Here is a 57,433-nt window from a genome sequence, read left to right as displayed (position 1 = left end):
ATTTGTGCGTTGAGATGTTGATTGGCGTAAAACAATTGGCGTTCATATTCAAAATCGCCTGCGCTGCGCAATCCGCGGATTAAAATGTTAGCGTGTAGTTTTTGATACAAAGTTGCAAGTAAACCGCAATACGGCACAACTTCTACCGGACAATGCAAGGTTAAATCCGCTAATACGCCGTTAACCAGCTCACAACGTTCTGATAATGAAAATAAAGTTTTTTTATGATGTCCCACCGCAACGCCAATATATAGGCGGTCGCATAACAAACTGCCGCGCTCAATGATTTCTTGATGTCCCAAAGTAATTGGATCGAAGGTTCCGGGATATAAAGCAATGCGCATTTTTACTCGTCTTTTTTCGCGATTAAACCAAAATAAACTTTGCCCGCTTTGCTGTGTTTATGCCAAAAATATTGCGGCGGTAATTCAATATTTTCTAACGGAAAATTTGCTTCCAAATAAATTTTTCCGTGCGGTTTTAACCAAGCATCTTGCGCAAATTTATGCACCAATTTTTGATGGATATTTTGAGAAAAAGGTGGATCGAGAAAAATTACATCGTAGCGAACATTGGGTTCTAAAACCAAAACATCGCCTGCCAAAACGCGCGCGTGTGGTTCCTTCCATTCCTGCAAAATTGCGCGCAATTGTTGCACGCTATGCGCATGCGTTTCACAAAATAATGCACTTTGCGCGCCGCGAGATAATGTCTCCAAACCCATCGCGCCCGTGCCGGCAAAAGCATCTAAAACATAACTGCCTGCTAATTCAAATTGCAGCCAATTAAAAACCGTTTCGCGCACGCGATTGGGGCTGGGACGAAGTTCAGGACGGTCGTCGACGGCAATTTTCCTGCCGCGATGTTTGCCAGCAATAATATGAATGCATTGAGGTAACGGTTTAGATTTTTTCATGAAATTCCTTAAAGCATAATAAAAAACGCGTGATTTACGGCAACGCACTGTCTGCCGATATATGCGCGGTGAGCATATCTCTTGATTGTAAAACAATAGATTGCGTTGTTTCCCAATCGAGGCAGGGATCGGTCAAAGATGTGCCCAATTTTAATGAACAACCGCCGGCGGTTAAACGTTGATTGCCTGCTTGTAAATAACTTTCTAACATCAATCCCATAATGGCGCGGTTACCGCGGCAAATTTGTTCGATTACATTTTTTAAAACAATGGGTTGCCGTTGATGATCTTTTCCAGAATTCGCATGCGAACAATCGATCATAATATTGGTTTTTAAGCCGTGTTGTTGCAGCAATTTGGTGCACAATGCCACGCTGTCGGCGTCATAATTTATGCCCAAACGACCACCGCGTAAAACGATATGCGTATGAGGATTGCCCGAACTATGCGTAATTACCGCCATTCCGCGCGTATTAATGCTTAGAAAATGGTGCGGTTGTGCGGCGGATTTCATGGCATAAATGGCACTGTCTAAACAACCGTCCGTACTATTTTTAAAACCCACCGGCGTTTCCAGTGCGGAGGCGATTTCGCGGTGAATTTGGCTTTCGGCGGTGCGCGCGCCAATTGCCGTCCAACTGATTAAATCGTTTAAATAGGGCACAGAAATAGGCTCGAGCGCTTCTGTTGCGCACGGCAAACCTAACGTATTAATATCAATTAATAATTGGCGGGCGAGATAAAGTCCTTTTTCAATATTAAAGCTTTGGTCTAAATCGGGATCATTGATAAAACCTTTCCAGCCCACACCGGTGCGCGGTTTTTCTAAATAAACGCGCATCACGATAAAAAAAGTATCTTTTACCTCATCGGCGAGTTGTTTTAAACGTTGCGCATAATCTAAAGCGGCGACGGGATCGTCAATTGAACAAGGTCCGATGATGAATAATTTGCGGTTATCGTGGCGGTTTAAAATTTGGCAAATAGTTTGGCGCGCCTGATGAATGGTTTGCGCGGCGACGGCGTTTGCTGGCAAAGCATGAATAAGGGATTCGGGGCTGGGCAAAAGAGTTTGAGTAATAAAGGAATGATGAGAATTGGAAGCAGTAGGCATGGTTGTAAGCCATCAAAAATGGACATAGTCTAGGGATTTGATGCAAAAAATCAACGATAATCCATAAATATTGGATCGGCTACTTTGAGGGCGGTAAAATGAATTTTTACCAAAAAATAATAAAAGGGATTATCCTCCTCGCTCTCGCCGGCTCGATTCGGCTATTGAACGGAACCATTTTTAGAAGGTGACTTATGAATGAGGACGCATTAGAGATTAAAACGCCATGGCTGGCATATTATCCAGAATGGTTACCCAAACATTTTGAAGCGTTGAAGTTTAACAATTTAAGCGATTTTGTGATTCAAATGTGCCGCACGTATCGCGACCGACCTGCTTATACTAATTTTGGCAGCACATTAACTTTTGACGATATCGATCGTAAATCCAGCATACTTGCTGCTTATTTACAACAAAAATTGGGTTATCAAAAAGGCGATCGTTTAGCCATTATGATGCCTAATTTATTGCAATATCCGATTACGTTATACGCCTGTTTTAAAGCGGGCATTATTGCGGTTAACGTCAATCCGTTATATACCGCGCGCGAATTGGAGTATCAATTGCGAGATGCCGACGTGCGCGGCATTGTGATTGCGGAAAATTTTGCGCATACGCTGGCTGACGTTTGCGCGCATTTGCCCTCTTTAAAAGACATTATCATCACGCAATTTGGCGATGAATTGGGTTGGGGAAAAGGCATGATTGTTAATTTTGTTGTGCGTTACATCAAGCAACTTGTGCCCAATTATTATTTTGAACAATCCATTAATTACAAACATATTTTTCTTTCATCGGAGCTTCCCTTTCAAGCGCCAGAAATTGATTTGGACGATATCGCCGTTTTGCAATATACCGGCGGCACCACCGGCATTGCCAAAGGTGCGATGCTCACGCACCGCAATTTATTAGCCAATATTCAGCAAGTCACTTATTGGGTAGGAAAAGGTATTGATAAACCCGGCATGATCTGCATTACGCCATTGCCGCTTTATCATATTTTTTGTTGCACGGTCAATGCGATGTGTTTACCCAGTTTGGGCATGCATAACGTTTTAATCACCAATCCGCGCGATACGAAAAGTTTTGTGCGCACCTTAAAATCTTATCCTTTTAGCGTAATGACCGGTTTAAATACGCTTTTTCGGGGATTATTGCGTTCGCCGAACTTTAAAAATTTGGATTTTTCCCATTTGCGCTTTGTGGTTTCCGGCGGCATGCCGTTGGATAAAGGCGTTGCTGATGAATGGCAAAACGTTACGGGTAACGTCATCATCGAAGGTTATGGTTTAACGGAAACCTCGCCGATCGTCACCGCTAACTTATTGTATAACGAAGGATTTACCAATGGGATTGGTTATCCGGTTTCTGAAACGTTAGTAAAAATTTGTGATGAAAACGGCATGCCGGTAGAAACGGGCGCCATCGGTGAATTATGGGTAAAAGGACCGCAAGTGATGAAAGGCTATTGGCGGCAACCGCAAGAAACCGAAGAAAGTCTCAAAGACGGCTGGTTTAAAACAGGCGATATGGCAACGATGGATGCGCGCGGTTTTTGCCGATTAGTCGATCGTAAAAAAGATATGGTTTTGGTATCGGGATTTAACGTTTATCCGTCGGAAGTGGAATCCGTATTAAATGCGCACCCCGACGTTTTGGAATCGGCGGTCATTGGTATTCCGTACGAAAAAACTGGCGAAGCGGTCAAAGCGTTTGTGGTGTTAAAACCGGAGAAAAAGTTGACGGAAGAAGAATTGCGTCATTATGCGCGCGCTAATCTCACCGGTTATAAACGTCCGAAATTTTACGAATTTCGCTCAGAATTGCCCAAATCTAACGTGGGTAAAATTTTGCGCCGCGATTTGATGCGTAAAGAACGCGAAAAAATGCAGGCGCCGGCGGCGTCGTAATAAGAGCAACCAGCGATTCATCGCTGGTTTTTTATGAACTTAAAAATAGTATTTGCGAGATTGAAGATGATTTATCTACAATCACCGCGTTTTTTGTTGACGTTTTAAAAGGTTTTTATGGAACAAATTGACGCTCATCGCGTTCATTTTATGACGGTTTCCGCTGCGGACGCGGGGCAGCGTGTTGACAATTTTATCCGCAAATATCATCCCGCTTTGCCGAAAAGCCGCATTTATCAAATGTTACGCAAAGGTGAAGTGCGGCGGAATAAAAAACGCGTGAAACCAACCGATAAAATTTGCGCCGGCGATGTGATTCGTTTGCCGCCAATTATTAATGCACAACGCGCCGATGTTGCGATTCCCATTTATTGGCAAAAACGCATTGAAGCGGCGGTTTTATATGAAGACGATCATTTTTTGATTTTGAATAAACCGGCAGGCATTGTGGTGCACGGCGGCAGCGGTCATGAATTTGGCGTTATTGATGTGGTGCGGTCGATTTGGGGCGAAAATTATGCAGAACTCGCGCACCGTTTAGATGGCGATACTTCTGGCGTTTTGGTTTTGGGAAAACATCGTCAAGCATTGAACGCGTTCCAAACGGCAATGAATGAGGGCACGGTTGAAAAACGTTATTGGGCGTTAGTTGACGGCGTTTGGACGCGCGAAGAAGCGGAAGTTGTTGTGCATTTAACAAAAGCGCCGTTAAACGTTAGGGAAAAAATGCAGGTCAGTGAGCTGGAAAACGCGCAATTTGCCCGTACGTGGTTTTATGTTTTGCAACGCTGGCAAGATGCAACATTGATGGAAGCCGTTTTGGATACGGGGCGCACGCATCAAATTCGCGTTTCTGCCGCGCATTGTCAGCACGCGATCGCGGGCGATAAAAAATACGGTAAACGGGAATTTAATGATTTAGTACGCAAAAAAGGGTTTCACGGACTATTTTTGCATGCACGGGAAATTAAATTTTGCTATCAAAATCAAACGATTCATGTCATGGCGCCGTTAACGGAAGCGATGCAGCAATTATTGGAACATTGGACACAGGAGTAATTGATGAGTGAAGAACATCAGGCAAGCGAATGCAATAATCCCGTTTGGGCGGATTTAGCGCGCGATGCGTTAGCTGAATTGAAGGCAAAACGGCGCTGGAAGATTATTTTTCGGTTTATTTTTATTGGATTAGCCGTGCTTTATCTTGCCGTGATGACGCAAATCGAGCAGAAAAATAAAGTGAAAACGGTTCACGAGCCGCACGTTGCTTTGATTCATATTTCCGGCGTCATCGGCGCGCAGGAACAAAGTAATGCGCGTGATATTAATGAAGTATTAAAAAATGCTTTTACCAATGATCAAACGCAAGCGGTGGTTTTAAATATTAATTCTCCCGGCGGTTCGCCCGTTCAATCGGGGAAAATTTATCGTGAAATCATGCGATTGAAAAAAGAAAATAAAATCCCCGTTTATGCTTTTATCGAAGATATGGGCGCATCGGGCGCTTATTATATTGCCGCGGCTGCCGATCAAATTTATACCGATCCGGCGAGTATTGTGGGTTCTATCGGTGTAATTTCGGGCGGCGTTGGCGTGGGCGATTTATTGAAAAAATTAGGTTTGGAAAGTCGTATTTTTACCGCTGGCGCGCATAAAGCTTTTTTAAATCCCGCAGAACCGTTAAAAAAAGAAGAATTGGCGCATATGCAAACCTTACTTGATGATTTGCATCAACAATTTATCGCTGCGGTTAAAGAAGGGCGCGGAGAACGAATTAATGCAGAAAAAAATCCAGAATTATTTTCGGGTTTATTTTGGACGGGAACGCAGGCTTTGCCTTTGGGACTCGTTGATTCGTTAGATGATTTTTCTCAAGTATTAGCGCGCGATTTTAAAGATATCGCGGTGATTGATTACACGCCGGAAAAATCGCCTTGGGAAGCCTTTTTACGACAAACGGCTTCTCAAGGAAAAATATTATTACGTGAATTGGGCGGCGTCGGTGAGCAAATCCACGCCGTAATTAGTAAATAATTGATTTAATGCAATCAGCGGCAAGCCAATTAAACTGTTGGGGTCGTCTCCTTCGAGGCGTTCAAACAGCAAAATGCCTAATCCTTCGGCTTTAAAACTGCCGGCGCAATTAAGCGGTTGTTCGCGATTGAGATAACTTTTAATGCTTGCGGGATCGAGCGCGCGAAAATAAACGTTGAAAGTAACGACGGTTGTTTGATAGCGATCGCGGTGGCGCAGGGATAATCCCGTATAAAACTGTACGCATCGCCGCGAAAAACGCGTTAATTGTCGTTCGGCGTTTTCCATGGTATGCGGTTTGCCGATGATTTCGCCGTCAAGCGTAGCGACTTGATCGGAACCGATGACAAAATCGTTTTCTGTTGCCGCAATTGCCGTGGCTTTTTCGCGCGCTAAACGTTGCACGAGCGCGGCGGCGTTTTCCTGCGGTAATCTGCTTTCATCGATTTCTGGCGCGGCGGTGGTAAAAGGAAGTCCTAACGTGTTGAGTAGTTTTTGACGAAAAGGTGAAGTGGAAGCCAAAATGATGTGCATGTGATGCCTTGATGTGGGTGGGCGGGCATTGTAACGGCGCTTAAAAGAGGAGTTCAAGAAAAAACGATGAAAAAAAATCAGGCTTCATTGAAAAAGATTTTTCGACTGCGATTTTTAATTTATTGGTTATTGTTGGCTGGATTGTGGTTGTTGGTGCAATTGCCGTGGCGCGGGCGCTTGTGCGTGGGGCGTTATTTAGGCAGATTGGCGCTTTGTATTGCGCGTAGACGGCAGCAGATTGTGCGCAAAAATCTTGCTTTAGTTTTTCCTGAATTAACGCCGAATGAGCAGGAAGCGTTATATCGTCAATGTGCGGAAAATGTTGGCATCGGGATTATTGAAAGCGGTATGGCTTGGTTTTATTCGGAAGCGCGTTTGCGGCAAATGGTGCGATTAGAAGCCGATGCAGCGGCGTGGAGTTTGATTGAAAATCATGATGTTGGCACGGTTTTGGTCAGCGTTCATAGTACGTTAATGGAATTGGGCGTGCGGTTGCTGGGTTTACAATTAGACGCGGCAGGAATGTATCGACCGTTGACCAATCCTTTTTTTGAGGAATGGATGAAATATCAACGCGCGCGCGCGGCAACGCAATTGGTGCATTTTAAAGAGATGCGGCAGGTTTTGCGCTTGTTGCGGCAGGGCGAGAATTTATGGTATGCGCTCGATCAGGATATGGGAAAACGGGTGAGCGTTTTTACGCCGTTTTTTGGTATTTCGTGTTGCTCGGTGAATATTTTGCCGCAGTTAAAAAAACATACTGGCGCGCGGTGGATTCCGGTTTTTGTGTGGCGAGATGATGAAAAACGGGAATATGTTGTGCGGATTTTGCCAGAAATTGTGGCGCAGGCAGGCGACAGTGATACGATAGTGATGCAGCGGGTAAATGCAATTTTTGAAGAGGAAATTCGTCGTTATCCCGCACAATATTTTTGGTTACATCGGCGCTTTAAAACGCGACCGGAAGGACAACAAACGTTTTATTAATACCGTTTCATTTTTTGTAAGGTTAGATCGATGGATAGGTTAGTTATTGTTTTTTTAGCAATTTTACTCGTGAGTTGTTTGGGTATCGCGATTTTCTTTTTTATGTTTAACGTTTCATCGTTTTATTTGAGGCGCTGTGATGGTGCGATTATTTTGGTGCAGAAAGATTATTTATTTTCTTTTATTCCGTATAAACAAACGGTTATTTGCAAAGCGGTTACCGGATTTCGTTTGGAGTCGTATCAAGATAATGTGGACGAAGAATCTTATGAAGCGGCACGATTGTGGATTCGCTCGGAAAACGATGAAATTTTGTTAAAAGGGATCAGTTGTCGCTATAAAGACGTTAAGCAAATTGCGCGAAAAATAGAAGATTTTTTGCAACAGTCTCAAAACAAATCTTCTTTGATTTATAATGCTTCGCTGCCGTTGCAAGTTTTTATTTTATTAATACTTCTGCTGATTATGTTTATTATTATTCAATATAGTTACAGCGGAATGTGAGTTAATGACAAAGTTTTAATCTTTCATAACCATGAATAATTGCCCAAACAATATTATTATTTGAGCTTGAAAAAATGAGACGAATTGACGAAAAAAGTGGTATGATTCCTGAGATTTATCCCATTCAGCGACAGCGAGATAGTTATGATTGATAGCAAAGAAAGTAAACCGCTGATAAAGAAAAAAGCTGAACTTGATATGCTGGCGGTTCTAAACAATCAAGGAATGCAGTTATTACGGTTGTGGTTACAGGCAGCGAAGAAAAGTGGTTTAACCAAGGAAGAGAGTCGTATCGTTGTTGAAGAGGCAGCGCGTGGGGATTTTCATCATTTAGTTGATGTTTTAATTCATAATTCGCGCGACCCTGATTAAAAGGCGATGCGCGTATTTCGTGGTGAGTCATCTTTTACATCGGTGATTTGGTTTAAAATTTAAGTTTTTTTCCGGTGTCTTTTCTTTGGTGGTGTTTGCCACGAATTTTGTTGGAAAATTTTGAATAAAGCTCGTTTTAATCATTGAAACGAGCTTTATTTTTGGGAAAAAATACACAAAAAATTAGAGGACGATTCAAGCGGTCCCTCATAAAATCACGGATTTTTTAACTCAGTATTACCTTTTTAATCACGATCGCGTAATGCTCTTTTTCGTGGTAGGGATCAACAAATAATTGAATTACCTCATTTTTATAGTTTTCAAAAAATCCGAAAATATAGGAATCATCGCCAACGGAAGTTACTGCTTTTCCTTGAAGTACATCTTTCACCGCTAAAAAGTTACTTTTTTCTCCAAGAATAGCGGTTGAATCTTTTCCAGAAGTTTGAAGAATTTTTTCGTGAGTACTGTTTTGTCGACAGCTGACGATATCGTTAATTAAATCAGCTTTTGGGGGCTTTAGTGATGATTAACTTGTAAATAATGTTCACTAAAATCAAAATATTGCTCTCTTTCTAGTGTAACGGTTACCGCACCAATGCCCAAATCCGCTTTATTTTTCCGCACGCTTTGCAAAACAGAATAAGTATTACTCACAAACTCCTCTTTGAGGTCAGCTCTTTTAGCAATTTCTTGCATTAATTCGGTTTCAAAACCTGTGGGTTTGCCGTTTTGATCCATAAAATTAAGCGGCATATGTTTGGGATAACTTTTTGCGAGTGTGTAAAAAGATGCGGTAATTGCATCTGATGCGAATAATGATGCCATGAAGCTGGCGAGATAAAAAACATGTAAGCGTTTCTGCATATGAGTACTTCTATCTTATTGATTGTGTTTGGTAAAAAGTCCTGCATATCCGCCATTTGGAGTTACTTTTTGCAATCTTACACAAAAAATAAAAGTACTAAATTTAAATAATGTTTATAAATTAACAAAAATATTATAATTTTTTAATCCTTTTCTTAATTATTAAAACTATAATTGAGTGCCACAAAAAAGGCAGCGAACAATTTAAACATTCGCCACCTTTTTTCTCTTATCGATCTTTATTTTTTATTCGGATACCATTTTGCAAGTAACTGTTGGTACGTGCCATCAGATTTCATTTGTCGCAAGGCGTTATCGACTTTATTTTTTAACTCGGTATCGCCTTTTTTAAAGGCAATTGCATAATGTTCTTTTTCGTAACTGGGATCAACAAATAACCGAATACCCTCATCTTTATAATTTTCTAAAAATCCAAACATATAAGAATCGTCGCCAATGGTAGCCACCGCTTTATCTTGTAGCACTTTTTTCACGGCTAAAAAGTCCGTTTTTTCTGAAAAGATACTTTTTGGAGCATTTTCAGTAGATTTGAGAATTTCCTCATGCATCGTATTTTCTTCGCAACTCACCGGTTCATTAGCTAAATCTGCAATAGTTTTCTTTTCAGGATTTTTGGTCAAAATGGTGATCGGATTTACTTGTAAATACGGTTCACTAAAATCAAAAATCTTTCGTCTTTCTGAGGTAACGGTTATTGCGCCGATGCCTAAATCTGCTTTATCTTCTCGAACTCTTTGCAAAACGGAACCCGTACCTTTTGCAAATTCCTCCTTAAAATCCAATTTACTTCGGCGGGCAATTTCCTGTATCAACTCGGTTTCAAAGCCGCTGGGCGAGCCATCATTGCCCATAAAATTGAGTGGCATTTGTTCGGGATACGTTCTGACCAAACGATACGTTGGCTCGGCAAAAGCCGCGGTACTCAATAAAGTGATTAAACCAGTTAAACAAAAAACGTGCGTCTTTTTACGCATTTTAATACTCCTATCAAGGTAACAACGGTTGTGTCAATGCACAATAAACCTCCGAATAATCCATTGATCTATAAGGGATTTTTATTATTTTCTTTGCCAATTCTTCCCTAAAACGAACAAAATCATCAAGAGAACAAATCGTCATGAACGGATTATAGGTAATCTGCTCTGAAAGCGTTGAATTTTTTTCAATGCCGTAATCGTGTCCAGATAAAATCTGCGTGTGCGGCGGCAGTTTCTTCAATTTTTGCAAACTTTCAAACAAAGCGCGCGAATCGCCGCTTGGAAAATCCGTCCGCCCACAGCCGTAAACGAACAAAGTATCGCCCGTTATTAAATTATTGTCCACATAAAAACAACAGCTGCCCGCAGTATGCCCTGGAGTAGCAATCATTTGAATCACGTCGGCACCGCAAAAAATTTCATCACCATCTTGTAATAAAACGGCATCAACGGGGCAATTCGCCCAAAGCGGATATTCATCTGCCGATAAAAAAAGGGAAACGTCATCACTATATAAATCGCTGACGGCATTTGTGTGATCATCATGGGCATGCGTGAGCAAAATCGCAGTCAACGTTAAATATTCCTGCGCTAAAACCGTTTTCACTAATTCAGCATTCCACGCCGGATCAACAACGACTGCCTCGCCTCCGTTTGCGATGATATACATAAAATTATCATAACCATCGGCTTTTAAAGTGATAATTTTGCTTTTCATAATTGCCGTTTGTGCGCTTTCATGATGCGGGATTGCGTTTTTTTCCAATCCTGATCCTTTTTTACCTGCCGTTTATCGAATTCTTTTTTACCTTTGGCAATAGCCACGTCAACCTTCACAAAACCGTTTTTCCAATATAAAGAAACGGGCATCAACGTATAACCATCGCGCTCACTCGCGCCGATTAATTTTGCAATTTGATAACGATGTAACAACAATTTACGCGTCCGCTGCGCCTCGGGAAAAATGTGTGAAGAAGCAGAAGCCAGCGGGTGAATCAACGCACCAAAAAGGTAAACTTGTTGATCTTTAACCAAAATATAACTTTCTTTAATTTGAATACGTCCGGCGCGCACCGCTTTAACTTCCCAACCTTCCAAAGCAATGCCCGCTTCGAAATGTTCTTCGAGAAAATAATCGTGAAATACTTTTTTATTGGTAACGATATGATTATCGGCGGTATTTTTTTTACTCATAGTAATCGTTGAGGATAATTATTAAAATAAAACCATTTTTCGGAGAAAGGTTGCTATTGTGCCACAAATTCATAAAGTAAAAATATTACCGTATACACCGGCGCAACTATTTGATTTGGTTGCCGACGTTGAACGTTATCCCGAATTTTTGCCGTGGTGTGCGGCGGCACGTTTAGAAAAACGCGATGAAAAAGAAATTATTGGCACGATTACCGCGCAAAAAGGCGCCTTTCGTTATTCATTCACCACGCGCAATTTTTATCGCTATCCCGATTATATGACGATTGCTTTAATCCGCGGGCCTTTTAAACATCTGTCTGGCAAATGGCAATTTAAAGCGCTGGAAAACGGTTGCATGGTGGATTATCAAATGCATTTTGAAGTATTGTTTTTGCTGGCGCCGATTTTAGTCGGATTAATGGATTATATGGCAGATACGATGGTTGATAGTTTTGCGCGCCGCGCACAGGAAATTTATGGCACAAATTAACGTAGAAATTGTTTACGCCACGGCATATCGGCAAAAAATCATCAGTCTTGCTGTTGAGGAAGGAACCACGGCGCAACAAGCCGTTTTAGCGGCAAAAATCGCGGACTTTTTCCCAGAAATTGATCTCAATCAATTAGATTTAGGCATTTTTAGCCAGCCGTGCCGTGCGGATACGCCATTGCGTGACGGCGACCGCGTAGAAATTTATCGTCCGCTGCGCTGCGATCCCAAAGAAATGCGACGGCAACGGGCGCGGCGTTAGTTTTTCCAGTAAAAGCAAAAATATTATTAAAACGTAATGATTAATAAAAGGAAATTCAAAAAGGTTAACGTAATATGGAAACATCGGAACATATTCCCGTTTTATTAGCAGAAGCCGTTGCAGCGCTGGAAATTGCGCCGAATGGTCGTTATTTAGATGCGACATTTGGGCGTGGTGGACACAGTAGCGAAATTTTGGCGCAATTAGGTGAAAGCGGGCAATTGTATGCTTTGGATCGCGATCAACAAGCGGCTGCCGTTGCTGCCCAAATCACGGATCCACGTTTTCATTTTGCGCGTTGTGCCTTTTCTGAAATGGAAACGGCTTTCGCCGCGCTCGGCGCAGAAAGTTTAGACGGTATTTTATTTGATTTGGGCGTTTCCTCGCCGCAATTAGACGATCCCAGCCGCGGATTTTCTTTCGCTAAAGAAGGTCCTTTGGATATGCGTATGGATAATGAACAAAATTTAACCGCCCAAAAATGGTTGAAAAATGTTGATGAAGATACGTTAACAACGGTAATTCGCGATTACGGCGGTGAACCACATACCGTTGCCAAACGCATTGCCAAAGCAATTTTAGCGGCAAAAAATGATTTAAAATCAACGCTGGATTTGGCGTCAGTCGTCGCGCAAGCGCGCCCGAAAAAACTATATAAACCGCATCTTCACCCAGCAACGCAAACCTTCCAAGCCATTCGTATTGCCGTTAATGATGAAATAGGGGAAATACAGCGAGCATTACGCGCGGCAACAATGATGTTAAAATCTGGCGGAATTTTAGTGGTTATCAGCTTCCACGGATTGGAAGACGCCACCGTAAAAAGATTCGTCCGCAGTATGGAAGGGGAGCCTTTGCCGGCGGAAATTCCTGCCACGAATACCACCAATATCCATCAAGTATTACGTCTTGTTCCACCGGTAATCAAACCTTCTTCTGCGGAAATAGCGCAAAATCCTCGATCACGAAGTGCAAAATTAAGAAAGGCGGTGAAATTATGAAATGGGGAATGATATTAGTTGTTTTATTATCAGGCGTTACTTATTTGGGTTTAAAAAGCGCCTTTTATGCGCACGAACACGCGCAATTAGTCGGTCAAGTACAATCTTTAAAACAAGAACGCGACAAAATCAATGCCGATTGGACGCAAAAACTTTTAGAACAAAAAACTTTAGTAAACGACGCCATGATCGATAAAGCGCTTTCACAAGGGTTAAATTTACATATGCCGCAATCCACGCAGGTGGTTTATTTGGAATAATGATGGTTCGTCCCACAGCGCGTTCGGCGGTGCGTTATGGTCAAAAACTGCGGCGCAATATCGTGCTCGCGGTTTTGGTTTTATTGGCGCTGTTATTGGTTGCGCGATTAGTTTTTTTGCACTGTATCGATCGTCCTTTTTTATTAGAACAAGGAAATAACCGCGCAATGCGGATACGCACTGAAGTAGCTTTGCGCGGCATGATTTTAGACCGCGAAGGTGAACCGTTAGCCATTTCCTCGCCGGTGAGCACTGTTGTTGCCGATCCGAAAGTTTTATGGGCAACATTGGAAGGCGATTTCAATCGCGAAAAAGAAGCCTGCTTAAGCAATAGCCGCCACAGCGATTTTTGCACTTGGATCAATGATAAAGAAATTCATGAAGACATCATTTTGATGCGCTATGAAAAAATTCGCCTCGAACCGCTCGCTGCCGCATTAGAAATGCCGGTTGGCGATATGATGCGGCTTTTGCAAGAACGCGCTGAAAAACGTTCATATTATCTCAAACGGCAACTCTCGCCGGCGCAAATGGAAACTGTAATGGCATTGAAAATTCACGGAATTTTTCGCGAAGACAGTTATCAGCGCTTTTATCCTGCCGGCGAATTAACAGGGCAAATTATTGGTTTTACCGATATCGACGAACAAGGTCAGGAAGGCATTGAGCGGCAATATAATGATTGGCTTTCGGGGCAGCAGGGAAAAGTAAAAGTATTGCAAGACCGCGATCGTCACGCCATTGAAATTGTTGAAGAAACCACACCTGTGGCGCCGGGGCAAAATTTGCAATTATCCATTGATAAACGTTTGCAATTTATCGTGCGCAAAACTTTAAGCGAAACGATGAACCAGTTTCAGGCGAAATCCGTCTCTGCGGTGATGGTAGACGTTGCCAGCGGGGAAATTTTAGCGATGGTTTCGTTGCCCGACGGCAATCCGAATATTTCCGTAGAACGGGTTGCAGAATTTATGAAAAATAAAGTCATCACTGATGTTTTTGAACCGGGTTCTACCATTAAACCGATTTCCGTTGCTGCTGCTTTAAACGCCGGCGTCATCACAACGCAAACCTCTTTTAAAACCAGTAGCCCTTATCGCATCGGCAAACATACCGTGCGCGATACGCATAATTATCCGCAATTAGACACCGTCGGCATTATTCGGAAATCGTCCAACGTTGGCATGGCAATGATCAGCCAAAAAACGCCGCGCGAGCAGTATTATCAATTTATGAAGCAAATGGGTTTCGGGCAATTATCCGGCATGCAATTTCCCGGCGAACAGAGAGGCATTCTTCATCGTCCTGAAAAACAAGATGATTTTACTTATGCCACCACGTTTTTTGGCTACGGTATTTCAACTACGGCGCTGCAAATCGCGCATGCTTATGCCACCATCGCCAACGGCGGCGTCAAAATGCCGTTAACGCTCATTAAACGCCAGCATTCCGTTGAAGGTGAACAAATCGTTTCCCAACAAATTGCCAACGATGTTTTATTTATGATGCATGAAGCCGTCAATGCCGGCGGCACGGGCAGACGCGCTAATACGGGCAGTTATACCGTGGCAGGAAAAACCGGCACCGCTCATAAAATCACCGATGGTCGTTATGATCGCAGTCGTTACCGCGGTTTATTTGCCGGCGTTGCGCCCGCGCAAAATCCAAAAATTTCTTTGATTGTGGTTGTTGAAGAACCAACCAGTGGCGCATATTATGGCGGCTTGGTTGCCGCACCGGCTTTTGCAAAAATTGTGGAATGGTCGTTGCCTATCCTCGGCGTTTTACCAGACAAAATCAGCAGAACCGACGACATTAAATTAGACATTCAGCCGCAATTTTTTGCGCGCGAGGAAAAAAATAATGAAAACCACCCATGAATTGTTAACGGCATTGGGATTGTCAACCGCCGCCGTTGACGATAAACCCATCTCCGCGTTGAGTCTTGATTCGCGCGTCCTTAATGAACAAATGCTTTGGCTTGCCACCCGTGGCACGCAATATCACGCGCTTGACTTTTATACGCCAGAAATAAATTGTGCGGCGATTTTTTATGAACCGCCTTATCAAAATCCGCCGCCACATGCGATTGCGGTGGAACGATTGAGCGAAAAAGTCAGTGCTATTGCTGACCTTTTTTATGATCACCCCGCCCAAAAATTATGGATAACGGGTGTGACTGGCACGGACGGCAAATCATCATTGGTGCATTTTATCGCGCAGGCGACGGGTGCCGCGATGTTGGGCACGATCGGTTATGGCAATTTAAATGCGTTGCAACCCGCCAGCCACACCACGCCTGATGCCATCACAACGCAACAACAATTAGCCCATTTTGTTGCGCAGGGCAATCAAGCCGTGGCAATGGAAATTTCTTCACACGCTTTAGCGCAACATCGCGTGGCAGCGGTGGCAGTAGACGTTGCCGTTTTTACGAATTTAAGCCGCGATCACCTCGATTATCACGCGGATATGGAAGATTATTTTTTGGCAAAAGCGCAGTTATTTGCGTTCCCCATCAAACACGCCGTTATCAATATTGATGATCCGCACGGCAGACGATTAATCAGCGAGCACCGCATTAATTCTTCGGCGTGCATTTGGGCAGTTTCTGCAAAAGGCGCGCACAATGCCGCCGCGCATCATAACGTTTGCGCGCATGATTATTGTCTGCATCAAAATGGCGTTACTTTTACCTTGGCAATTGATGATGAAACGATCGCCGTGGAAACGCATTTATTAGCGCGCTTTAATCTTGATAACGTTTTAAACGTTGCCGCTTGTTTAGCAGCGCAAGGATTTTCTTTGGCAGCAATTGCCGAAAAATTGAATCAATTGCATGGCGTGATTGGACGCGTTGAACCGATTTCATTGTCCAATCAAGCGCTTGCCATCGTTGATTACGCGCATACTGCCGGCGCGATTGAAAGCGTGTTAACGGGTATTCGTCCGCATATTTCCGGAAAATTATGGTTAATTTTTGGTTGCGGCGGCAATCGCGATCGTGGCAAACGTGCATTAATGGCGCAAGCGGCAGAACGTTTTGCCGATGCCGTTATCGTTACCGATGACAATCCGCGCACCGAAGATCCAGCGGCAATTATTGCAGACGTAATGCAAGGATTTGAATATCCAGAAAAAATTCATGTTATTCAACCGCGCGAGCAAGCAATTCATTATGCGCTTGCTCAATTGCACGCCGGCGATGCGGTTTTAATTACTGGAAAAGGGCACGAAGATTATCAAATTATCGGCACGACCAAATATCCTTTTTCTGATCAAGCCGTGATTAAAGCGTGGATAAACCCATGATCGCAGCGTGGACAGCAAAAGAAATCGCGACGATCGTCGGCGGTTATTTGCGCGGCAATGACGACTGGCGCGCTTTAGAAGTTTCAACAGATACGAGAACGCTCACCGCAGGGCAATTATTTATCGCGTTGCGCGGTGAACATTTTTGCGGCGAGGATTTTTTGCAAACCGCGCAAGAACGCGGTGCCGTGGCAGTAATAGTGCAAGAATATCGCGAAATTGATATACCGCAAATTGTTGTAAACGATACTTTAACCGCGCTGCAAATGCTCGCCGCCGCGCGCCGAAAACAAAGCAATGCTTTTATTATTGGATTGACGGGAACAAACGGCAAAACGTCCACCAAAGAAATGTTGTACCGCATTTTAAGCGCGCAGGGAAAAACGCTGGCAACCGTTGGCAATTTAAATAACGATATCGGCGTGCCGCTGACTTTATTACGTTTACAAAATGAACATCGTTTTGCCGTGATTGAGATGGGCGCTAATCACCCGCGCGATATTGAGCGGTTGGTTAAAATCGTTTGTCCGGACGTTGCCGTAATTACTAATGTAAGCGCCGCGCATTTGCAAGGTTTTGGCTCACTCGACGGCGTCGCCGCGGCAAAGTCAGAAATTTATCGCTTCAGTTCGGGCGCTTTGGTCGTCAACGCAGATTTGCCGCAAGCGGCGGCGTGGTTGCAAGAATTCGGTCATCGTTCCATACAAACATTTGCTTTGGAACAATCTGCGCAGTGGACGGCGGCAGATATTTCCGATAACGGACAACGTTTTACTTTGATGCATTTGGCGCAACGCGCAGAAATCGCGTGGCAATTATGCGGTCGTCATAATGTGGCAAATGCATTGGCGGCAACGGCGGCGGCATCTTTTGCCGGCGTTTCTTTGGCGCAAAGTGCGCAAGCTTTGCAGGGATTGCGTTTGCAGCAATCACGGTTGGTTGCGCTTCATGTTCGGCATCATACGCTTTATGACGATACCTATAACGCCAATCCTGCTTCGTTTAAAGCCGCCATTGAAGTGATTAAAACCGCGGCGCATTCGTTGGTGATTGCCGGAAAAATGGGCGAACTCGGCGCACAAAGCGCAGCGTTACACGCAGAAGTGGCTGCTTTTGCTCGCGAAAAAGGCATCAAACATTTTTGGGCACTTTCGGTGCCGGATTATGCGGCAGGTTTTCCTGATGCGCGATTGTTTGAAGATGTTGAAGCCGTCAATCAAGCTTTGCGCGATATACTCGCCGGCGAAAAACCGTATACCGTTTTGGTCAAAGGATCTCGTAGCGCGCGCATGGAACGCGTGATTGCGGCGCTTGATATAGAAAAGGATTAATTATGTTGTATGCATTGGCGACGGGTTTAAGCGCTATTTTTACCCCTTTGAATGCGCTGACTTATTTAACATCGCGCATTATTTTAGGGGCGTTGACGGCGTTATTATTGAGCATCTTTTGCGGCGGCAAAATGATTCGTTATTTGCAAAAAATGCAAATGGGGCAATTTGTGCGCGACGACGGCCCTAAAACGCATTTAAAAAAAGCTGGAACGCCGACGATGGGCGGTGCGCTGATTATTTTTTCTATTACGGTTTCGATGTTGTGCTGGGCGGATTTGCGCTCGGTTTACACGTGGCTTGCGTTATTCGTGTTATTGGGATTTGGCGCCGTTGGTTGGACGGACGATTATTTAAAATTGGTTAAAAAAAATACCAAAGGTTTGGCTGCTAAACAAAAATACGCTTATCTTTCTTTGGTCGCGTTATTAACCGCGTTGTGGTTGTATTTTTTAGCCGATACGCCGATCGAAACTACTTTAATCATGCCGTTTTTCAAACATTTTGAATGGCAAATGGGCATTTTGTTTATTCCTTTTGTGTATTTGGTGTTAACGGGTGCCAGTAATGCCGTGAATTTAACCGATGGTTTGGACGGTTTAGCGATTATGCCGGTGGTTTTGGTCAGCGGTGGCTTGTGTATTTTTGCTTATTTATCCGGTAGCGCGAATTTTGCGCTTTATTTGCATATTCCTGCGATTGCCGGCGCAGGCGAGATGGCAATTTTTTGTGCAGCGATTGCCGGCGCGGGTTTGGGTTTTCTTTGGTATAACGCGCATCCGGCTTTGGTTTTTATGGGTGATGTGGGCGCTTTGAGTTTGGGCGCAGCACTGGCGACGGTTGCCGTAGTTGTGCGCCAAGAATTGGCTTTTGCCGTGATGGGGGGCGTTTTTGTTGCAGAAGCGTTATCCGTGATGATTCAAGTAGGATCATATAAATGCCGCGGAAAACGTGTTTTTCGTATGGCGCCATTGCATCATCATTTTGAATTAGGCGGTTGGCCGGAATCGCGCGTAACGATTCGTTTTTGGATTATTACGGTGGTATTGGTATTGGTTGGTTTATCAACGCTCAAATTGCGTTAAAGGTGTGGCGATGAATAAAGAAGAAAAATTGCGCGATTTACATTTAAATCAACCCATTGCCGTTATTGGAATGGGCGTTTCGGGGAAAGCAGCGTGGCAAATGTTGCAAAAAGCAGGTTATGACGTCACCGCCTTTGATGAAAAGGTGCAATCCGCGCCAATCGTAACGGTTAATTTAGATGATGCTGATATTTTTACGTCATTTGCAACGTTAATCGTCAGCCCCGGCATCGATTGTCGGCGCACGGCGTTTAAAAATATTCATGCAACTTTGATGAACGACGTTGAACTTTTCGCGCGGTTAATTGAAAAACCAGTCGCTGCGGTGACGGGTTCCAACGGTAAATCAACCGTGGTAACGATGTTGGCTGATGCCGCGCGCGCGGTGGGTTTAAAAACGCAATTGTGCGGCAATATTGGCAAATCCGTTTTAACGGCGTGGCTGGAAGATGAAGAAGAACCTGATTTATACGTTTTAGAACTTTCCAGTTATCAATTGGAACGGTGTCCTTCTTTGATGATTGATGTGGGCGTGGTATTAAACGTTACGCCGGATCATTTGGATCGTTATGATAGTTTTCTCGATTACGTCGCCGCCAAATCTCATTTGGCGCAGCAAACGCAATTGACGATTTTAAACGGCGATGATGAATATTGTCGGCAAATGGCGCCATTGAGTCGGCAAACGGTCTTTTTTGGAGCGCAATGTGTTAATCGTGTTGAAAATGGTGCGATTATCGTCAACGGTCAAACCGTGCTCACCGCCGATGAATTAAAAATTCACGGTCAACATAATGCTTATAATGCTTTGGTTGCTTTATTGATGGCATCGGGTTTGGGCATTGATATTAGTTATACGCTGGAAGCGTTGAAAAATTTCCGCGGATTGCCGCATCGCATGTGTGAAGTTGCCTGTTTTAACGATGTTTTATGGTTGAATGATTCAAAAGCAACGAATATTGCTTCAACGGCGGCAGCTTTAGTGGGCTGTACGCGTCCAACGTGGTTAATCGTCGGTGGCGTGGGCAAAGGTCAAGATTTTCATCAATTAGCCGCGGTTTTGTTACAAGCGCCCATTAAACACGTTTTAATGATCGGCGTTGATAATCACACGATGATTGCCGCATTTAAAAAAGCCAATATTGCTTTTCACGATTGCGGCACTATCAAAGCCGCGGTTTCCTATGCTTATCAAAATGCTGACGCGGGCGATCAAGTTTTGCTTTCTCCAGCAACGGCGAGTTTTGATCAATTTCGCAATTATGAAGAACGTGGCGATGTTTTTGCCGATGAGGTTTTGAGTTATGTCTCCCAGAAATAGCGCTTTGGAGCGCTTTCGACAGCATCAAAAAATACCCGAAAAACGCTGGCAGCGACTGGCTTTTCCCGATGTGGGATTATTGTTGTGTTGGCTGGCGTTGATTGTGATCGGCATGGTGATGGTGACTTCTTCATCATTATCAGAAGCGCACGTTGAGCGATTATCCACGCATCATTTTGCTATTCGGCAAGGCATTTTTTACGTCGGTTCCAGTATTTTTGCGTATATCGCTTTTATGTTGGGCACTAATTTTTACCGCGAAAAAGCCAAATTCATTTTAGGACTCGCTTTTTTAGGCTTATTACTGGTTTATGCACCGGGAATTGGCGTTGTGGTTAACGGATCGCGGCGCTGGTTGAATTTGGGCGTGATTAATTTGCAAGTCGGAGAATTTGCCAAATTGGCGGTTTTCATTTTTACCGCCGCTTATTTACAACACCACACGCAACGCCTCGATCATTCGTGGCAACCGATTATTGGTTTGTTAGCGGTGACGGCGTGCTTTGCCTTAATGTTTTATTTGCAACCCGATTTCGGCACGATGGTGGTTATTGTGGCAACCGTTTTGGGTATGCTTTTTTTGTCGGGCGTTTCTATTTGGCGATTGCTATTGCTGGGCGTTTTAATTGCGCCGGCGATGGTTTGGGTTTTAATTTCTGAAAGTTACCGGCTGCGGCGTCTCACCACGTTTATTAATCCATGGGAATATCAATATGATGAAGGATATCAATTGGTTAACTCGTTAATATCTTTTGGACGCGGCGGTTTATTCGGCGTGGGATTGGGCGAAAGCGTACAAAAACATCAATATTTACCGGAAGCGCATACCGATTTCATTTTTTCCATTATTGCCGAGGAAACGGGACTCGTCGGCGCATTAATCGTGATGGCAATTTTGATGATTTTAGTATGGCGGGCGTTTGCGATTGGTTATTTGGCTGATCGCATGCGCAAACGGTTTTCATCATTATTAGCTTACGGCATTGGTTTGTGGTTAGGTTTGCAAAGTTTAATCAATATCGGCGTAACCACCGGCGCGTTGCCTACAAAAGGATTAACCTTGCCTCTCATCAGTTACGGCGGCAGCTCAATACTGATGACTTCTATCGCGTTGGCAATATTGGCGCGGATCGATGCTGAATCGCGTTTTATTGCGCGTTTAGAGGGAAAAATATGATTTTAAAAGGAAAAAAATTATTGTTTATGGCAGGCGGCACCGGCGGACACGTTTATCCCGCGTTAGCCGTGGCGCGCGCTGCTGCGGAACAAGGATCCATCATTCACTGGCTGGGCAATCAATCGGGCTTTGAAGGTAAAAAAGTGCCGGAAGCGGGATTTATTTTTCACGATATTGCGGTATACGGATTGCGCGGTAACGGCGTTATCGGCTGGTTAAAAGCGCCTTTTATGATTGGGCGCGCCGTTTTTCAAGCAAAAAAAATCATGCAACATATTCAACCCGATGTGGTGATTGGTATGGGCGGATTTGCGTCAGGACCGGGCGGCATCGCAGCGAAAATATTAAATATTCCTTTGTTGATTCATGAACAAAATGCCGTAATGGGGCTGACAAATGCCTTGCTTTCGCGCGTTGCGAACACCATTTTATTGGCTTCACAACAAGCGGCAGCAAAAATTGCTTTGAAATATCCTTATCGCGTTACCGGCAATCCCGTGCGCGAAGATATTACGCTTTTGCCAGCGCCAGAAGAGCGTTTTCACTATCGCAGCGGCAGAATACGGCTGTTAGTTTTAGGCGGCAGTCAAGGCGCGAAAGCGATTAATTTATTATTACCGCAGGCGCTTTCTTTATTGCCGGAAGAACAACGACCGCAAGTATTGCATCAAACTGGCGCGCGTTGGTTAGAAAAAACGCAAACAGAATATGCCGCGCTTAATGTGCATGCAGAAATTGTGCCGTTTATTGACGATATGGCAAAAGCGTATGCCAATGCAGATTGGGTGATTGCGCGGTCGGGCGCGTTAACGGTTTCCGAGATTGCAACGGCGGGTTTAGCAGCGTTGTTTATTCCGTTTCCGTATGCCGTTGATGATCATCAAACGATGAATGCGCAATGTTTGGCAGAAGTGGGCGCAGCAGCGATTTTAGAAGAAAAAACATTAACCGCTGATATTTTGGCAACGGCAATTCAATCGCGCCAAGATAGAAGTGCGCTTTTAACGCAAGCAGAACGCGCGCGGTTATGTTCAGATGAAAAAGCATTAGGAGAAATTTTGCGAGCAATTAAGGAGTTATGCCGATGAATCACGAGGTTCATTTTGGACGCATTGAACGTCGACACATGCGACGTGTTAAAAATATTTTTTTCGTCGGCATCGGTGGCACGGGCATGAGTGGCATCGCTGAAGTGTTATTGAATTTGGGTTATTCAATCAGCGGTTCCGATATAAAAGATTCGGCGGTAACGCAATATTTAGCGCAAAAAGGCGCCCAAATTTTCATTGGGCACGCCGCCGAAAACGTAGAACACGCTGATGTGGTCGTTGTTTCATCGGCGATTGCGGAAAATAATGTGGAAGTTAAACAAGCGCGGGCTTTGGAAATTCCCGTGATTCGCCGCGCGCAAATGTTGGCAGAATTGATGCGTTTTCGTTTTGGTATTGCCATTGCCGGAACGCACGGAAAAACGACGACAACCAGTTTAACGGCTTCTTTATTAAGCGATGCTGGACTCGATCCTACTTTTGTAATCGGCGGTATTTTAACGGCGGCAGGTAGTAACGCGCGATTGGGTGAAGGGCATTATCTGGTGGCAGAATCTGATGAGTCGGATTGTTCTTTTTGGTTGTTGCAACCGATGATTTCCATCGTGACCAATATCGATGCCGATCATTTGGAAAACTATAACGGCAGTTATGAAACTTTAAAAGCTGGTTTTGTGCGCTTTTTGCATAATTTGCCGTTTTATGGTTTGGCAGTGTTATGCATTGATGATGCTGGCGTGCGTTCGATTTTGCCGGAAGTTGGGCGTCCTGTTCGAACTTATGGTTTTAGTGAAGATGCCGATGTGCGCGCCATTAACGTGCGTCAAAAAGGATTGGCAATGCATTTTGATGTTATCGCTCACGATGAAGATCGTTGTTTTTCGGTGACGTTAAACATGGCAGGCAAACATAATGTGCTCAATGCGTTGGCGGCGATTATTGTCGGCGAAGAATTGGGCATTGATCGCGAAACTATTATCGAGGGGCTCGCGCAATTTAAAGGCGTGGCGCGGCGATTTACGCATCACGGTCGTATTGCTCACGATCATGGTTTTGCAGATGTTTTTGAAGATTACGGACATCACCCCAGAGAAATTAAAGCCGTATTAGATGCGGCGATGGAAGGATTTGCTGGGCGGCGTATTGTTGCCGTTTTTCAACCGCATCGTTTTACGCGGACGCGCGATTTGTTAGATGATTTTGCCGAAGTTTTGGCGGTGTGTGATTGTTTGGTGTTAACCGAAGTTTATGCCGCCGGCGAGGAACCAATTGCGGGCGCCGATGCACGCGATTTAACGCGGGCAATTCGTGCGCACGGGCGCGTTGAACCGATTTTTATTGCCGATAAAGAAGAAATTGTGCCGCATTTGCGTCACGATATTTTGCAAGATGATGATGTGGTGATCTTTTTCGGCGCCGGCGATATCGGTCGGGTGGCAAAAATGATGGACGAATTAAAAATAAAGGAATAATTGCTAAATGATTCAAGCAATAGAATTGGGTAAAGTTGCCGTGTTATATGGAGGTAATTCCTCCGAACGAGAAATTTCGTTGATCGGCGGGCGCGCGGTGCATGCGGCGTTATGCGCTGCTGGAATTGATGCGCATTTATTGGATACGGGCGACCCCAATCGTATTTGGACGTTGAAAGACGAGCATTTCTCGCGCGCGTTTGTGATGTTACACGGTCGCGGCGGCGAAGATGGCGAAATTCAAGCGATTTTGCAATGGTTGGGGATTCCATATACCGGAAGCCGCGTTTTAGCGTGCGCTTTGGCGATGGATAAAGTGGTTTGTAAAAAAGTATGGCAGAGTGCGGGATTGCCCGTGCTGGCTGATGTTTTGGTGACGCCGGAAAGTCGTTTTGAAACGCTTGTAGAACAATTGCACTGTCAGGATTTTGTGATTAAACCAGCATTAGAAGGCTCGAGCGTGGGCGTCAGTCGCGTTAAAAATCAGGAACAATTAGCGGCGGCGATTCCTTTTGCCGGCGGTGCGCGTGCAAAAATTATGGCAGAACCTTGGATTGTAGGACGCGAACTGACGTATGGCATTGTTAATGATACGGTTTTACCAGCAATTGAAATCGTTGCCGGCAATGATCATGATTTTTATGATTACGACGCGAAATATCACGCGGCAAATACGCAATATTTGTGCCCCGCGCCGATTGATGCTGCTTTAGATGCGCGTTGTCGCGAAATTGCTTTTGCGGCATTTCAAGCGATCGGTGCGCGCGGCTGGGGACGAGTTGATATGATTGTTGATGCTCAAAATCGACCGTATTTGTTGGAAATTAATTTGGTGCCGGGTATGACGACGCATTCTTTAGTGCCCATGGCAGCGCAGCAAATTGGTATGGATTTTTCGGCACTGGTGCAATCGATTTTGGCACAAACGTTAACTTCTTAATTGGGGAGCAAGATTGAGTGGCGTTGAAATTCCGGCGCATGCGTAAACCTTCCATTGCCAAAAAAACAAAAAGCGTTTGGTTTTATATTTGGTACGGGCTTTCGCAATTTATTTTAACGCTTGCTTTATTGACGGTGATTTTCGCGTTAGGTTTTTTTGCTTATCAAAAGATGACGCGGGATAGCTTTTTGCCGTTGCATCGGATTATCGTAGCGCGTCAACCGATTTATGCTGATATTGCTTCTTTAAAAGCGGTGGTTATCGCACACGGTCAATCCGATTTAATGCGGATTAATGTGCGGCAATTAGTGAAAGAAATTGAAACGTTAGGCTGGGTGGAATCGGCATCGGTGACTAAAGTTTGGCCGGACGGTTTGCGTTTGGACGTGCAGGAGCGGATTCCGATTTTGCGCTGGGGCAACGATGAATTTTTGGATAAAAATGGATTTCCTTTTGCTTTGCCAAAAACGCCAGCTTTAGCCAAATTATTTAGCGTGAGCGGCCCGAAAGGATATGAAAAACCCGTTTTAAATATGTATCAACATTTAATTCCTTATTTAAAAACGGCTGATGTTGAAGTATGCGCTTTAAATTTAGATGCGCGATTGGTTTGGCATGTGGTTTTGCCGGAACAAGTTGACGTTATCGTTGGGCGTGATCATCTCAATCAGCGGATTAAAAAGTTGATTTTGGTCAATAATCGTATTTTAAAACGTTATCAAAAATATATTCATTCGGTTGATTTGCGTTATCAGGGTGGTTTTTCTATTCGCTGGAAAGAGGGCGTCAAACCGATGAGTAACGATAAAAAGTCTTGAGCATGAGATAAAACTAGATGATAAATGATATTGATCCCATTCAGGTTGTTGTTGATACTGGTAGTTCACGTTTACGCGTGACCGTTGCCGAGAAATATCCCGAACACGCGTTAAAAATTCTAGGCTGTGGTTGGGCAAATGATATACCGTGCCGCCACGGCGTTATTACTGATATTACGGCAGTGGGTGCGGCTTTAAGACATGCCATCAATGAAGCCGAACGGCAATCTGGCGTGGAAATTTGTAATGTGGATGTGGCGGTCAGCGGCGCGCATATTCATTCATTTAATCATCAAGCGCGCGTTGACGTGGCGCATCGGGAAATTTCTCAAGATTTGCTTATTGATACTTTGGTGCGGCTGCGCGATAGCGTTCAAGAAGATAATTATCAATTGCTGCACGCGTTAGAACAAAGTTATTTAGTAGACGATTGCGAACAAATTGCAAATCCTCAAGGCATGATTGCTGATTTATTGGAAGTGCGCCTGCATTTTATTCGTGCTCAATTAAATTCCATTCAAAATTTACGGCGGGTATTAGATAGCTGCAATATTGGCGTTAATCAATTCGTTTTTTCAGCGCTGGCATCGGCTTATGCGGCAACTTCCGCGCAAGAACGCGAATTAGGCGTTTGTGTTGTCGATATCGGCGCCGGCACGAGCGATTTCATGGTTTTTGAACAAGATAAGGCGCAATTTAGCGGCGGATTACGCGTTGGCGGCGATGATGTTTCAAGCGATCTTGCCATTGCTTTATCCACAACGCGTCAAGCGGCAGAAGAGTTGAAATGTCGCGCCGGCGCTTTAGATCTTTCCGCGCTTTCTCATGAGGATTTATTTGTACCGACTACTGCGGGCACGGCGCGCGCGGTTGATGAGCATGTTTTTATTGAAAAAATTTGTAAACGTTATGACGATATTTTCGCGCAATTAAACCACGCTTTGCTGCAATCGGGTATGCAAGAATTCAGTAAAGGCGGATTAGTATTAACGGGTGGCGGCGCACAAATTAAGGGATTGGCGGAATACGTCAGCCAAGCATCAAAATTGCCCGTGCGCGCGGCAACGATTCCCAATATTGAAGGTTTGCCCGAGGATTTACAAAGCGACGCAGGCATGATGACGACCTTAGGAATGTTTCATTTAATTTACGCGCCGATAGCCGACCATATTTGGGTAAAATATGCAAATAGCGGTATAATGCGCCGACTTAAGCGCCTTATTTTAAAATATATTTAGCCATTCAGGGATAGTTATGAGTATTGGTATTGTAGAGACAAAAGAAAATAAAAATGCTACACATGTTCTGATCAAAGTTATCGGGGTTGGCGGTGGCGGCTGTAATGCTGTCAAACAAATGATGGATTTTGAGCTTGAAGGCGTTGAACTGATTGTTGCAAATACGGATATGCAAGTATTACAAAACAGCCCCGTTCCTCATAAATTACAACTTGGCGCACAAACAACGCGCGGCATGGGCGCAGGTTCTAAACCCGAAATTGGTCGCAAAGCTGCTGAAGAAGATAGTAGTCGTATTCAAGAAACGTTAGACGGCGCCGATATGGTTTTCATTGCCGCGGGAATGGGCGGCGGCACGGGCACTGGCGCCGCGCCGGTCATTGCTAAAATTGCCCGAGAAATGGGAATTTTGACGGTAGCAATCGTTACAAAACCTTTTTTCTTTGAAGGCAGCAAACGCATGCGCATGGCGGAAGAAGGTTTAGAAGTATTAAAAAATGAAGTGGATTGTTTAATCGTTATTCCCAACGATCGCGTCAGCGACGTGATGGGCGAGGAAGCCACTTTATTGAGTTCTTTTAGTACCGTTGATGACGTGCTCAAAAAAGGCGTGGAAAGTATTGCCAATATTATTCAAAAAGAAGGTTTGATTAATATGGACTTGGAAGACGTCAAAACAATCATGTCCGAGCGCGGCGTGGCGATGATGGGCAGCGGCGAAGCAAGTGGCGAAGATCGGGCGCAAGTAGCGACTAATAAAGCCATTTCCTCGCCGCTTTTGGAAAATATTAATTTGTCTTCGGCGCACGGCTTATTGGTCAATATTTCTGCCAGCAGCAGTTTGAAAAATAGTGAATTTCATGCCGCGGCAACGCTGATCCACGAATTAATCGACGAAGATTTGGTTAACGTAAAAATCGGCATGATGATCGATGACGATTTAGGCGATGTTTTGCGCGTTACCGTGGTGGCAACGGGAATTGGTCAAGAAAATGATGGCGATAAAATGATTAATGAACAAGATGTTAATACCTTATTAGGCGATAAATTCGCGCCGTCAACTTTGTTATCCGGTAATACGCCGCCCGCGCCACAAGCGCCTTCTTTTTCTTCATTATTATCAGAAAACAAAAATGAGCCAGAAGGTTATTCTTTGGCTTCTATTTTGCGCAAAAAAGTGAAATAACATGCGCCAGAGAACCATTAAACACGAAATTTACGCCGCAGGAATTGGTTTGCACAGCGGAAAACCCTGCGCGATGACTTTGCGTCCGGCGGCGGTGAATACGGGAATCGTTTTTCGGCGGGTGGATTTGCCTAATCAACCGCACGTTAAAGCAGAGGCATCGTCCGTGCGCGATACGCAGTTATGCACCGCGATGGTTGTTGACGGCGTGCGCGTTGCTACTATTGAGCATTTTATGTCCGCGCTGGCGGGTTTAGGCGTAGATAATTTATATATCGATTTGGATTCTGCCGAAGTGCCAATTATGGACGGCAGCGCTGCACCTTTTGTGTATTTATTGCAACAAGCTGGCATTTGTGAACAAGATGAAAGTAAACGTTTTATTAAAATTTTAGAACCCATTGAAGTGCGCGACGGCGATAAATGGGCGCGTCTTTTGCCATTTGATGGTTATCGAATTGATTTTACGATACTTTTTAATCATGCTGTTTTTCGCCACCGTAATAAATATTATCGTTTGGATTTTTCAACACAACGTTATATTCGCGAGATTTGTCGCGCGCGAACTTTTGGTTTTTTGCGCGATATTGAATATTTGCATAGTAACGGTTTAGCTTTGGGCGGCAGTTTGGATAATGCGGTTGTTGTGGACGATTATCGCGTGCTCAATGAACAGGGATTAAGATTTGATGATGAATTTGTGCGTCATAAATTGCTTGATGCTATTGGCGATTTATATTTGCTTGGCGCGCCGATTTTGGGTTGGTATCAAGGTTATAAATCCGGACACGATTTGAATAATAAATTAGCGTTGGCAGTTATCGAGCATGGAGATTGTTGGCAGTGGCATGAATTAGAACAAGACAGCGCCGAACAACCCGTTGTTTATGAAGATTTATTATCTGGTGACTATCCGCTGTTGGCGTTTTAGGATTATTTTTATTGGTAAGCCGGTAGAATTTATTTTTACCGGCTTTTTTCGTTTAGATATCATCATGTGATGGCGCGGTTGAGATTTGCTGCAATTTGTTTTGTGTTTTTTGAATAAATTGATTGATGATTTCCGCGGCTTCAATTTCGCTAAGATTTTTTTTAAACGGCGTAATCGTCCGGCGTTTTTTGGGAAACATCAACCATAAATCCGGTTGGGTTTTGATTTTAATTTGCGGAACATAAGGTAATTTTTGTTTGAGCGCGGCGGTGATTTCCGGCAGCAAATAACGCAATTGATAAGCCTCGCTTCCGTGTTGAACAAAAACCGCCCAACGCCCATTTTGTATTTCACCAACCATTACGCGGCTGCGCCATTGTTCCGGCAGACAACTTAAAAAAATATTTTGATAACGCGAATAGTGGGCTAACGATTCCGATGCCGTCGCGCGAGAAAAAGTAACCAACAAGCTTTGAATGGTTGTAAAGTGATTTTTTGTGGTAGACATACTTGAAAAAGAACGAATGACCCAGATAAATAGTGCGGAACAGCGTACCACATTCGATTTTTTTTCGTTATGATGCATCGGATTTTTTTTACCGCGGCGCGGTTTTATTTTTTTATAGGGACTTTAAAATATGTTAGGCAAAATTATTGCCAAGCTCTTTGGCTCGCGTAATGAACGCATAATCAAACAATTATCGAAAACAGTCAAAAAAATTAATGCACTAGAAGAAAGCATGATCGCTCTTGATGATGCTGCTTTGCGGGCAAAAACCGACGAGTTTCGAAAGCGTCTCACCGAGGGCGAAACTTTAGATGACGTTTTGCCAGAAGCTTTTGCGGTGGTGCGCGAAGCGGCAAAACGCGTTTTAGGTTTGCGACATTATGACGTGCAACTCATCGGCGGCATGGTATTACATCAAGGCAAAATCGCCGAAATGCGCACCGGTGAAGGAAAAACTTTGGTCGCGACTTTAGCCGTTTATTTAAATGCGTTATCAGGAGAAGGCGTTCACGTTGTAACCGTTAACGATTATTTGGCAAAACGCGACGGCGGCGAACTTGGGAAATTGTATAGCTTTTTAGGATTGACCACCGGCATCATCGTTTCCGGCATGGATACCGAAGAGAAAAAAGCCGCATATCGCGCCGATATTACCTACGGCACCAACAGCGAATTTGGTTTTGACTATTTGCGCACCAATATGGCGCTTTCGCCCGATCAACGTTTACAACGAAAACTCAATTTTGCCATCGTTGACGAAGTCGATTCCATTTTGATTGATGAAGCGCGTACGCCTTTAATTATTTCAGGCCCGGCGGAAATGAATACGGAATTGTATCGTAAACTCAACGAGTTAGTTCCTTATTTGACGCTTCAGAAAAAAGATCCTAATCAAGAAAAAAGATCACTGTTGAACGATGAAGAAGAAATTGAAACGGGCGATTTCTCCATCGATGAAAAAACCAAACAAGTGGGACTCACCGAAATGGGTCACGCGCACATTGAAAAATTGCTCGTGGAAAAAGGTTTGATTGCCGAAAATGAAAGTTTGTATGAACCGAAAAATATCGGTCTATTTCATCATTTAAATGCCTGTTTGCGCGCGCATCATCTTTATCATCGCGATGTTGATTACATCGTTAAAGACGGTCAAGTGATGATCGTTGATGAATTTACGGGACGAACATTAGCCGGACGGCGATGGTCAGATGGTTTACATCAAGCCATTGAAATCAAAGAAGGTGTTACCGTTCAACAAGAATCGCAAACGCTGGCTTCTATCACTTATCAAAATTTCTTCCGTATGTATGAAAAACTTTCCGGCATGACGGGAACCGCTGATACGGAAGCCTATGAATTTCAAGATATTTATAATTTAGAAACCGTCGTTATTCCTACTAATCGCCCGATTGCGCGCATCGATTACACCGACATGATTTTCTTAAAACAAAGCGGCAAATATCAAGCAATTGTTGCCGAAGTTAAAGAATGTTTGGCGCGCCGGCAACCGGTTTTATTGGGCACGGCATCGATTGAAACTTCTGAATTAATTTCGGATTTATTAACTAAAGAAGGCGTGGCGCACAACGTTTTAAACGCTAAACAACACGCGCGAGAAGCGGAAATCGTTGCCAACGCGGGGCTCCCCGGACAAATTACCATTGCCACAAATATGGCAGGACGCGGTACGGATATCGTTTTGGGCGGTAGTTTAAAAGCTGAATTGGATAAACTCGGCGCCGATGCGACGGAAGAAGAAAAAGCCGCGGTGCAGGAAGCGTGGCAAAAACGCCATGATGAAGTGATTGCCGCCGGCGGATTGCACGTTATCGGCGCGGAACGTCACGAATCGCGGCGCATCGATAATCAATTGCGCGGTCGTTCTGGTCGGCAGGGCGATCCCGGTTCTAGTCGTTTTTATGTCGCTTTGGACGATAATTTAGTGCGCATTTTTGCCGGTGATCGTATGGCAGGAATGATGGAACGCTTGGGCATGGGCGAGAATGATGTGATTGAATCGAAAATGGTTTCGCGGCAAATCGAAGGCGCACAACGCAAAGTAGAAGCACACAACTTTGATGCGCGCAAACATTTGCTTGAATACGATGACGTCGCCAATGAACAACGCAAAGTCATTTATAACCAACGTTCGGTCATTATGGACGCGGAAAATATCCGCGAAATGCTCGATGAAATGCGCGAATCAATCGTTACGCGGTTAATCACGCATTATGTTCCCGCCGATCAAGTGCGCCAAAATTGGGACGTTGCCGGTTTGGAAGCCGCGTTATTAAATGAATTTGGTTTATCGATTGCCGTTGAAAAAGAATGGTTGGCAAAAGAGCCGGATTTATCCGTTGATGAAATTCAAAAACGTTTGCTTGCCGCATTTAACGCAATTGATGCCCAAAAACGCGCTCAATATGGTGACGACATGATGGATTGGGCAGGAAAATATGTTGCTTTGCAAATTATTGATGAATTGTGGAAAGGGCATTTAGCAACGATGGATATGCTGCGGCAGGCGATTTGGTTGCGTTCACGGGCGCAAAAAGATCCCAAACGCGAATATCAACGGGAATCCTATGAATTATTTATTGATTTATTGGCAAATATTCAATTGCAAATCGTGCGTTTGCTCAATCATATTACGTTTAACGCGCCGAATGCTGAATCTACTGCCACCGCGGCAGAACCTGCGCCCGAAGCGTCGCAATCGCAATCAACTAATGATGCTACGGCATCACAAAATCCGCCGATTACTGAAGTTGAAGCCAGTAAAGTAGGGCGCAATCAACCTTGCCCCTGCGGCAGCGGTAAAAAATATAAACATTGCTGCGGTAAATTATGATGATTGAAGTCGTTGCGGGGATTTTGTGTCAAAAAAATCAAAAAGTTTTGATTGCAACGCGACCGGCGGGCAAATTTTGCGCCGGTTTTTGGGAATTTCCCGGTGGAAAAGTTGAAGCAGGAGAACGTCATCTCGAGGCTTTAATCCGCGAATTTCAAGAAGAATTAGGCATTGATACCCGCAGCGAACATTGGCAATTGTTCTATCAAGGTTTGGGCGAAAATAACGTCGCATTGAGTTTTTATTTTGCCGATTGCGTAGGCGATTATGCGCCGCAAGGATTAGAAAATCAGGAAGTTTGTTGGGCAGAAATCGCTCAACTTAATCCAGACGTTTTTCCCAAACCAAACTCTTATGTTATTGAATTATTAAAGCAAAAAATAAAAATCGGAGCAAAATCATGACCGAATATTTGTTTACTTCAGAATCCGTTTCTGAAGGTCACCCAGATAAAATTGCCGATCAGATTTCTGATGCGGTTTTAGACGCCATTTTAGAAAAAGATTTAAAAGCGCGGGTCGCCTGCGAAACTTTGGTAAAAACCGGCATGGTTGTTATTGCCGGCGAAATCGGCACCAGCACTTGGGTTGATTTAGAAGATTTAGTGCGCAAAACCATTTGCACCATCGGTTACACCCATTCGGAAATGGGATTTGATGGACGCACTTGCGCCGTTTTAAATGCTATCGGCAAACAATCCGGCGATATTGCGCAAGGCGTTGATCGCGGCGAGGCGAAATTACAAGGCGCCGGCGATCAAGGTTTAATGTTTGGTTATGCCTGCACGGAAACGCCTACTTTGATGCCCGCGCCGATTACTTATGCGCATCGTTTAGTAGAAAAACAAGCGCAATTGCGTCATTCCGGTGCTTTGCCGTGGTTGCGTCCCGATGCGAAAAGCCAGATTACATTCCGTTACCGCGATAATACGATTGTTGGCGTTGATGCCATTGTTTTATCAACGCAACACAGCGAAGAAATTTCTTTGAAAGAATTGACCGAAGCCGTGCGCGAAGAAATTATCGCGCCGATCGTGCCCAGCAAATGGATCGATAAAAAAACGCGCTTCCATATTAATCCGACGGGAAAATTTGTTATCGGCGGACCTTTAGGCGATTGCGGTTTAACAGGACGAAAAATCATTGTTGATACGTATGGCGGCGCCGCACGACACGGCGGTGGTGCGTTTTCCGGAAAAGATCCGAGCAAAGTGGATCGCAGCGCCGCATATGCCGCGCGTTATGTTGCTAAAAACGTAGTCGCAGCGGGATTGGCAACGCGTTGTGAAGTGCAACTTTCTTACGCGATCGGCATTGCTGAACCGACTTCTATCATGGTTAATACTTTTGGCACCGGTACGATTGACGACGCAGAAATCGTGCGCCGCGTACAAGCCGTTTTTGATCTCACACCGTACGGCATCATCGAAATGCTGGATTTAGTGCGCCCGATTTATCAAAAAACCGCGGTTTACGGTCATTTTGGACGCGAATTACCGCAATTTACTTGGGAAAAAACCGATCGCAGCGATGCTTTGCAACAAGCGTAAATGATCAGTTTAGAAAATGTGACGCTTGCCCGTGGCGCGAAAATATTGCTGCGGGCGGCAAATTTAAATATTCATCACGGGCAACGCGTGGGGCTCGTGGGACGTAACGGCTGCGGTAAATCCAGTTTATTTGCATTATTGCGCGGCGAATTGGAAGCCGATCAGGGACAAGTTAGCTTGCCGGAGAGCGAATGGATTGCCAGCGTGCGTCAGGAAACGCCGGCGTTAGCGCAATCTGCGCTTGATTATGTTTTAGATGGGCACCAGCGTTTTCGCGCCGCCGAGCAAGAAGCATTACGCGCACAGCAAAGTGGTCAAGGTTTAGCGATTGCGCATGCGCACGAGCTTTTGCAGCAAGTAGATGCTTATCGTTTGCCGGCACGCGCGGCAGAATTGTTAACCGGTTTGGGATTTGCGCCCGCGCAACATCAGTTGCCCGTGGCGCATTTTTCCGGCGGCTGGCGCATGCGGCTCAATTTGGCTCAGGCATTAATTGCCCCCGCCGATTTATTGTTGCTGGACGAGCCCACTAACCATCTTGATTTAGATGCGATTGTTTGGTTGCAAGATTTTTTGCTCACATATCCAACAACTTTGTTCATTATCTCTCACGATCGCGATTTTTTAGACGCATTATGTCAACATATCGTTCATATTGAGGGCGAACAACTGATTAGTTACCGCGGCAATTACAGCCAATTTGTGCAAACACGGCATGAGCAACGTTTGCAACAAGATGCGTTATATGCCAAGCAAGCGGAAAAACGCGTGCATTTACAACAATTTATTGACCGTTTTCGCGCAAAAGCAACGAAAGCGCGGCAAGCGCAAAGTCGTTTAAAAGCTTTGGAAAAATTGACGCTGACGCCGCCGTCATCGATTGAAGAGAATTATGCTTTAGAATTTCCGCCGGCAGAGCATTATCCTTCGCCGGTTTTGCGTTTAAAACAAGCGGTGATGGGTTATGAAACGCCACTTTTAAAACCGTTTACTTTGGCGATTAATGCCGATGCGCGGATCGGTTTGTTGGGACACAATGGCGCCGGCAAATCAACTTTAATGAAAACTTTAGCCGGTGTGTTGCCGCTCCTTCAAGGCGAACGCAGCGCGCACCAAAAAGCACAAATTGGTTATTTTGCCCAGCATCAGCTCGATCGATTGGTGAGTGAACAAACGCCGCTATGGCATTTTCAACAACAGCAGCCGGAAGCGAGCGAGCAAGAATTGCGTAATTTTTTAGGCGCTTATGGTTTTGCGGGTGAAGCGGTGCAAATGCCCGTTCAATTGTGTTCGGGCGGTGAAAAGGCGCGGTTGGCTTTGGCTTTATTAATTGCTACGCGTCCTAATTTATTATTGCTTGACGAGCCGACGAATCATCTGGATTTATCGATGCGTGATAATTTAATCCGCGCGCTGCAAACGTATCAGGGCGCGTTAGTGCTGGTTTCTCATGACCGCAGTTTATTGCGCGCAACTTGTGATCAGTTTTATTTGGTTGATGAGGGCGTTTGCCGTGTTTTTGACGGCGATTTAGACGATTATCGCGACTATTTGCGGCAAAAGCGTAGTGAGCAGTCATCTGAAAAAACGGCAAAGATAAATGATCGGCAGCAACAAAAACGCCAAGAAGCCGAACGCCGGCAATATCTACGCCCTTATCAGCAATCGATTGAAAAAGCAGAAAAAAAGCTGGATAACGTTCACCATAAGCAAAAAGATTTGGAACAGGCTTTGGCAGATATGAGTTTGTATACTGAAGCGGAAAAACCGCGTCTTAATGCGCTTTTAGCGGAAAAAGCTGACGCCGACCGCGCGCTTTTAGTTGCAGAAGCGGAACTAATGGACGCTTTGGAAGCCTTAGAAGCTGCCGAAAAAGCATATAAAAGCCAGTATTAACTGGCTTTTTGTTTTAACGATAATGTTCGGGAATTTGCTGATGGAAATCAGTTTCTTGTTGGAAACGATGCGCCAAATTTAACAGCTGCGGCTCGCTAAAATGAGCGCCGATGAGTTGGCAGCCTACGGGCAAACCGTCGATAAAACCTGCTGGGTGGCTCAAAGCCGGCAGCCCCGCGAGATTCGCGGATACGGTATACAAATCCCCTAAAAACATTGCGACGGGATCATCAACTTTACTGCCCAACGGATATGCCGTGGTAGGTGTTGTTGGCCCTAAAATCACATCGCATTCTTTAAAAGCTTGTAAAAAACTATTGAGAATGGCGCGGCGACCGCGGCGCGCTTGTTCATAATAAGCATCATAATAACCGGCAGAAAGGGCATAAGTACCGATCATAATGCGGCGTTTGACTTCAGCGCCAAATCCTTCACTGCGGCTGCGTTCGTATAAATCACTAAGATCTTTCGGATTGGCGCAACGATAACCGTAATGTACGCCGTCAAAACGTTCTAAGTTAGATGACGCTTCCGCAGAAGAAATCAGATAATAACTGGCGATGGCGACATCGGTTGCGCTTAACGTAATTTCTTTAATAGTGGCGCCAAGTTTTTCATAAAGTGCGGCGGTTTGCTGGAGTTTTTCGGCAATTTTGGCGTCGAGTCCTGCTAAATAATTGCTGGGCAAACCAATAGTGATGCCGTCAAGATCGCGGTTTAATTCGTGATCAAATTGAGTTAACGCTTTGGGATTGGAGGTTGAATCTTTGGGATCGTGTCCTGCCATCTCGTTTAAAATCAGCGCGCAATCTTGCGCCGTTTTTGCTAACACGCCCGCCTGATCCAAACTAGACGCGTAAGCAATCATGCCCCAACGCGAGCAGGTGCCATAAGTAGGTTTAATGCCGGTGATGCCGCAATAAGCCGCTGGCTGACGAACAGAGCCGCCGGTATCTGATCCGGTTGCATACGGAATTAAACGCGCGGCAACTGCCGCTGCAGAACCGCCTGATGAACCGCCGGGAATACGTTGTTCGTCCCACGGATTGTATACGGCGCCAAAATAGCTGCGTTCATTCGAAGATCCCATGGCAAATTCGTCCATAGAAAGTTTGCCGGTAAGCACGGAGCCAGCTGCTTCTAAACGCGCGACAACGGTTGCCGTATAAGAAGGAATGAAGCGTTCGAGCATTTTTGAGCCGGCAGTTGTGGCAATGCCCTTGGTGCAAAAAAGATCTTTGTGCCCCATGGGAATGCCGTCTAACGGCGAATGCGCGGCGCCTTTTTGGCGGCGTTCATCGCTGGCTTTTGCATCAGCCAAAGCTCTATCGGCGGTGGTGCAAATATAGGCGTTTAATTTGGGATTATATTGTTGAATTCGTGATAAAAAATGTTGAGTGAGTTCAACGGAAGAAAGCGTTTTATTGTGTAATAAGGTCGCCAGTTCTGCGACGGTTTTATGGTGCAAATCGCTCATGATTACTCGATAACTTTGGGTACGGTGATAAATTGTTGTTCAAATTCGGGGGCATTTTCTGCAATCGATGCTAATAAATCGCACTCGATGGCAATATCAGGACGCATCGGCTGATGAAGCTCAAGCGGGTGCGCAAGCGGAGAAAGTGCGCTGATATCTTCATGATTTAAGGCATCAAACAAAGGAAAAATTTGTGCGAGTTCTTGGGAAAACTGTGCCACTTCTTCCTCGCTTAATGCGAGTAACGACAATTTTGCCGTTTTTCTAACGATTTCAGGATTAATTTGTGTCATTTTCGGTTCCTTGAACGTAAAACGTTATCGCCGCGATTTTTATAACCGGCAATCAACAAATGATTTTGAGCTGTCGGCAGATGAATATTTTTAATCCGCCTCTTTGGAAAAAACGAGTAGAACGGTATCATAACCGCCTTATTTTTGCATCTGCTCGTGATGACGGGCGTGGTTTTTTAGAGGCAGTTATTTATGAGGTTGAAATTGTTTAGCAGAATGTTTTCGAGTGATTTATCCGTTGATCTCGGAACAGCAAATACCTTGATTTATGTGCGAGGAGAAGGTTTAGTTTTAAATGAACCTTCCGTGGTTGCCATCTCCCAAGATCCCAAAGATGGACGGAAAAAGATCGTTGCCTACGGTTCACAGGCAAAGCAAATGTTGGGACGGACGCCGGATAATTTAACCACCGTGCGTCCGCTGCAAGATGGCGTCATCGCCGATTTTAATATTACTGCCATGATGTTGGATCACTTTATTCGTCAAGCGCATCATCGCAGCGGATTATTTCGCCCCAGCCCACGCGTTATTGTTTGTATGCCTTCTGGCGCAACGCAAGTTGAAGAACGGGCGATTCGGGAAGCCGTAGATAGAGCCGGCGCCCGCGATGTATTCATTATTCAAGAACCGATGGCAGCGGCAATCGGCGCGGGTATTCCGATTGATGAAGCATACGGTTCCATGGTCGTTGATATTGGCGGCGGCACCAGTGAAGTAGCCGTTTTATCGTTAAACGGAATTGTTTATTCGGCATCAGTGCGCACCGGCGGCGATAAATTTGATAACGCTATCATCGATTATATTCGCCGTAATTTTGGCATCGTGATTGGTTTGCCGACGGCAGAACGTTTGAAAAAAGAAATTGGTTGCGCTTATCCAACGTCAGAAGTGCGCGAGCTTGAAGTGCGCGGCACAAATCAACAAGAAGGCGCGCCGCGCAGTTTTGTGATCAATTCCAATGAAATTCTTGAAGCGTTACAAGAACCGTTAAACGCAATCGTGCGCGCGGTAAAACAAGCATTGGAAAAAACACCACCCGAACTCGCGGCTGATATTGCTGACCGCGGCATCGTATTAACTGGCGGCGGCGCATTGTTGCGCGATATTGACCGTTTAATTATGGAAGAAACCCGTTTAAACGTCATTATTGCTGATGAACCGTTAACCTGTGTGGCGCGCGGCGGCGGAAAATTGCTTGATTTACTCGATCAACGCGGCGTGGCTTCTTTTTTAATGCCTTAAAATGTTAACGCGCCGCGGTTGGGTTTTGCGCACCACTTTTGCCGCTTTTTTATCGCTTTCTTTATTAATTGCGCAAGGTACGGGTTCTTGGTTGCAACCCGTACAAGCTGAATTGTATCAATGGATTTATCACCCGTTGCGGGCGGTTATTCAAGCGCCGTGGTTGAATTTGCGGCAATATCTTTATCAATGGCAAAACAAAAAAGCTTTAGCTTCTCGCTGCGATAATTTATTGCGCGAAAACGAAATGTTGCGGGCGCAAATGCAATTATTAGGACATTTGCAGGCGGAAAATCGCCGTTTGAGAATGTTAATGGAATCCGTTGCCAACGTGACGGAGCCGGTGATGGTGGCAGAATTAAGCGATACGATGATCGAAGGTTATCGAGAAACGGTGATGATTAATAAAGGTGCGCGCGATGGCGTTTACGAGCATCAAGCCGTGATCGATCCGCACGGTTTAATCGGGCAAGTGATTGCTGTTTACCCGAATCAGGCGGAAGTGATGTTGATTAGCGACGGGCGCAGCCGCGTTCCCGTTTATATCGAACGCACGCATCAGCGCGCTTTATTATCCGGTTCGGCAGAGGCAGGCGTTTTAACGATGCCGGCGTTGCGTTTGGAAACTGATATTCGCATCGGCGATCATTTATTAAGTTCGGGATTAGGCGGTATTTTTCCGCGCGGTTATCCGGTTGCAGAAGTGGTTAGCGTTAATCGTGAGCAGCGCTACGGCTTTTTGCAAGTGCGCTTAAAACCGCTCGCGCATTTGCAAACGATGTTAGAAGTATTACTACTCGACCGCCGGCAACTCGCTGATTCGCTTTATATTCCCGTAGGGCCGCCGGCGCCGGAAAAAGAGGAAGAAAAGTGATGCGTCATTATCCCGTATTCTTGTTTTTATTAAGCGGCTGGGCGGTGCAGATGCTGTTAGCCGTTTTTGCGCCGTGGATAGTTTTGCCCGATATTTTAGTGGTGATGATGGTGTATTTATATTTTCATGCGCCAACTTTGCCCATTTGGCGCTATTTATTGCCGGTGAGTTTATTGGCGGATATGGCGGCATCGGTTTGGTTGGGTTTTCATGGTCTTTTATACACCATCATGGCATTTGCGCTATTTCCGATGCGCCGGTTTTGGATTATCAGCTCTACTTTTGAACAAATCGCCGCGATGATCGTCACTTCAGTGTGTTTTGTGATTTTAAAATTTTTACTGTTTTATTTGGTGATGCGTGTGCCGGCGATTTCGGGGTGGTACGGAAGCATTTTGGCGCAACTGCTGATTTGGCCGATTATTAACGTACTCACCAGTAAATTTATCATGCGTTTTATTCCTCGTGAACATGAATAATCCCTTGAAATACCGCGATTCTTTGTCGTCTATTCCCGAACAAAGCGATGGCGACGCTTATCTCAAACTTTCTTTTACCCGCCGCGTGGTTTTTTGCATGGTGATCGTGATTGCGGGCATGTTGAGTTTATTTGCGCGGCTTTTTTATTTGCAAGTCAACCGCCACGAATATTACAGTACGCGCTCAGAACTTAATCGTATTCGCATCAAACCGTTAGTTCCCGAACGCGGCACGATCTACGACGCGCGCGGCGTGGCGCTGACGGAAAATATTTTGCGCTATCAAGTAACCGTCAATCCATCGCATGTTGATAATGTTCATGATTTATTGGGAAAAATCGAAACCATTTTGCCGTTGAGCGCGGAAGAAAAAGCGCAATTTATTGAACAATTCCAAGCTTCTCGGCGTTATGAAAACGTAGTATTAAAAGCTTCATTAAATGAAGGGGAATATTACCGTTTATCGGCGCATTTATATCAATTTGCCGGCGTGGAAATTGAACCGTATTACGAACGTTATTATCCGTACGGCGAACTCACCGCGCACGTTATCGGTTATACCAATCGCATCAGCGAAGAAGATTTAGCCGATATTAATCCCGATGATTATCGCGGCATTCGTTTTATTGGACGTTTGGGCATTGAGCGGCAATATGAGGAACGGTTGCGCGGCAAATCGGGTTATCAGCAAGTTGAAACCGATGCTAATAATAATTTGGTGCGCGTTTTAAGCGAAGTGCCGGCGCAGCGCGGTGAAGATATTTATTTAAGTTTGGACGTTGGATTACAAAAATTTATTTACGACATTTTGGGCGATTATCGCGGCGCGTGCGTGGTGATTAATCCGGAAAACGGCAGCGTTTTAGCGATGGTTTCCAAACCCGGTTTTGATAGCAATTTATTTACACAAGGTATTTCCCAGCGCCATTATCAACGTTTACTCGAAGATCCGCACGGACCTTTATACGATCGTGCATTAAAAGGCGCTTATCCGCCGGGATCCGTTATCAAACCGCTGATGTTACTCGCAGGACTTCATTATCAAATTGTGCAGCCGTCAACCCGTATTTATTGCAGCGGTCATTACACGATTGCCAATAGTAAAAAACGTTTTCATTGTTGGAAACGCAGCGGTCACGGCAGTTTAACGGGACGGCAGGCGATCGCGCATTCTTGTGATGTTTATTTTTATTCTTTGGGCGCGCAAATGGGCATTGATCGCATGTATGAATATTTGCGCCATTTTGCTATTGGTCGTTTAACGGGCATCGATTTGCCTAATGAAGCGTCCGGAATTATGCCCAATCGGCAGTGGAAGCAAAATCTTTACCAAAGTAATTGGTATATCGGCGATACGGTGAATGTCAGCATCGGGCAAGGTTTTATGACGACAACGCCGCTGCAATTGGCTTATATGACTACTTTAATCGCGCGAAAAGGCAAAACGTTTGTGCCGCATTTATTGCGCCGCGTCTACGATCCCGTAACGATGTCTTTTATTGCGATGAATCAACCGCCGGCAAGCGTTATGGATATTTATAATGAAAATCAATGGCATATTGTAGAGCGTGCTTTGGAAGATGTGGTACACGGGCGCGGCGGTACCGCGAGCAAAATCGCGCAGGGATTGCAATATCGCATGGCAGCAAAATCAGGAACCGTGCAGGTGATTTCGTTTAAAAATAATAAACGCATTCCCAGTAAACAACTTGCCAAAGAGCATCAGGATAATGCAATGTTTATTGCTTATGCGCCGGTGAAAGCGCCGAAGATGGCAATTAGTTTGGTGGTCGAACGCGGCGGCGGGGGCAGTTCGGTTGCGGCGCCGATGGTTCGTGAAATTTGTGATTTTTATTTAAATCAGAAGGAGCAAACAACATTATGATTGCCGATCATGATCAACCGTGGCAGGGCATGTCCAATTGGTTAAAACGTTTTGATTGGTGGTTGATTTTATTATTGTTATTGCTGATGCTCGGCAGTTTATTGATTTTATACAGTTCCAATAACGATGCGCATATTTTGTGGCGGCAAATGCTTCATTTTGCGCTGGCGTGGAGCGTTTTTTTGTTCATTATGATGGTGCCGTCCGTATTGATTCGGAAATTAACACCTTTTTTATACGTGATAACGATCGTGCTGCTGATTTTGGTGTTGTTTTTTGGCAGTAGCGCCGGCGGCGCTCAACGTTGGTTAGATTTGAAATTTTTGCGCGTGCAACCGTCAGAATTAGCAAAATTAAGCGTGCCGATGATGGTGGCGTGGTATGCCAGCCGTCAAGCGCAATTACCGCGCAGTCAGGATATTTTTGCCATCGCGTTGTTTATCATTTTTCCCGTTTGGTTTATTTTTTTGCAGCCCGATTTGGGAACGGCAATTTTAGTGACCGCGTCGGGCATCATCGCTTTATTTTTAGCGGGACTTTCTTGGTGGTTTTTGGGGATTTTAATCACGTTAACCGCGGTGATTTTGCCGGTTTTTTGGTTTTGGGGCATTAAAGATTATCAGCGGCAGCGGATTTTAACTTTGTTTAATCCCGAAGCGGATCCGTTTGGCGCGGGTTATCACATTATTCAGTCGAAAATTGCCATCGGTTCGGGCGGCGTTTTTGGTAAAGGTTATATGTCGGGAACGCAATCGCAATTGGCGTTTTTACCCGAATCGAGTACGGATTTTATTTTTGCCGTGCTCGCAGAAGAACACGGTTTAATCGGGGTGACGATATTGCTGACGATATACTTACTCATTATTTTGCGTGGGTTATACTTATCCACCCGCCTAACCGACCGTTTCGCTTGCATTTTAAGCGGTAGTGTTTTTTTAACTTTTTTTATTAATGTATTTGTCAATATCGGTATGGTGAGTGGATTTTTGCCGGTGGTGGGATTACCGTTGGCATTAATCAGTTACGGGGGCAGTTCGATATTATCGTTAATGGTTGCTTTTGCCCTTGCAATGAATGTACACGCTGGATTTATGTCTGACAAAGAACAGGAGCAGTTATGAGGAATGGTTTTTTGAGCATCATCGTTTTAATTGTTGGTTTATCTTTATCGCCAACTGATGGCTATGCGAAAAATTATGCGCGCAATCGAGAAGCGGTGGATCATATGACTGCTCTAAGTTACCGCGAAAAAATGGATTTTAACTATTTATCGCGGTTATTAATGGCAATTCAGCGCGATGATGACGTTTTGAAAAAAATCAGTAAACCGGCGGAAAAAACCAAGCCGTGGTTTGAATATCGTCAAATTTTTCATGATGAAGCGCGCATTGCCGGCGGCATTGATTTTTATCGCAACCATTATTGGTGGTTAAAAAAAGCACAGGAAGAGTACGGTGTTGATCCGAGCATTATTGTTGCCATTATTGGCGTGGAAACGCGTTATGGCACGGTTACTGGCGATACGCCGGTTTTAACGGCGCTCGCTACTTTGTGTTTTGATTATCCCCCGCGCGCGGATTTTTTTTGCGGTGAATTGGATCGTTTTTTAATTTTGGCGCAGCGCGAAAATTGGAATCCGTTACAAATTAAAGGATCTTATGCTGGCGCTATGGGCATGGCGCAATTTATGCCGAATAGTTATCTCAATGATGCCGTTGATTTTGATGGCGATGGTCGGGTGGATTTGTGGGGCAGTCCCGCTGATGCGATTGGAAGCATTGCGCGTTATTTAAAAAATCGGCAGTGGGAAAAAGATGGGCAACTCGTTTATCCGTTAACGTCATCTTTGACGCACCCGCATTTTGGTGAAAGTCATAAACCGCACATTCCCGCAGAAGATTTAATGAACGGCAACAGCCTGAAAAATGACCAAAAATTCATGAAATGGTTAGGTTTAAATCAGCGGAAAAATTTGGGAACCTTGATTTTACAAGGAGAGAAAGGATCACTTTATTGGTTGACTGATAATAACTTTTACGTTGTGACTCGCTATAATAGCTCGCCGATGTACGCTATGGCGGTCATCGAATTAGCAGAAAGTATTAATCGAAAGATTAACACTCAAATTCCGTAAACTTAACCGAGAACACTAATGATTACACGAAATATCGCGCTAATCGTGCTTTTGGCGAGTCTGCCTTCTTTTAGCCAAACAATATCAGCGCCTCAAGAGAAAGATTTTTCTGAATCTGAATCTGATAAACAAGCAAAGGATCGTGAGCAACCCATCAAAATCGTGAAATATTTGGATTTTACAAAATCTGAATATGAGCGTTCGCGCCTTAGTTTGCTTGATGATAATCAAAAAAACGCGGTGGAAAAAAGCGCTGCGATAGCAGAAGCTACATCTTATGAATACACCGTCCGCGGAAAAACATATCAAACTTTAGCGCATGCTAATGATTTTAAACAAGAAGGAACCGCTTCTTGGTATGGTCCGGGTTTTCACGGTAAAAAAACGGCAAGTGGTGAAATTTTTAATCAAAATGAACTGACTGCTGCCCACAAACGTTTACCTTTGGGCACTAAAATCAGAGTGACAAATTTAAAAAATGGTAAAAGTGTAGTGGTAAAAATCAACGACCGCGGTCCTTTTCATAGCAATCGTGTGCTCGATCTTTCTCAAGCCGCCGCACAAAAAATTGGATTGCTGCATTCAGGCGTGACCAATGTCAGTATTGTGACCGTAAAATAATGGTCAAGATGATTGCAGGTTTTGAATGTGACGGCGCCGGTTTTTTTCCGTATTTTTTAAACGTACCGCGTTAATATGCCGCATCATCGGCATGATATATTTTTGGGGAATACGGATTTTCTTTCGGCGTTTTATATAGCGCAAATAAGCTTTCCCCCCCAAACATACGTTGCTTGGCATCGGCGTTTTAAAACTGCAATCGCCAATAAAAACGATGACCGAAATAATATTGATAGCCGGTAAATGTAGACTTTCGCAGATAACACGGCAATGTTTGCGGTTTTGATGTAGTGGATTTTGAAACGAAAATTGGCGTCCGTTGGGCAAAACTTGCGTCCAATAAGCTGCGTTTTCGTCACCAAAAATCCAACCGCTCATGTTTTTGGTTTCAATAACGAAAATCCCAAAAGGGGAAAAAATGATGTGGTCGATTTGGGTGGTTTTACCATTTTTTAACGGCATTAATATGTCATCAAGCGCTTGATAATGGCGGTTAAGTTGTTGATTGAGTGCGGAAACTTTTGCTTCGCCGAGCGCGCCTTTTTGCTCCGAACGGGTGCGATATTGGGGCGCAGAATGCACTTTTATGATGATAATGGCGCTGATGAAAATTAAAAAGAATAATATAAACAATACGATATGTTGACGAGACATTATCTTCCTTTACACTCAAACCGTCAGCAAAAAAACGAATTTCGTTATGGGAGCAATCGCGGGGCGGTTTATGATGATAAATTTGTTGAAAGTTAGCAACCTTTCGGTACACTCTAACCTCAATTTTGATCAAAGGAGCGATTATGTTTTTGCTGCTATCTAACGATGATGGCTATGCATCGGCGGGAATGCGCGCATTGGTGGAAGTGATGGAGGGCGCCGTTGAGCGCTTGATCGTGATGGCGCCGGAAAGCAACTGCAGCGGCGTTAGTCATGCTCTAACATTAACACGACCTTTAACCGTGCAAACTCACGGCAACGCGATTTATAGCGTAAATGGTACGCCGGCAGATTGTGTGCGCGTGGCGGTGGGTGGTTATTTTGATGAAGTGCCAGATATGGTGATTTCGGGCATTAATTGTGGAGCAAATTTGGGCGATGATGTGCTTTATTCGGGCACGGTTGCGGCGGCTTTTGAAGGGCGGTATTTAAAATTTCCAGCGTTGGCAATTTCCAATGTTGCCCATCGTCCCAAACATCTCGCGGATACTGCGCAGATTGTGTTAGATTTATTCTCCTTTTTTAAAAAAAATCCATTAACCGGCGCTACGCTGTTGAATATCAATATTCCGGATTTGCCGCGGGCAGAAATTCGGGGGATACGCGTGACGCGATTGGGACAATGTCGTCAGGAGCGTCCGCTGGAAAAAATGATCAATCCGCGGCAAGAGGAATGTTATTGGATTGGGGCGAATAAAGGGGGGTTTTTAGCTGATGAGGGAAGCGATTTTGCTGCCATTGAACAGGGATTTGTGTCGATTACGCCATTGCAGTTTGATGTGACGCATGATGATCAACTGGAAGCGGTGAAACATTGGTTGGAGCCTATGAGATGAAAAAAAATGTAAAGCAGTTATGGATTGGTTTTTTACTGACAGCAGCAGTAATTATTGCTGGTTGCCATTCTTACCCCTCGCCGTATGAATTACACGGACAACGCGGCGCCTTAAAACCCGGTGCGCCCTATATGATTCAAAAAGGCGATACTTTATTCGGCATCGCGTGGCGCTATGGTTTGGATATTGATGAATTAGCGCGTTGGAATAATATTACTAATAAAAACCGTATATTAGCTGGAGAAGCTTTGCAAACGATTCCGCCGATCGGCGTAATGCGCGAGCGCATAATCGTTCCAGAAGTTACCGCTACCGGTATGAGCGGTTGGATTTGGCCGACACGAGGAGATTTGGCGCAAAATTTCTCTTCTAACGCGCCGGGTAAACAAGGTATCCGCATCAGTGGTCAGCGCGGACAAAAAATCGTCGCTGCGGCGTCTGGAGAAGTGGCGTATACCGGAACAGGATTATCTGGTTTTGGGCGCATGGTGATTATTCAACACCCCGGAAGAATTTTGTCAGCTTATGGTTTTTTAGATGAAATTTTAGTGCGCGAAGGACAAACAATTGCCGCCGGTCAAGCAATTGGCACTATGGGGATTGCGGCAAATAGTACGCCAATGTTGCATTTTGAAACCAGAAAACAAGGTAAACCCGTTAATCCACATATTTATATCGGAACTTCACCAAGGTATTGATGTGGAATATAAATACCGTATTTTGAATTGTGAAGAAGTTTATCACGGTTTTTTTAAAATAACGCGTTATTTGGTTGATTTTCAATATTTTAGCGGTGGGTGGAGCGGTGCATTGGCGCGCGAATGTCTCGGCACCGGCGGCGTTGTTGCTGCGCTTCCTTATGATCCTAATACGGATGAGTTTGTTTTTATTGAACAATTTAGAATTGGTTTGCTGGCAGCTGGTGAAAAGCCTTGGAGCGTGGAGATTGTGGCAGGTTTTATGGATAAGGCAAATGAATCGCCAGAACAGTGTATTCAGCGCGAATTACAAGAAGAAATTGGCACGCCGGCAGAAGAGTTGCTGCCGGTAATGCGTTATTTTGCGAGTCCCGGCGGAAGTGGCGCCGTGACTCATTTATATTTTGCACGCGTCGATGTGAATAAAATTCAGCCGCTAACCGGATTGCATGAAGAAGGTGAAGATATTCGTGTGATGCGGGTTTCTCGGCAACAAGCGCAACGTTGGTTACAAGAAGGGGTAATTCGTAATGCAACGTTATTATTAGCTTTACAGGCGTTTTTCTTGCGCGATCGCGTTTCTTTATTTAAGTGAGCCAATTCATGAGCACCATTTCAAGAGTGTTATTTTTCGGATTATTTTCCATTCATACTTTAGCTTTTGCGTTCGATTGCCAAAATAAAGAGCCGTTATTTGCGGCAGTTTATCGTGGCGAGCAAAATGTTGTAGCCCGTTATCTGGCAAATCAATGCGCGATTGATGTGAGCGATGAATATGGTTTAACGCTTTATGATTTAGCGGCAATGGGCGGTGCGAGCGAATTGCAGCAATGGTTAGTCAAACAAAAAGTAGCCAAAGAAGGCGAATATTCCAGCGCTTTAATTCGTTTAATTCAAACGGGATTGCGCTTTTTGGATTTTGACGCCGGTGTTATTGATGGCGTTTATAATCAAGATACGCAATCGGGCATCAAAGCGTTTCAGAAATCACAAAAACAAAAAACTACCGGCAAAATCACGGCGGATTGGCTGCGGATTTTTAACCGCCGTTTAACGGCTAAAGTTCAGCAGCGTTTAAATCACTTTGGTTATGCTGCCGGCGGCGCGGACGGTATTATTGGTAAAAAAACGCAAGAGGCGTTAATCGCGCTGCGAAAACAATATCAATTGCCGTGGTTAACTTATAGCTTTATCGATGACCGGCTCATTTATCAAATTATGTTGACGGAAAACGAAAATAATAAAAAACAAATTGAAAAAAATCAGTTAATTGCAAAAAAACAACGAGAACAACAAAAAAAAGCAGCGGCGGAACGTTTGCGGCAACAAGAAATCGCCCGCAAACAGTTTGAAGAACGCGAGCAACAAAAAGCTTTAGAACGAGAGCGTCTTGTTGCTGCGCAATTGCAAAAACACGTTGCACAGATGAATTTTGTTGAGTCCAAAAATACGATTCATCATGAAGATGTTAAAAATACGTTGCGCGATATGTTAGACGCGCCCGCGTCACAAAAAATTCCATTGCGGCAAACGTCGCGCAATTTGTTGGCAGAACAAAAAGCACAAGCCGCATTGCAACAAGCGCAATTGGTGGCAGCAAAAGCAGCCGCCGCCGAAAGAACGGAGCGCGCGCAAGCCGCGCAATTGATCGCCGAAAAGCAAAAAGCACAGCAAGAAGAACAAAAACGGCGCCAGCAAGCGTTATTACAAGCGCAACAAAAGCAAATGGAATTGGAAAGAATGCAACAGGAGCAAATGCGTTTGGCGCAGTTGCAAGCCGTTCGTACGGCGCAAGCGGAAAAAGAAGCCGCAGAACAAGCGCAAAAAACGGAATTATCAACTTACGTGCCGGCGAAAAAATATAGTTTTAATAAATTGTCGGGAATATTGAAATTTGGGGATAGTCCGCGGGTGTGCCAAATCAACGGGCAGGCTTTAGATGGCAGTTGGTGCGAAACGCATTATCCATCAGGAGCCGATAAGCCGTGCGATGCGATTTTGAGTAATACGGGCATTATGGTGAGTTTGGTGTGCCATTAGTTTTTTGGTTTCAAAATATTATCTATTCTTTTTAATTGATGATTGCTTTTTGCTTTTTTTACTTTATAATCGCGCACTGGTCTGTATTGGTTCTTCGCGACAATAAGCCGTCAACCCCGTCAGGTCCGGAAGGAAGCAGCGGTAGCGGTGATTTGGGTGCCGAAGGGTGCTGGTACAGACCTCTTTGTTTTTGAGGGTAACGATTTATGTATCAGGTTTTAGCACGAAAATGGCGACCCAAAACATTTCGTGAACTCGTAGGGCAGCAGCATATTACGCAAGCGCTAAGTTATGCCTTAGATCATGATCGCCTTCATCACGCCTATCTTTTTACCGGTACGCGCGGCGTCGGTAAAACCTCTCTCGCGCGCATTTATGCCAAATCGCTTAATTGTTTAATTAACGGCACCAGCGCTCAACCTTGCGGACAATGTGAACATTGTTTAGAAATTGATCAAGGTCGTTTTCCTGATTTAATTGAAGTAGATGCCGCTTCTCGGCGCGGAATCGATGAAACTAAAGAGTTGCTCGATAACCTGCCTTATGCGCCCGTTAAAGGACGTTATAAGGTTTATTTGATTGATGAAGTGCATATGTTTACGCGGGAAAGTTTTAACGCATTGTTAAAAACTTTGGAAGAACCGCCGCCGCACGTTAAATTTATTCTTGCTACCACAGATATTCAAAAAGTGCCGACAACCGTTTTATCGCGGTGTTTACAATTTCATCTCAAAAATATTAATCCTGAACAATTGCGGCAGCATTTAGCGCATATTTTGCAAGTAGAACGCATTGATTATGAAGCAGAAGCATTGGTGCTTTTAGCGCAGGCAGCGCGCGGCAGTATGCGGGACGGCTTGAGCTTTTTGGATCAAGCCATCGCTTACGGGCAAGGCGTAGTGAAAACCGATGATGTGGCTTATTTATTGGGCGCGGTGCCCACGGCGCAGATTTATCGTTTGTTAACGAAAATTGCCGAAAGCGATGCGCGGGCGGTGCGGGCGATTTTGACAGAATTAGATGCTTTTTCGCCCGATTATATGGACGTTTTACGGCATGTTTTTCAAGGATTACAACAAATTACCGTCGCGCAATTGCAAGCGCAGCAAAACCCAAATGAAATTGATCAAACCTTGGTGCGTTTAGCGCAACAATTGCCTGTGGAATTGGTGCAATTGTGGTATCAAATTATCAGCGATGCTTGGCAAAGTATGCCTTATCAGCCCGATATGCGCGTGGCGTTGGAAATGACGTTTTTACGCATGATTGCATTGCAGCCGTTGCTTCCAGAAACGACGATATCCGAAAAACACATCATTCCAGAACCGGATAACGATGTGGATTTACCGCCGTGGCGTGATGATGAATCAGAAATGAATACCGCGCCGCTGGAATCGTCAGAAAATGATGTACCGGATAATAATGATGTGGATTTACCGCCGTGGCATGATGATGAATCAGAAATGATAAACACCGCGCCGGCAGAACCGTTAGAAAATGATGCGCCGGATAATAACGGTGTCGATTTGCCGCCGTGGCGTGATGATGAATTAGAAATGATGAATACCGCGCCGGCGGAAGCGTCAGAAAATGATGTGCCGAATGACAATGATGCGGATATGCCGCCGTGGCGTGATGATGAATTAGAAATGATAAATACCGCGCCGCTGGAATCGTCAGAAAATGATGTGCCGGATAATAATGATGTGGATTTACCGCCGTGGCATAACGATGAATTAGAAATGAATACCGTGCCGCTGAAATCGTCAGAAAATAAATCCGTTATTCAATTGGAGCAAGCGGTTAATCAATTGCAATTGTGGTCGCAGTTTTTAAATACTTTGCCCGTGGAAGATGTTTTTTTGCAGTCGCTTGTGGAACAAAGTATTCCTGTTTCTTTTCAAAATGATAGCTTGCAGTTGGCAGTTTTATCCGCTGCGGCATCGTGGGTAAATGAGCAACGTTTGGCGGATTTAACGCGAATTTTAAGCGCATCGTGTGCCAGAAAAATCGCGGTGAGCATTACGTTTGACGATACGATCGCAACGCCCGCGATGTTACGTCAGCAAGAATCCGATCAGATGCATCAAATGGCAAAGCAAAAATTGCTTCAAAATCCCGTCGTGCGTACTTTGATGACCGATTTTCACGGTAAAATTATGCGCGACAGTATTTGTGTTTTAGATAAAAAGGAATCGATATGATAAAAAGTGGATTGGGCAGTATGATGAAAAAAGCCCAAGAAGTTCAAGAAAATATGCAAAAAATGCAGGCGGATTTGGTTAATAAAACGGTCACAGGTCAATCGGGTGCGGGCGCAGTTGAGATTGTTTTAAATGGTCATTATGGTTGCGAACGCGTACATATTTCAAAAGAAGCACAACAAGAATCTCCAGAAATTTTAGAGGCGTTAATCGCCGCAGCATTTAATGATGCGGTGCAAAAAGTGCAAGAATTAACGCAACGAGAAATGAGCGCGATTACTGCGGGATTGAATTTGCCTAATGGATTTAAATTACCTTTTTAAATGTCATTTTCACCCAGTTTTGATGCATTAGTGCAGGCGTTGACGTGTTTATCCGGCGTTGGGAAAAAAACGGCGCAACGTATGGCTTTGGATTTATTGTTAAAGAAAAATGCTGAAGCGGCAACGTTAGCAAAGGCGTTAACAACGGCGCTGGCGACGGTGCAGCGCTGCCGTTATTGCCGCAATTTAAGCGATGCTGAAGTGTGTTTATTGTGTGCCGATCCGTTGCGCAATCGGCAGCAAATTTGCGTTGTGGAAACGCCGGCAGACGTTATCGCGATTGAACAAGCAACCGATTATCGCGGTTTATTCTTTGTTTTAATGGGACATATTGCGCCGCTCGATGGTATGGGACCAGAAGCGTTGGGCATGGATATTTTAGATGATCGGTTGGCAAATGAGGCTATTTCTGAACTCGTATTGGCGACCAATGCCACGCTTGAGGGCGAAACGACGGCGTATTTTTTAGCCGAACTGGCGGCTAAACACGGCATTCAAGCCACCCGTTTAGCTTATGGCGTGCCGCTGGGCAGTGAATTATCTTATATCGATAAACAAACGTTGCATCACGCATTTCAAAGCCGCGATCACTATCATGAGTTATAAATTTTTTGATGATGGCAAACATTTTGCCGCGCGATGTTTTTAATTGACTTTTTTCAAGGGGCTGCGTATGATTCCGCGCTTTGAATTTTGTCTTAGGAGTTAAAAATGTCTAAGCGTACCTTCCAACCCAGTAATCTTAGCCGTAAGCGCACTCATGGTTTTCGCGCCAGAATGGCAACAAAAAATGGTCGTCAAGTATTAAGTCGCCGTCGTGCAAAAGGTCGTTATCGTCTTACGGTTTAAATGTGGCAACACCCGATAACCGTTTTTCAAAAAATGCGCGGTTAACACAGCGTGGAGAATTTGACCGCGTTTTTGCCACGCCCGATCAGCGAAGTAGTGACCGTTATTTCACCGTTTTGGGACGTTTTTGCGGCGAAGAGCGAGCTCGTTTGGGAATCATCGTTGCAAAGCGTCACATCGCTAGAGCTCATGAACGCAATCGTGTAAAGCGCGTGGTGCGTGAGAGTTTCCGTCAATACCGTTTTAAAAAATTGCTTGATTTGGTCGTATTAGCAAGAGCTTCCGCACAAACAGCCACAAACGATGAATTACAACGCTCGCTGGCACGGCATTGGAAACATATTCAATCATGAGTCGAATTCTCATTGGCTTAATCAAATTATATCGTCTGACTTTAAGTCCTTACCTCGGTCAGCAGTGCCGTTTCGTGCCCAGTTGTTCTCATTACACGGAAGAGGCAATTCGCCGTCATGGTTCTTGGCGGGGCAGCTGGCTCGGTATTAAAAGAATAATGCGTTGTGGGCCGTGGTGTTCGGGGGGCTATGATCCTGTACCGGAAAAAGATGTGGAGAAACATGAAAGGTAATCTTAGAGTAGTTTTGTATACCCTCGCAGCGGGGTTATTTTTTATTTTGTGGCAACGTTGGCAAGTGGCAAATCGTCCCGTTGAAGTATCACCAACATTGCCGGTTGCCAGTCAAACCGTTAAAAAAACAGAAACGCTTGATCAACAACCGCCAATTTCGGCTTCTGAAACCTCGGAAGCACCCGATCGGGTGCGTGTGAAAACCGATGTATTGGATATTGCGTTTTCCACTCAAGGCGCTTCAATTGTGGAAGCGAAATTACTCAATTACGCGTTTACAATTGATAATAAATCGCCGTTGACTTTATTACATGCAGAAAATCCTAGCCGCATGGTGTTTCAATCGGGGTTAGTCAGTCAATCGGGAACAACAGCGCCCAATCATTTTTCACAATGGAAGAGCGCGCAAAAAGAATATGTTTTACCAGATGATGCGGAACATATCAGCGTTCCTTTTACGTGGGAAGATGAGCACGGCGTGCGGTTTACCAAAACTTTTACATTCCATCGCGGTACTTATCGTTTTGAAATTGAGGAAACCGTAGAGAACCAAAGCGAACGCCCGTGGCAAGGTTTTGCTTATCGCCAAATTGCTTTTGGAGAAGCTGCCAAAATGGGCGGTTTGGGACAAGTAGCAACTTTTACGGGCGCGGTGACTTCCTCTGAAGAAAATCGTTATAACAAAATCGAATTAAAAGACATCGCCAGCGCTAAAAAAGCCAAATTAAATGAAGTTACCCAAACGGGTTGGGTGGCGATGATGCAGCATTATTTTTTAGCTGCCGTGGTGCCGCAATCGGGCGTAGAAAATCGTTTATATACACAATACGATAACGGCGACCATATCGTCGGTACGCACGACAAAGAAGTAACAATTGCGCCGCGTGATACGCATCATTTCAAATCTACCGGTTATATTGGGCCCAAAATCAGCAAAAATTTATCCGCGATCGCGCCATATTTAGATAAAACCATTGATTACGGTTATCTCTTTATGATTTCCCAATTGATGTTTCACGTCATGACCTTCATTTATACAGTCATCGGCAACTGGGGCGGCGCGATTATCGTGATGACTTTATTAATTAAATGTTTGTTTTTTGTGCCGTCGGCGTGGGCGTATAAATCGATGGCAAAAATGCGGGCGTTACAACCCGAAATCAATCGCTTAAAAGCGCAATATGGCGAAGATAAACAAGCCTTTAGTCAAGCAATGATGCAACTGTATCGCGATAGAAAAGTCAATCCTGCCAGTGGTTGTTTGCCGATGTTATTGCAAATTCCATTTTTTATTGCGTTTTATTGGGTTTTGGCAGAATCCGTTGAATTGCGCCACGCGCCGTGGATAGGTTGGATTCAAGATTTATCATCTATGGATCCGCTTTATATTCTGCCGATCATCAATGCCGCGTTGATGTTTTTACAACAAAAACTCAATCCGCCACCACCTGATCCAACTCAGGCAAAAGTGATGATGATGATGCCGTTGGTTTTTGGGTTTATGTTTATGTGGTTCCCATCAGGATTGGTATTGTATTGGACGATGAGCAATGCGTTTTCCATCGTGCAGCAATACGTGATGAATAAACGTTATGGTCAACGGGTAACCAGCGCACAATCATGATTGCTAACGAAACCATCGCAGCAATTGCAACGCCTCCGGGAATTGGAGGCGTTTGCATTATTAGGATAAGCGGCGCACAAGCGCACGCGATCGCGGTTAATATCACACACAAAAAAAATCTGGTGCCGCGGCAGGCGATTTTGAGCCATTTTTATGACTTATCCGGCGAACAAATCGATCAAGGAATTGTGCTTTATTTTCCGGCGCCTCATTCGTTTACTGGAGAAGATGTTGTTGAATTACAAGGGCATGGCGGCATTGCCGTTGCTCATGCTTTATTGTCTGCAACTTTAGATTTTGGCGCGCGTTTGGCGCACGCTGGAGAATTTACGCAACGGGCATTTTTAAACGATAAATTGGATTTAGCGCAAGCCGAAGCGGTGGCGGATTTAATTCATGCGCGTTCACAAGATGCGTTGCGGGCAGCGAATCGTTCTTTGCAGGGCGTTTTTTCTCAAAAAATTGATGCGTTAGCCGATGAATTGTTGCGGTTGCGCGTTTATGTGGAAGCGTCGTTGGATTTTTCCGAAGATGAGATTGATTTTTTGGGTGAAGGAAAAATTCGGGAAAAACTGGTTGATTCTTTGCAAAAAACGCAGCAATTACTCGCGCAATCGCAGCAGGGGCAACTACTCAATGACGGGATTCATTTGGTATTAGCGGGAAAACCTAACGCGGGAAAATCGAGTTTACTCAATGCGTTATTAGGCGAAGAACGCGCGATTGTGACGCCGCAAGCAGGAACGACGCGCGATATCGTGCGTGAAGATTGGATCATTGATGGCATTCCCGTTCATTTATCGGATACCGCGGGTTTACGAGAAAGTCAGGATTTGGTGGAACAAGAAGGCATTCGCCGCAGTTTCGATGCCGTAAAACGCGCTGATATCGTTTTATTGCTGGCAGACGGCAGCGCGCGTGATAATGATGCGCGGGCGGAGTTTGTGTCGTTACAAGAAGAATTGCATCAATTAGCGCCGCATGCCCAGTTTTTGGTGGTTTATAACAAGGCAGATTTAGTTGATGAACAAACTGCTGGTGATGGTTTGTGGATATCGGCAAAAACTGGCGCTGGAATAGAAATATTATTGAAAAAAATTGCCACGTTAGCCGGTAAAAATCAGCATGAAGAAACGGTTTTTATCGCGCGAAAACGTCATATTCACGCGCTCGAGTCCGTAGAAGCGCATTTGCAACGCGCTTTGCAACAATTGGAACAATTTTTTGTTGCAGAATTGGTGGCGGAAGAATTGCGTTTGGCGCATCTGGCTTTGGGCACGATTACGGGAACGGTAAGCTCTGACGATTTATTAGATGAAATTTTTTCCGGATTTTGTATTGGTAAATAAGAAATTAATATCCATTAAAAACATATAATTAGTTAAATAATACGGGCATTCCTTGACCTTTTAACGTTCTCTCGCTAGAATTCGCCGTCTTCTAGGCATTCCCCGATAGCTCAGTCGGTAGAGCAAATGACTGTTAATCATTGGGTCGGCGGTTCGAGCCCGTCTCGGGGAGCCAGTTCACGTTATTTTATTTTTCACGATAAACCGATTTTTTCCCCGATAGCTCAGTCGGTAGAGCAAATGACTGTTAATCATTGGGTCGGCGGTTCGAGCCCGTCTCGGGGAGCCAAAATGAGTGCCACGCTTGCGTGGCATTTTTATTGCGCAGTAGCGCACTATTAAAGCGTCTTGCCTTCTTATTCTTCCTATAACGCGTACAATACGCATTTTTCTTGTTTATATTACGGACGATGCGCGATGAAGTTATTAACCTTATCTGATATTCAACGGTTGATTGCCAACGAAATGGAGCAAACAGAAAGGGTGATGCAACGAGAAATTTATACCGAAGTGGCGCTAGCGCAATCAGTGATGCGGTATGCGCTTCAAGCAAAGGGCAAAAGATTTCGTCCTATGTTGCATTTATTAAGCGCTGGCGTGTGCGATTATCGCGGGGATTTTGCGCCGACGGCGGCGGCGTTTATTGAGTTTATTCATAACGCTACTTTGCTTCACGATGATGTGGTTGATAGTTCTGATATCCGGCGGGGACAAGCGAGCGCTCATATTATTTTTTCTAATGCTGCCAGCATTTTGGTTGGCGATTTTTTATATACCCGCGCATTTCAATTAATGGTCAGTAGCGGCAATGCTGCGGTATTAAAAACGATGGCAGATGCTACTAATTTAATTGCTGCTGGAGAAGTGATGCAATTGGCAAATATGCATAATCCGGATATTGATGAAACGTGTTATTACCGCGTGATTGAGTTAAAAACCGCGGTTTTATTTTCTGCGGCGTGCAAAATTGCGGCACAACTGGCTGGTGTGAGCGAAGAAAAAATTGCGGCGTTAGCTGATTACGGTAAAAAACTGGGTATGGCTTTTCAAATGATCGACGATATGTTGGATTACATGGGCGATGAAAGCAAAATTGGC

The 57,433-nt window shown here is 44.6% G+C and carries 60 protein-coding genes, 2 tRNA genes and 1 other RNA gene (2 of these 63 running past the window's edge); 50 read left to right on the top strand and 13 right to left on the bottom strand.

What is annotated here, in order from left to right; genetic code table 11:
• The 3 genes in view from coaD to AKG33_RS05835 are tightly spaced (at most 34 nt apart) and all read right to left on the bottom strand, a layout consistent with a single transcriptional unit that may run on beyond the window.
• Positions 1-344 carry the 5' portion of a pantetheine-phosphate adenylyltransferase gene (gene coaD, locus AKG33_RS05845; RefSeq protein WP_050708028.1) on the bottom strand. The gene continues 148 nt to the left of window position 1, outside the view, so the window shows 344 of its 492 coding nt (coding positions 1-344); its start codon is at positions 342-344; the stop codon falls past the left edge of the window.
• Between the two features lie 2 nt (positions 345-346).
• On the bottom strand, positions 347-916 hold the full coding sequence (rsmD, locus tag AKG33_RS05840) for a 16S rRNA (guanine(966)-N(2))-methyltransferase RsmD (protein WP_012031316.1): 570 nt from the start codon (positions 914-916) through the stop codon (positions 347-349).
• Between the two features lie 34 nt (positions 917-950).
• Complete coding sequence (locus tag AKG33_RS05835) at positions 951-2,030, bottom strand: 3-deoxy-7-phosphoheptulonate synthase (protein WP_012031315.1); 1,080 nt, start codon at positions 2,028-2,030, stop codon at positions 951-953.
• Between the two features lie 215 nt (positions 2,031-2,245).
• Here AKG33_RS05835 and AKG33_RS05830 point away from each other — a divergent pair, with 215 nt between their 5' ends.
• The 3 genes from AKG33_RS05830 to sppA all read left to right on the top strand — a co-directional run bounded on the left by AKG33_RS05830 (position 2,246) and on the right by sppA (position 5,974).
• The gene (locus AKG33_RS05830) at positions 2,246-3,940 is read left to right on the top strand and encodes an AMP-binding protein (protein ID WP_041729946.1); all 1,695 of its coding nucleotides are present in this window, start codon (positions 2,246-2,248) and stop codon (positions 3,938-3,940) included.
• Positions 3,941-4,057: 117 nt separating this feature from the next.
• Positions 4,058-4,999, top strand: coding sequence for an RluA family pseudouridine synthase (locus tag AKG33_RS05825; protein ID WP_012031313.1), 942 nt, complete (start codon positions 4,058-4,060; stop codon positions 4,997-4,999).
• A gap of 3 nt (positions 5,000-5,002) precedes the next feature.
• Entirely contained in the window at positions 5,003-5,974 is a 972-nt protein-coding gene (gene sppA / locus AKG33_RS05820; protein WP_012031312.1) for a signal peptide peptidase SppA, read from the top strand.
• Here sppA and AKG33_RS05815 read toward each other — a convergent pair.
• A complete protein-coding gene (locus AKG33_RS05815; protein WP_012031311.1) occupies positions 5,921-6,508 on the bottom strand; it encodes a Maf family protein in 588 nt (195 codons plus the stop codon). The genes sppA and AKG33_RS05815 overlap by 54 nt on opposite strands.
• Before the next feature lie 66 nt (positions 6,509-6,574).
• Between AKG33_RS05815 and AKG33_RS05810 the strand changes: the two genes are divergently transcribed.
• The 3 genes from AKG33_RS05810 to AKG33_RS05800 all read left to right on the top strand — a co-directional run bounded on the left by AKG33_RS05810 (position 6,575) and on the right by AKG33_RS05800 (position 8,371).
• A complete protein-coding gene (locus AKG33_RS05810; protein ID WP_082203972.1) occupies positions 6,575-7,495 on the top strand; it encodes an LpxL/LpxP family acyltransferase in 921 nt (306 codons plus the stop codon).
• 30 nt (positions 7,496-7,525) lie between these two features.
• Positions 7,526-7,999 carry a hypothetical protein gene (locus AKG33_RS05805; RefSeq protein WP_012031309.1) on the top strand — a complete coding sequence of 158 codons (474 nt, stop codon included), beginning with the start codon at positions 7,526-7,528 and terminating at the stop codon, positions 7,997-7,999.
• Positions 8,000-8,143: 144 nt separating this feature from the next.
• Positions 8,144-8,371, top strand: a complete 228-nt coding sequence (locus AKG33_RS05800) for a hypothetical protein (RefSeq protein WP_012031308.1) — start codon at positions 8,144-8,146, stop codon at positions 8,369-8,371.
• A 226-nt stretch (positions 8,372-8,597) separates the two neighbouring features.
• Here AKG33_RS05800 and AKG33_RS07385 read toward each other — a convergent pair whose 3' ends face one another.
• From AKG33_RS07385 to smpB, 5 genes are all read right to left on the bottom strand, one after another.
• A complete protein-coding gene (locus tag AKG33_RS07385; protein WP_161802468.1) occupies positions 8,598-8,762 on the bottom strand; it encodes a hypothetical protein in 165 nt (54 codons plus the stop codon).
• Between the two features lie 128 nt (positions 8,763-8,890).
• Entirely contained in the window at positions 8,891-9,199 is a 309-nt protein-coding gene (locus AKG33_RS05795; RefSeq protein ID WP_161802467.1) for a transporter substrate-binding domain-containing protein, read from the bottom strand.
• Between the two features lie 278 nt (positions 9,200-9,477).
• Positions 9,478-10,233: a substrate-binding periplasmic protein gene (locus tag AKG33_RS05790; protein WP_012031307.1), complete on the bottom strand. Its 756-nt coding sequence runs from the start codon at positions 10,231-10,233 to the stop codon at positions 9,478-9,480.
• 13 nt (positions 10,234-10,246) lie between these two features.
• Positions 10,247-11,002, bottom strand: coding sequence for an MBL fold metallo-hydrolase (locus AKG33_RS05785; RefSeq protein ID WP_119185545.1), 756 nt, complete (start codon positions 11,000-11,002; stop codon positions 10,247-10,249).
• On the bottom strand, positions 10,951-11,430 hold the full coding sequence (gene smpB, locus AKG33_RS05780; RefSeq protein ID WP_012031305.1) for an SsrA-binding protein SmpB: 480 nt from the start codon (positions 11,428-11,430) through the stop codon (positions 10,951-10,953). Before smpB ends, AKG33_RS05785 begins: the two co-directional genes overlap by 52 nt.
• A 58-nt stretch (positions 11,431-11,488) precedes the next feature.
• Between smpB and AKG33_RS05775 the strand changes: the two genes are divergently transcribed.
• From AKG33_RS05775 to lpxC, 17 genes are all read left to right on the top strand, one after another.
• On the top strand, positions 11,489-11,920 hold the full coding sequence (locus AKG33_RS05775) for a type II toxin-antitoxin system RatA family toxin (protein WP_012031304.1): 432 nt from the start codon (positions 11,489-11,491) through the stop codon (positions 11,918-11,920).
• Complete coding sequence (locus tag AKG33_RS05770) at positions 11,907-12,182, top strand: RnfH family protein (protein ID WP_012031303.1); 276 nt, start codon at positions 11,907-11,909, stop codon at positions 12,180-12,182. The genes AKG33_RS05775 and AKG33_RS05770 overlap by 14 nt, the downstream gene beginning before the upstream one ends.
• A gap of 74 nt (positions 12,183-12,256) precedes the next feature.
• On the top strand, positions 12,257-13,183 hold the full coding sequence (gene rsmH, locus AKG33_RS05765) for a 16S rRNA (cytosine(1402)-N(4))-methyltransferase RsmH (RefSeq protein ID WP_012031302.1): 927 nt from the start codon (positions 12,257-12,259) through the stop codon (positions 13,181-13,183).
• Positions 13,180-13,443, top strand: coding sequence for a cell division protein FtsL (ftsL, locus tag AKG33_RS05760; RefSeq protein ID WP_012031301.1), 264 nt, complete (start codon positions 13,180-13,182; stop codon positions 13,441-13,443). Before rsmH ends, ftsL begins: the two co-directional genes overlap by 4 nt.
• 2 nt (positions 13,444-13,445) lie before the next feature.
• Positions 13,446-15,323 carry a peptidoglycan D,D-transpeptidase FtsI family protein gene (locus AKG33_RS05755; RefSeq protein ID WP_012031300.1) on the top strand — a complete coding sequence of 626 codons (1,878 nt, stop codon included), beginning with the start codon at positions 13,446-13,448 and terminating at the stop codon, positions 15,321-15,323.
• Positions 15,307-16,755 (top strand): UDP-N-acetylmuramoyl-L-alanyl-D-glutamate--2,6-diaminopimelate ligase, encoded by a 1,449-nt coding sequence (locus AKG33_RS05750; RefSeq protein ID WP_050708027.1) that lies wholly within the window; start codon positions 15,307-15,309, stop codon positions 16,753-16,755. Before AKG33_RS05755 ends, AKG33_RS05750 begins: the two co-directional genes overlap by 17 nt.
• On the top strand, positions 16,752-18,086 hold the full coding sequence (locus tag AKG33_RS05745; protein WP_012031298.1) for a UDP-N-acetylmuramoyl-tripeptide--D-alanyl-D-alanine ligase: 1,335 nt from the start codon (positions 16,752-16,754) through the stop codon (positions 18,084-18,086). The genes AKG33_RS05750 and AKG33_RS05745 overlap by 4 nt, the downstream gene beginning before the upstream one ends.
• A 2-nt stretch (positions 18,087-18,088) precedes the next feature.
• Complete coding sequence (gene mraY / locus AKG33_RS05740; protein WP_012031297.1) at positions 18,089-19,171, top strand: phospho-N-acetylmuramoyl-pentapeptide-transferase; 1,083 nt, start codon at positions 18,089-18,091, stop codon at positions 19,169-19,171.
• A 10-nt stretch (positions 19,172-19,181) separates the two neighbouring features.
• On the top strand, positions 19,182-20,492 hold the full coding sequence (gene murD, locus AKG33_RS05735) for a UDP-N-acetylmuramoyl-L-alanine--D-glutamate ligase (protein ID WP_012031296.1): 1,311 nt from the start codon (positions 19,182-19,184) through the stop codon (positions 20,490-20,492).
• Positions 20,476-21,669: a putative lipid II flippase FtsW gene (ftsW, locus tag AKG33_RS05730; RefSeq protein WP_012031295.1), complete on the top strand. Its 1,194-nt coding sequence runs from the start codon at positions 20,476-20,478 to the stop codon at positions 21,667-21,669. The genes murD and ftsW overlap by 17 nt, the downstream gene beginning before the upstream one ends.
• Positions 21,666-22,757: an undecaprenyldiphospho-muramoylpentapeptide beta-N-acetylglucosaminyltransferase gene (gene murG / locus AKG33_RS05725; protein WP_012031294.1), complete on the top strand. Its 1,092-nt coding sequence runs from the start codon at positions 21,666-21,668 to the stop codon at positions 22,755-22,757. The genes ftsW and murG overlap by 4 nt, the downstream gene beginning before the upstream one ends.
• Entirely contained in the window at positions 22,754-24,190 is a 1,437-nt protein-coding gene (gene murC, locus AKG33_RS05720; RefSeq protein WP_012031293.1) for a UDP-N-acetylmuramate--L-alanine ligase, read from the top strand. The genes murG and murC overlap by 4 nt, the downstream gene beginning before the upstream one ends.
• 7 nt (positions 24,191-24,197) lie before the next feature.
• Positions 24,198-25,130, top strand: coding sequence for a D-alanine--D-alanine ligase (locus tag AKG33_RS05715; RefSeq protein WP_012031292.1), 933 nt, complete (start codon positions 24,198-24,200; stop codon positions 25,128-25,130).
• Between the two features lie 17 nt (positions 25,131-25,147).
• Entirely contained in the window at positions 25,148-25,948 is an 801-nt protein-coding gene (locus AKG33_RS05710) for a cell division protein FtsQ/DivIB (protein ID WP_041729577.1), read from the top strand.
• A gap of 17 nt (positions 25,949-25,965) precedes the next feature.
• Positions 25,966-27,186: a cell division protein FtsA gene (gene ftsA / locus AKG33_RS05705; protein ID WP_012031290.1), complete on the top strand. Its 1,221-nt coding sequence runs from the start codon at positions 25,966-25,968 to the stop codon at positions 27,184-27,186.
• 16 nt (positions 27,187-27,202) lie between these two features.
• On the top strand, positions 27,203-28,372 hold the full coding sequence (gene ftsZ / locus AKG33_RS05700) for a cell division protein FtsZ (RefSeq protein WP_012031289.1): 1,170 nt from the start codon (positions 27,203-27,205) through the stop codon (positions 28,370-28,372).
• Position 28,373: 1 nt separating this feature from the next.
• The gene (lpxC, locus tag AKG33_RS05695) at positions 28,374-29,303 is read left to right on the top strand and encodes a UDP-3-O-acyl-N-acetylglucosamine deacetylase (RefSeq protein WP_050708026.1); all 930 of its coding nucleotides are present in this window, start codon (positions 28,374-28,376) and stop codon (positions 29,301-29,303) included.
• A gap of 52 nt (positions 29,304-29,355) precedes the next feature.
• On the opposite strand, the gene AKG33_RS05690 is transcribed toward lpxC, so the two are convergent.
• Positions 29,356-29,811, bottom strand: a complete 456-nt coding sequence (locus AKG33_RS05690; RefSeq protein ID WP_050708025.1) for a hypothetical protein — start codon at positions 29,809-29,811, stop codon at positions 29,356-29,358.
• 130 nt (positions 29,812-29,941) lie between these two features.
• Between AKG33_RS05690 and secA the strand changes: the two genes are divergently transcribed.
• From secA to AKG33_RS05670, 4 genes are read left to right on the top strand one after another with little or no spacing between them, the layout of a single operon-like run.
• A complete protein-coding gene (secA, locus tag AKG33_RS05685; RefSeq protein WP_050708024.1) occupies positions 29,942-32,662 on the top strand; it encodes a preprotein translocase subunit SecA in 2,721 nt (906 codons plus the stop codon).
• On the top strand, positions 32,659-33,066 hold the full coding sequence (locus AKG33_RS05680) for a (deoxy)nucleoside triphosphate pyrophosphohydrolase (protein ID WP_012031285.1): 408 nt from the start codon (positions 32,659-32,661) through the stop codon (positions 33,064-33,066). The genes secA and AKG33_RS05680 overlap by 4 nt, the downstream gene beginning before the upstream one ends.
• On the top strand, positions 33,063-34,211 hold the full coding sequence (metK, locus tag AKG33_RS05675) for a methionine adenosyltransferase (protein WP_012031284.1): 1,149 nt from the start codon (positions 33,063-33,065) through the stop codon (positions 34,209-34,211). Before AKG33_RS05680 ends, metK begins: the two co-directional genes overlap by 4 nt.
• Positions 34,212-36,107 (top strand): ABC-F family ATP-binding cassette domain-containing protein, encoded by a 1,896-nt coding sequence (locus AKG33_RS05670; protein ID WP_012031283.1) that lies wholly within the window; start codon positions 34,212-34,214, stop codon positions 36,105-36,107. It abuts the gene before it with no gap.
• Between the two features lie 13 nt (positions 36,108-36,120).
• Here AKG33_RS05670 and gatA read toward each other — a convergent pair whose 3' ends face one another.
• Together gatA and gatC are read right to left on the bottom strand one after the other, a co-directional pair.
• Positions 36,121-37,575, bottom strand: coding sequence for an Asp-tRNA(Asn)/Glu-tRNA(Gln) amidotransferase subunit GatA (gatA, locus tag AKG33_RS05665; RefSeq protein WP_407635239.1), 1,455 nt, complete (start codon positions 37,573-37,575; stop codon positions 36,121-36,123).
• Positions 37,576-37,586: 11 nt separating this feature from the next.
• Positions 37,587-37,877: an Asp-tRNA(Asn)/Glu-tRNA(Gln) amidotransferase subunit GatC gene (gene gatC / locus AKG33_RS05660; protein ID WP_012031281.1), complete on the bottom strand. Its 291-nt coding sequence runs from the start codon at positions 37,875-37,877 to the stop codon at positions 37,587-37,589.
• A 192-nt stretch (positions 37,878-38,069) separates the two neighbouring features.
• On the opposite strand from gatC, the gene AKG33_RS05655 reads away from it, so the two are divergent.
• Genes AKG33_RS05655 through AKG33_RS05625 form a run of 7 tightly spaced genes read left to right on the top strand, consistent with a single transcriptional unit; the run spans position 38,070 to position 45,112 of the window.
• Entirely contained in the window at positions 38,070-39,119 is a 1,050-nt protein-coding gene (locus tag AKG33_RS05655) for a rod shape-determining protein (protein WP_012031280.1), read from the top strand.
• Position 39,120: 1 nt separating this feature from the next.
• The gene (mreC, locus tag AKG33_RS05650) at positions 39,121-39,993 is read left to right on the top strand and encodes a rod shape-determining protein MreC (RefSeq protein ID WP_012031279.1); all 873 of its coding nucleotides are present in this window, start codon (positions 39,121-39,123) and stop codon (positions 39,991-39,993) included.
• Positions 39,993-40,472 (top strand): hypothetical protein, encoded by a 480-nt coding sequence (locus AKG33_RS05645; RefSeq protein WP_012031278.1) that lies wholly within the window; start codon positions 39,993-39,995, stop codon positions 40,470-40,472. Before mreC ends, AKG33_RS05645 begins: the two co-directional genes overlap by 1 nt.
• Positions 40,465-42,357, top strand: a complete 1,893-nt coding sequence (gene mrdA / locus AKG33_RS05640; RefSeq protein ID WP_050708023.1) for a penicillin-binding protein 2 — start codon at positions 40,465-40,467, stop codon at positions 42,355-42,357. The genes AKG33_RS05645 and mrdA overlap by 8 nt, the downstream gene beginning before the upstream one ends.
• Positions 42,354-43,478: a rod shape-determining protein RodA gene (gene rodA, locus AKG33_RS05635; RefSeq protein WP_012031276.1), complete on the top strand. Its 1,125-nt coding sequence runs from the start codon at positions 42,354-42,356 to the stop codon at positions 43,476-43,478. The genes mrdA and rodA overlap by 4 nt, the downstream gene beginning before the upstream one ends.
• A complete protein-coding gene (gene mltB, locus AKG33_RS05630; protein WP_012031275.1) occupies positions 43,475-44,491 on the top strand; it encodes a lytic murein transglycosylase B in 1,017 nt (338 codons plus the stop codon). The genes rodA and mltB overlap by 4 nt, the downstream gene beginning before the upstream one ends.
• An 18-nt stretch (positions 44,492-44,509) precedes the next feature.
• The gene (locus AKG33_RS05625) at positions 44,510-45,112 is read left to right on the top strand and encodes a septal ring lytic transglycosylase RlpA family protein (RefSeq protein WP_012031274.1); all 603 of its coding nucleotides are present in this window, start codon (positions 44,510-44,512) and stop codon (positions 45,110-45,112) included.
• 3 nt (positions 45,113-45,115) lie between these two features.
• On the opposite strand, the gene AKG33_RS05620 is transcribed toward AKG33_RS05625, so the two are convergent.
• Positions 45,116-45,766 carry a nuclease-related domain-containing protein gene (locus AKG33_RS05620; RefSeq protein ID WP_012031273.1) on the bottom strand — a complete coding sequence of 217 codons (651 nt, stop codon included), beginning with the start codon at positions 45,764-45,766 and terminating at the stop codon, positions 45,116-45,118.
• A gap of 143 nt (positions 45,767-45,909) precedes the next feature.
• On the opposite strand from AKG33_RS05620, the gene surE reads away from it, so the two are divergent.
• From surE to AKG33_RS05555, 16 genes are all read left to right on the top strand, one after another.
• Positions 45,910-46,662, top strand: a complete 753-nt coding sequence (gene surE / locus AKG33_RS05615) for a 5'/3'-nucleotidase SurE (protein WP_012031272.1) — start codon at positions 45,910-45,912, stop codon at positions 46,660-46,662.
• On the top strand, positions 46,659-47,360 hold the full coding sequence (locus tag AKG33_RS05610; RefSeq protein ID WP_012031271.1) for a peptidoglycan DD-metalloendopeptidase family protein: 702 nt from the start codon (positions 46,659-46,661) through the stop codon (positions 47,358-47,360). Before surE ends, AKG33_RS05610 begins: the two co-directional genes overlap by 4 nt.
• A gap of 1 nt (position 47,361) precedes the next feature.
• A complete protein-coding gene (locus AKG33_RS05605) occupies positions 47,362-47,955 on the top strand; it encodes an NUDIX domain-containing protein (protein WP_012031270.1) in 594 nt (197 codons plus the stop codon).
• Positions 47,956-47,963: 8 nt separating this feature from the next.
• Entirely contained in the window at positions 47,964-49,400 is a 1,437-nt protein-coding gene (locus AKG33_RS05600) for a peptidoglycan-binding protein (RefSeq protein ID WP_012031269.1), read from the top strand.
• Positions 49,401-49,483: 83 nt separating this feature from the next.
• Positions 49,484-49,579: signal recognition particle sRNA small type (gene ffs, locus AKG33_RS07210), an RNA gene on the top strand.
• Positions 49,580-49,606: 27 nt separating this feature from the next.
• Positions 49,607-51,604, top strand: a complete 1,998-nt coding sequence (gene dnaX / locus AKG33_RS05595) for a DNA polymerase III subunit gamma/tau (protein ID WP_050708022.1) — start codon at positions 49,607-49,609, stop codon at positions 51,602-51,604.
• Positions 51,601-51,927 (top strand): YbaB/EbfC family nucleoid-associated protein, encoded by a 327-nt coding sequence (locus AKG33_RS05590; protein WP_012031267.1) that lies wholly within the window; start codon positions 51,601-51,603, stop codon positions 51,925-51,927. Before dnaX ends, AKG33_RS05590 begins: the two co-directional genes overlap by 4 nt.
• A complete protein-coding gene (gene recR / locus AKG33_RS05585; RefSeq protein ID WP_012031266.1) occupies positions 51,928-52,533 on the top strand; it encodes a recombination mediator RecR in 606 nt (201 codons plus the stop codon).
• 105 nt (positions 52,534-52,638) lie between these two features.
• Positions 52,639-52,776, top strand: coding sequence for a 50S ribosomal protein L34 (gene rpmH, locus AKG33_RS07205; RefSeq protein WP_012031265.1), 138 nt, complete (start codon positions 52,639-52,641; stop codon positions 52,774-52,776).
• 2 nt (positions 52,777-52,778) lie between these two features.
• The gene (gene rnpA, locus AKG33_RS05580) at positions 52,779-53,129 is read left to right on the top strand and encodes a ribonuclease P protein component (RefSeq protein WP_012031264.1); all 351 of its coding nucleotides are present in this window, start codon (positions 52,779-52,781) and stop codon (positions 53,127-53,129) included.
• On the top strand, positions 53,126-53,362 hold the full coding sequence (gene yidD, locus AKG33_RS07200) for a membrane protein insertion efficiency factor YidD (RefSeq protein WP_012031263.1): 237 nt from the start codon (positions 53,126-53,128) through the stop codon (positions 53,360-53,362). Before rnpA ends, yidD begins: the two co-directional genes overlap by 4 nt.
• On the top strand, positions 53,352-54,986 hold the full coding sequence (yidC, locus tag AKG33_RS05575) for a membrane protein insertase YidC (protein ID WP_012031262.1): 1,635 nt from the start codon (positions 53,352-53,354) through the stop codon (positions 54,984-54,986). Before yidD ends, yidC begins: the two co-directional genes overlap by 11 nt.
• Positions 54,983-56,335 carry a tRNA uridine-5-carboxymethylaminomethyl(34) synthesis GTPase MnmE gene (mnmE, locus tag AKG33_RS05570; protein ID WP_012031261.1) on the top strand — a complete coding sequence of 451 codons (1,353 nt, stop codon included), beginning with the start codon at positions 54,983-54,985 and terminating at the stop codon, positions 56,333-56,335. The genes yidC and mnmE overlap by 4 nt, the downstream gene beginning before the upstream one ends.
• A gap of 99 nt (positions 56,336-56,434) precedes the next feature.
• A tRNA-Asn gene (locus AKG33_RS05565) sits at positions 56,435-56,510 on the top strand.
• A gap of 38 nt (positions 56,511-56,548) precedes the next feature.
• Positions 56,549-56,624: transfer RNA gene (locus AKG33_RS05560), tRNA-Asn, on the top strand.
• A gap of 128 nt (positions 56,625-56,752) precedes the next feature.
• Positions 56,753-57,433, top strand: partial view of a polyprenyl synthetase family protein gene (locus tag AKG33_RS05555; RefSeq protein ID WP_041729571.1) — the 5' portion only. The gene runs 297 nt beyond the window's last position; 681 of the gene's 978 nt are visible here — the first part of the coding sequence; the start codon lies at positions 56,753-56,755; its stop codon lies beyond the right edge, outside the window.

Source organism: Dichelobacter nodosus, from assembly GCF_001263335.1.
In the GTDB taxonomy this organism is placed as follows: Bacteria; Pseudomonadota; Gammaproteobacteria; order Cardiobacteriales; family Cardiobacteriaceae; genus Dichelobacter; species Dichelobacter nodosus.
The sequence above is the reverse complement of the archived record's forward strand: the minus strand, read 5'-3'. Positions and strand labels throughout refer to the sequence as shown.

Bases quoted from the DNA above. Each gene is read 5' to 3' on its own strand.
- metK (WP_012031284.1), top strand. From the start codon at position 33,063: ATGACCGAATATTTGTTTACTTCAGAATCCGTTTCTGAAGGTCACCCA.
- mltB (WP_012031275.1), top strand. From the start codon at position 43,475: ATGAGGAATGGTTTTTTGAGCATCATCGTTTTAATTGTTGGTTTATCT.
- AKG33_RS05600 (WP_012031269.1), top strand. From the start codon at position 47,964: ATGAGCACCATTTCAAGAGTGTTATTTTTCGGATTATTTTCCATTCAT.
- ftsZ (WP_012031289.1), top strand. From the start codon at position 27,203: ATGAGTATTGGTATTGTAGAGACAAAAGAAAATAAAAATGCTACACAT.
- AKG33_RS05800 (WP_012031308.1), top strand. From the start codon at position 8,144: ATGATTGATAGCAAAGAAAGTAAACCGCTGATAAAGAAAAAAGCTGAA.
- AKG33_RS05790 (WP_012031307.1), bottom strand. From the start codon at position 10,233: ATGCGTAAAAAGACGCACGTTTTTTGTTTAACTGGTTTAATCACTTTA.
- AKG33_RS05795 (WP_161802467.1), bottom strand. From the start codon at position 9,199: ATGGCATCATTATTCGCATCAGATGCAATTACCGCATCTTTTTACACA.
- sppA (WP_012031312.1), top strand. From the start codon at position 5,003: ATGAGTGAAGAACATCAGGCAAGCGAATGCAATAATCCCGTTTGGGCG.
- ftsA (WP_012031290.1), top strand. From the start codon at position 25,966: ATGATAAATGATATTGATCCCATTCAGGTTGTTGTTGATACTGGTAGT.
- yidD (WP_012031263.1), top strand. From the start codon at position 53,126: ATGAGTCGAATTCTCATTGGCTTAATCAAATTATATCGTCTGACTTTA.
- mrdA (WP_050708023.1), top strand. From the start codon at position 40,465: ATGAATAATCCCTTGAAATACCGCGATTCTTTGTCGTCTATTCCCGAA.
- dnaX (WP_050708022.1), top strand. From the start codon at position 49,607: ATGTATCAGGTTTTAGCACGAAAATGGCGACCCAAAACATTTCGTGAA.
- AKG33_RS05590 (WP_012031267.1), top strand. From the start codon at position 51,601: ATGATAAAAAGTGGATTGGGCAGTATGATGAAAAAAGCCCAAGAAGTT.
- murD (WP_012031296.1), top strand. From the start codon at position 19,182: ATGAATAAAGAAGAAAAATTGCGCGATTTACATTTAAATCAACCCATT.
- gatC (WP_012031281.1), bottom strand. From the start codon at position 37,877: ATGACACAAATTAATCCTGAAATCGTTAGAAAAACGGCAAAATTGTCG.
- AKG33_RS05755 (WP_012031300.1), top strand. From the start codon at position 13,446: ATGGTTCGTCCCACAGCGCGTTCGGCGGTGCGTTATGGTCAAAAACTG.
- AKG33_RS05805 (WP_012031309.1), top strand. From the start codon at position 7,526: ATGGATAGGTTAGTTATTGTTTTTTTAGCAATTTTACTCGTGAGTTGT.
- ftsW (WP_012031295.1), top strand. From the start codon at position 20,476: ATGTCTCCCAGAAATAGCGCTTTGGAGCGCTTTCGACAGCATCAAAAA.
- AKG33_RS05680 (WP_012031285.1), top strand. From the start codon at position 32,659: ATGATGATTGAAGTCGTTGCGGGGATTTTGTGTCAAAAAAATCAAAAA.
- AKG33_RS05670 (WP_012031283.1), top strand. From the start codon at position 34,212: ATGATCAGTTTAGAAAATGTGACGCTTGCCCGTGGCGCGAAAATATTG.
- AKG33_RS05645 (WP_012031278.1), top strand. From the start codon at position 39,993: ATGCGTCATTATCCCGTATTCTTGTTTTTATTAAGCGGCTGGGCGGTG.
- AKG33_RS05815 (WP_012031311.1), bottom strand. From the start codon at position 6,508: ATGCACATCATTTTGGCTTCCACTTCACCTTTTCGTCAAAAACTACTC.
- AKG33_RS05610 (WP_012031271.1), top strand. From the start codon at position 46,659: ATGAAAAAAAATGTAAAGCAGTTATGGATTGGTTTTTTACTGACAGCA.
- AKG33_RS05655 (WP_012031280.1), top strand. From the start codon at position 38,070: ATGAGGTTGAAATTGTTTAGCAGAATGTTTTCGAGTGATTTATCCGTT.
- AKG33_RS05750 (WP_050708027.1), top strand. From the start codon at position 15,307: ATGAAAACCACCCATGAATTGTTAACGGCATTGGGATTGTCAACCGCC.
- murG (WP_012031294.1), top strand. From the start codon at position 21,666: ATGATTTTAAAAGGAAAAAAATTATTGTTTATGGCAGGCGGCACCGGC.
- mnmE (WP_012031261.1), top strand. From the start codon at position 54,983: ATGATTGCTAACGAAACCATCGCAGCAATTGCAACGCCTCCGGGAATT.
- rsmD (WP_012031316.1), bottom strand. From the start codon at position 916: ATGAAAAAATCTAAACCGTTACCTCAATGCATTCATATTATTGCTGGC.
- AKG33_RS05770 (WP_012031303.1), top strand. From the start codon at position 11,907: ATGGCACAAATTAACGTAGAAATTGTTTACGCCACGGCATATCGGCAA.
- ftsL (WP_012031301.1), top strand. From the start codon at position 13,180: ATGAAATGGGGAATGATATTAGTTGTTTTATTATCAGGCGTTACTTAT.
- smpB (WP_012031305.1), bottom strand. From the start codon at position 11,430: ATGAGTAAAAAAAATACCGCCGATAATCATATCGTTACCAATAAAAAA.
- rsmH (WP_012031302.1), top strand. From the start codon at position 12,257: ATGGAAACATCGGAACATATTCCCGTTTTATTAGCAGAAGCCGTTGCA.
- AKG33_RS05620 (WP_012031273.1), bottom strand. From the start codon at position 45,766: ATGTCTCGTCAACATATCGTATTGTTTATATTATTCTTTTTAATTTTC.
- lpxC (WP_050708026.1), top strand. From the start codon at position 28,374: ATGCGCCAGAGAACCATTAAACACGAAATTTACGCCGCAGGAATTGGT.
- mraY (WP_012031297.1), top strand. From the start codon at position 18,089: ATGTTGTATGCATTGGCGACGGGTTTAAGCGCTATTTTTACCCCTTTG.
- secA (WP_050708024.1), top strand. From the start codon at position 29,942: ATGTTAGGCAAAATTATTGCCAAGCTCTTTGGCTCGCGTAATGAACGC.
- AKG33_RS05625 (WP_012031274.1), top strand. From the start codon at position 44,510: ATGATTACACGAAATATCGCGCTAATCGTGCTTTTGGCGAGTCTGCCT.
- mreC (WP_012031279.1), top strand. From the start codon at position 39,121: ATGTTAACGCGCCGCGGTTGGGTTTTGCGCACCACTTTTGCCGCTTTT.
- surE (WP_012031272.1), top strand. From the start codon at position 45,910: ATGTTTTTGCTGCTATCTAACGATGATGGCTATGCATCGGCGGGAATG.
- AKG33_RS05715 (WP_012031292.1), top strand. From the start codon at position 24,198: ATGATTCAAGCAATAGAATTGGGTAAAGTTGCCGTGTTATATGGAGGT.
- AKG33_RS05835 (WP_012031315.1), bottom strand. From the start codon at position 2,030: ATGCCTACTGCTTCCAATTCTCATCATTCCTTTATTACTCAAACTCTT.
- rpmH (WP_012031265.1), top strand. From the start codon at position 52,639: ATGTCTAAGCGTACCTTCCAACCCAGTAATCTTAGCCGTAAGCGCACT.
- yidC (WP_012031262.1), top strand. From the start codon at position 53,352: ATGAAAGGTAATCTTAGAGTAGTTTTGTATACCCTCGCAGCGGGGTTA.
- rodA (WP_012031276.1), top strand. From the start codon at position 42,354: ATGATTGCCGATCATGATCAACCGTGGCAGGGCATGTCCAATTGGTTA.
- AKG33_RS05745 (WP_012031298.1), top strand. From the start codon at position 16,752: ATGATCGCAGCGTGGACAGCAAAAGAAATCGCGACGATCGTCGGCGGT.
- AKG33_RS05690 (WP_050708025.1), bottom strand. From the start codon at position 29,811: ATGTCTACCACAAAAAATCACTTTACAACCATTCAAAGCTTGTTGGTT.
- recR (WP_012031266.1), top strand. From the start codon at position 51,928: ATGTCATTTTCACCCAGTTTTGATGCATTAGTGCAGGCGTTGACGTGT.
- AKG33_RS05810 (WP_082203972.1), top strand. From the start codon at position 6,575: ATGAAAAAAAATCAGGCTTCATTGAAAAAGATTTTTCGACTGCGATTT.
- AKG33_RS05825 (WP_012031313.1), top strand. From the start codon at position 4,058: ATGGAACAAATTGACGCTCATCGCGTTCATTTTATGACGGTTTCCGCT.
- murC (WP_012031293.1), top strand. From the start codon at position 22,754: ATGAATCACGAGGTTCATTTTGGACGCATTGAACGTCGACACATGCGA.